Here is a 57,671-nt window from a genome sequence, read left to right as displayed (position 1 = left end):
TGAATGCGGATTCCCGCGGATCGACCCCGAAAACGGGGGCGCGGTCGGGAGCAAAGCTGCGCAATCCCGCCCATTTCCGCTCGACCGCTTCGATGGGCCAGTCGACCACCGATTGCAGCCGGTCGATCGCGATCGCCACGTCGATCTCCTCGGGCACCGCGTCGTGCGGCGCGGTGGGCGTTTCGTCATGAGGGCTAAGCCATATCCGTCCCTCGCTTTCGCCCTTGAAGTAGAATTTTCCTCCGACGTGGACGACGAGCGGAAGCTCCGCCGGAACCGGTACGCCAAGTCGTAACTGCATGACCGTTCGGCGATAGGGTTGAATGCCCAGGGGAGCGACGCCGCACGCCCCGGCCACCTGATCGGCCCAAGCCCCGGCGGCATTGACGATCAGCGCCGCATGAACATTCTGGCCGTCGATCCGGACATCCCATCCATCGTCGACCCGGCGCGCGGACTGAAGCCTTGCGCGGGTTACGAGCAAAGCGCCACCGCGTTGGGCGGCGCGCAGATAGGCAGCGTGGAGGCGACCGACGTCGATGTCGCTGCACGCAGCCTCAAAGGCGGCTTCGCTCCATTCGGGGCTGATACCGGGTACTTTTTCGGCAATCTCCGCAGCGCCCACCCGCGACACCTTTACCCCTTTGGCGGAAAATTCCGTGATGAAAGCATCAATCGCCGCCGTGTCGGATCGCCGCCCCAGCGTCAGTGCGGTACGCGGCGACAAAAAACTGCGATCGGAAAATTCAGGCGCCGGACTGCCAAGGGCGGCGAATGAGGCGATGGATAGCGGCTGCACATGCGCGCCACCATAGGTTTCGTGCCAGAACGCGGCCGATCGGCCGGTCGCATGATAGCCCGGCATTTCTTCCGCTTCGACCAGCATTACGCGGCGCCAAGGGGCAAGCGCGGCCGCCAGGCTTGCGCCGGCGATTCCGGCACCGACAATCAGCACATCGGTGGCAGAAGGCGGCGCGTCGGTCATGCCGAGCCGCATATCCATTGGACCGGGGAATGCAAGCCGCGCGTTCTCCCCGGCATGGTTACCCTTTGGTAAGTCATGATGCGTAGGAGAAACCCGATGGAAAGCGGCATGATCTCCCTGGGCCTGATGGCACTGCTCGCCTTGTTGATGATTGGCGCTGCGATCAGCGACCTCCGGTCGCGGACCATTTCCAACGAACTCAACGCCGCAATGGCTCTGCTCGCGATCCCCTTCTGGATCGCGACCGGACTGGCGCTCTGGCCCGACATCCCAATCCAGTTTAGCACCGCCTTCGCGGTCTTTCTCGTCTTTGTCGGGCTGTTCGCTATCGGCGCGATGGGCGGTGGCGATGTCAAAATGATCGGCGCGGTGATGCTCTGGATTCCCGTCCCTCTGTTCATGCCCATGCTCACGATCATGGCGATCGGAGGTGGTGTCCTGTCGGCCGTGATGCTCATCCATATGAAATTGCGCCCTTCGGACGAGCCCGTGGAGGTACCCTATGGAGTCGCCATCGCTGCGGCGGGCCTGTGGGCGCTTCACCAACAATATCTTAACCAGTTTCAGGCTATCGGTTTGACCTGAGGGCAAGCACCGCCGTGTCTGGCTGGTGCAGGAGGCGAAAAATCGTCATGGATACGCGAAAGATTATGCTGATCGTCGGCGCGCTGGTGATCGCCATTTGCGCGGCATTGGGGGTAAATCAGATGATGCGCGGGACTGCGGCTCCGCCGGCACGTGCCGCTGCGGCACCGGAAATTACCGGCCCGACGATCCTTGTTGCGACGCGGCAATTGCCCGTCGGCACGATCATCGGCCCCGACAGCTTTCGGTTTCAGCCCTGGCCCAAGGAACTGGTCGAAAAGGCCTATTTCCTGAAGGACAAAACCGACGTGAACACGTTGGTCGGCACCGTCGTGCGGTATCCGATCACTGCAGGCCAGCCGTTGACGCAGGGCGCGCTCGTCCATCCCGACGATCGCGGCTTCCTCGCCGCGGCGCTCGGCCCGGGCATGCGTGCCGTGACGGTCAAGGTCTCGCAGGAACAGGGCGTCGCCGGCTTCGTATTCCCGGGCGACCGCGTCGATGTGGTGCTGGCGCAGACGATCGCGGTCGCGGAAGGCAGCTCCTATCCCGATAAACAGATCTTCACGGCCGAAACGATCGTTCGCAATGTTCGCGTTCTGGCAACCGACCAACGCTATGATGCCGAAGACGAAACGGGCAAGACTCCGGTTCGCACCTTTGGCTCGGTGACTCTGGAAGCCACACCGGAAATTGCTGAAAAGATTGCCGTTGCCCAGGACATGGGCAAGTTGTCACTGGCGCTGCGTCCGCTAGCCGAGAACGCTGGCGACCTCGACGCCGCCATTGCATCGGGCGACATCAATGTCCCTACCAAGGGGGGCACCGCTGCCGAAAAGAAGATGCTGGCCGAAGTCGCCGCACGTCCCACCGCCAGCCGCTCGTCGGTTACCACCGGCGGCGACGTCTCGCGCTTCTGGATCCCTGTGCGAGGCCGCGTGTCGTCGCCGCGCCCGCAGCTACCGGAAAACAACGGCGGTTCTGCACCGTCTTATGGGGATCGCTCCGCGTCCGTACCGCGCGGGCCGGTCGTTCGCGTGACCCGTGGCGACAAGATGACCGAAGTTCCGGTTGGGGGTAAGTAAGATGAACAGAAAAGCCAATTTCCAGGCGGTCGCACTGGTCCGCACCCTCGCCATCGGCCTCCTCGCGGCCACGCTGGCGGCGGCACCTTCGCAGCCCGCAATCGCACAAGCCGTCCAGAGCGCCAACGGCAGCATCGACCTGTCGGTGGGCCGCGGCCGTCTGGTCAGCCTTCCCGCTTCGATGTCCGACATCTTCGTCGCCGATGACGCTGTCGCCGACGTTCAGGTCCGGTCGAACCGTCAACTCTATATATTCGGGAAGAAGCCCGGCGAAACCAGCATCTATGCCACCGACGCCAGCGGTCGGGTCGTTTTTTCGACCGTCGCGCGCGTTGGCAACAATATTGAGACGATCGACCAGATGCTGTCGCTTGCGATGCCGGACGCCAGCATTTCGGCGAATACAATGAACGGCTTTGTGCTGCTTACCGGCACGGTCCAGTCGCCCGACGATGCCGCCGAAGCCGAACGGCTGGTGCAAGCGTTCGTCGGCGATACCACCAAGGTGCTGTCGCGCCTCCGTACGGCCACGCCGCTGCAGGTCAATCTGCAGGTCCGCATCGCCGAAGTGAACCGCTCGCTGGTAAAGGAAATCAGCGGCAACCTGTTGACCCGCGACAAGGATGGCGTGTTGGGCAACGGCTTTCTCGGTGGCGTGTTCGGCGGCCGCAGCCCGGGTACGATCACCGACATCCCCGCTCCGACCGCAGTGTTTCCGGGCAGCCCGGTTCCTCGACCCTATAATCCGGTCACCGGCCTGCCGATCAACGGAACGACGCTGGGGACCAACTATCAATTCAACGCGCCAGCCGACAAGCGGAGCCTCGCTGGTGCTGGCCGACTGTTCGGGCTCGACCTGATGGCCTCGCTTGATATCGGCGAACGGTCGGGGCTGGTTGCGACACTGGCGCAGCCCAACCTGACCGCCATATCGGGCGAAACCGCCGATTTCCTGGCGGGCGGCGAGTTCCCGGTTCCGATCCCCGGCAATTTCGCCAGCACAACGATCGAATATCGCAAATATGGTGTCAGCCTCTCCTACACGCCGACCGTGCTGTCGAACGGCCGGATCAGCCTGCGCGTCCGTCCCGAAGTATCCGAGCTGTCAACCGAAGGCGCGATCGAGATGCAAGGGTTTCAGGTCCCCGCACTGACCATCCGCCGTGCGGAAACGACCGTCGAGCTCGGTTCTGGCGAAAGCTTTATGATCGCGGGGCTGATCAACAACCGTTCGATCGGTGCGATCGACAAGCTACCCGGCCTCGGCGATGTTCCGTTACTTGGCATGTTGTTCAAATCGGACAGCTTCCGTCGCGGCGAAACCGAACTGGTCATCGTCGTGACCCCCTATCTCGTTCAGCCGGTGTCGGCGAACGACATCAAGCTGCCCACCGATGCCTTTCAGGACTCCAACGATCTACAGCGCATTCTGGGCAACCAGACGAGCGACGGCGTGACTGGCGGGGACCGACCGAAGCCGCGGCTCGACACCAACATTGGCGATGCCGATCGCCCGCGGCCCGGTGGCGACGCGTCGCCCGGCTTCAGCATCAAGTGACGCGTTCGGTTTCAGGAGCAAAGTGATGAAAAAAATCGCAACTTGGACGATCCTGGCTCTGGCCACGTCGCTCGCCGGCTGCACCGGTGCGGCCGTCAGCAACCGCAGCCTTGACTCGGTTCATCAACCCCTCGTTCGCAACAGCATCTATCAGTTCGATATTGCAGCTTCGAACGGCGAATTGCCCCCCAGCGAACAGGGTCGCCTGCAAGACTGGTTCGACGCGATGGGTGTCCGCTATGGTGATCGCATCGCGATCGAGGATCCGTCCGCGTATGGCGCCAACTCGGCACAGGCAACGGTCCGGTCCATGATCGGGCGCCGCGGGCTATTACTCAGCAACGATGTTCCGGTGACCACCGGCACGGTTCCCGAGGGACATCTGCGTATCGTTGTGACGCGTGCTTCGGCTTCGGTGCCGGGCTGCCCCAACTGGGAAAGCAAATCCTCCATCAATCCCACCAACTCAACGTCGTCGAACTACGGGTGCGCGGTCAACAGTAACCTCGCCGCAATGGTCGCCGATCCCAACGACCTGATCAAGGGAGCCCGCGACACCGGTCACGATCCCGCCGCGGCCACGCGGGCGATCAAGACTTATCGCACGAAACCCCAGACCGGCGCCGGCGAACTGCGCGGCGAATCAACCAGCGGAGGCAGCAAGTGAACGCTCCTTTCAAATCAGCAGGACTGCGCGATCCTTTCAGTGCTTTCGTCTGCGACGAAGATACGCTGGAACTGATCCGCACGGCGGCCAACGACATGGGCTGGCCGATCGAAAAATGTAACAAGGGCGGCCTGCGCAACGCCGTGCAATCGCTGTCCGTATCGGCCAGCCCGAACATTCTTTTCGTCGACATGTCCGAATCGGGTGATCCGATCAACGACATCAACGCACTGGCCGAAGTCTGCGAACCCGGCACGGTCGTGATCGCTGCCGGACAGGTGAACGACGTTCGCCTCTACCGCGACCTTCTGTCGAGCGGAATCCAGGATTATCTGCTGAAACCGCTGTCGCTTGACCAGGTGCGCGAATCGCTGACCATGGCGCAGGCGATGCTCTCGGCGCCGAAGCATTCCGACATGCACGACGACAAGCCGCATCATATGATGGCCGTCGTCGGCGTGCGCGGCGGCGTAGGTGCGTCGCTCGTGGCAACGTCGCTCGCTTGGGCGGTCAGCGAACAGGCAGGCCGCCAGACAGCTTTGCTCGATCTGGATGTCCATTTCGGCACGGGAGCGCTGACGCTCGACCTCGAACCCGGTCGCGGCCTGATCGACGCGATCGACAACCCCAGCCGCATCGACGGGCTATTCATCGAACGGGCGATGGTGCGTGCGTCGGACAAGCTCAGCCTGCTGTCAGCCGAAGCGCCCATCCATCAGCCGGTGATGACCGACGGTTCGGCCTTCTTCCAACTGGAAGAGGAGCTTCGCAACGCGTTCGAAATGACGATCGTCGACATTCCGCGACAGGTTCTGATCCCCTTCCCGCATCTTGTGTCGGAAGCGGGGACGATCTTGCTCGTCAGCGATGTGACTCTCGCCGCGGCCCGCGATACCATTCGCCTTCTGTCCTGGTTCAAACAGAATATTCCGGGTGCACGCGTGGTGCTGGTCGCCAACAAGTTCCAGAACGCAATAGGCGAACTGTCGCGCAAGGAATTCGAATCCTCGATCGAGCGCCAGATCGACGTCGTCATTCCGTTCGACCCGAAACTGGTCAGCCAGGCGGCAAAGCTCGGCAAATCTTATGCCGAAACCTGCAAGGGCACGAAGTCGGCGCAAATATGGAACAACCTGATGCGCCTCATCCTCGATGGCGCCGACGTCGAAGTCGAGGAGGCAAAGGTTGCCGTCGGAAAGAGCAAATCGGGTGGATCGCTGCTCGGCAAGCTCGGCCTGATGAAAAAGGGCGCGAAACAGGCGGCATGACGGCGCGCCTGACGCACCGTCACCACCTCCAGCGATAGAAGCGGACATCAGCTGACCATGAATCTGCCAGTCATCCTTATCATCGCCGGGGCCTTCCTGGCCTTCACGATGCTCGTAGTCCTGCTCGGCGGGCCGTCGGTCGGCAAGGCAAAGACGCGGCGACTGGCAATGCTCAAAGACCGCCATGCAGCCTCGACCGAAGCAGTGGTCGCCGCCCAGATGCGCAAGACCATCGCATCGGGCGCCAACGGTAATTCAACGCTGGCCAACTTGCTGCCGCGGCGCGAAGAACTGGAAAAACGGATACGCCGAACGGGCAAGAGCTGGACCCTCAACCAGTATTTGTTCGTGTCGATGGCGGTGTTCGTGGTTGCAACTGGCGGGATGCTGGTCATGCGGGCGCCATTTTTGATGGCCGTGCTCCTCGGCCTGATGATCAGCCTCGGCTTGCCGTATCTTGTCGTCGGCAGGGCCATTAAAAAGCGCGTCGCCAAATTCAATGCCCGCTTTCCGGACGCAATCGACCTCCTCGTGCGCGGCCTGAAGTCGGGCCTTCCGGTCACTGAGACGTTTCAAGTGGTTAGCCAGGAACTGCCGGGGCCCGTCGGCGAAGAATTCAAAAGTGTCGTCGAGCGCATCCGCATCGGCAACACGATGGAAGCGGCGCTGCAAGAATCGGCGGAAATGCTCGGCACGCCCGAATTCCAGTTCTTTTGCATCACGATCCAGATCCAGCGCGAAACCGGCGGCAATCTGGCAGAGACACTGGCCAATCTGTCCGAAGTATTGCGCAAGCGCGCGCAGATGAAACTGAAAATTCGCGCGATGTCATCGGAAGCGAAGGCATCGGCCTATATCGTCGGCGCGCTTCCTTTTTTCGTGTTCGGCATCGTCTGGATGATGAATCCTGATTATCTCGCAGGTTTTTTCTATGAACAGCGACTGATCATTACCGGTTTGGGTGGCCTTGTCTGGATGAGCATCGGGGTCGGTATCATGGCCAAAATGATCAGTTTCGAAATCTGAGGGGGCAAAAACAAGTGAACAGCAGCCTCCTTCTCTCCTCGGCCTTCACCGGTGCCCAACGCGGCCCGACGCTGCTCGGCGTCGACGTCATATGGGTAGGCACACTGCTGGCGGCGGTTGGCGTCTTCGCCGTATTGTTCGCCATCTACGGTGCGCTCACTGTTCGGAACCCGATGACCAAACGCGTCAAGGCGCTGAACGACCGCCGCGAGCAATTGAAAGCCGGCATCACCGCCTCGACCACGAAGCGCCGCGCCAAACTGGTTCGCAAGAACCAGCACGCCGATAAGATGCGCACCTTTCTGGGCAAGCTTCAGGTGCTTCAGGAAGAGCAGATCAAGGATGTTCAGCAGAAGCTGGCACAGGCTGGCATCCGGTCGAAAGACTTGGCCGTAGCAGTCATTTTCGGCCGCATGGTCCTGCCGATCATATTCGGCGGCCTCGCTATTTTCCTGATCTATGGGATGGATACCTGGCCCGACATGACGCCTTTCAAACGGTCAGGCTTTACTATGGCTGCTTTGATACTCGGCTACAAAGCACCCGATCTGTTCGTGCAGAACAAGCGCGCGAAGCGCACCGACGCGATCCGCAAAGGTCTTCCCGACGCGCTCGATCTGCTCGTCATCTGCGCCGAGGCCGGTCTGACGGTTGACACCGCCTTTGCAAGGGTGTCGAAAGAGCTGGGACGTGCCTATCCCGAACTCGGAGAAGAGTTCGCGCTGACGTCGATCGAGCTGAGCTTCCTAACCGAGCGTCGCCAAGCGTTCGAAAACCTCGCTTATCGCGTCGATCTGGAATCGGTGAAGGGTGTAGTCACGACTATGATCCAGACCGAGAAATACGGCACGCCGCTCGCCAGCGCGCTGCGTGTGCTGTCGGCCGAATTCCGCAACGAGCGCATGATGCGCGCCGAGGAAAAGGCCGCGCGTCTGCCCGCGATCATGACGGTGCCCCTTATCCTGTTTATCCTGCCGTGCCTTTTCATCGTCATTCTCGGCCCAGCGGCCTGCTCGCTGAGCGACGCCATGACCGGCGGCAGCTTCGGTGGCGGCGGCTGATCGCCGTACCGACAGCAAACACATCAATCAGGGGCGGAAGCGATTCCGCCCCTGATTCTATCATCCACCGACGGTCTGTTCGATCGCGCCGAAGATGCTGTGGTGCCGATCGTCGTCCATCCAGATGCGGACGATATCGCCCTTTTGCATGAATGACGTCTTCGCCTCACCGTACTGAATCGTCTCAACCGTCCGGACCTCGGCCAGACAGCTATACCCCAGCCCGCCGGCGGCGATCGGCTTGCCCGGCCCGCCGTTGCTGTCGCGATTCGATACAGTCCCCGACCCGATGATCGTTCCGGCGCCCAGATCGCGGGTTTTTGCCGCATGGGCAATGAGCTGCCCAAAGTCGAACGTCATGTCGACCCCGGCATCCGCACGGCCAAGCGGCTGACCGTTGAAGTCGACACAAAGCGCGCCGTGCAGCTTGCCATCCTTCCATCGTTCGCCAAGTGCATCGGGTGTCACAAAAACGGGCGACATCGCGCTCGACGGCTTGGACTGGAAAAAGCCGAAGCCCTTGGCAAGCTCGGCCGGGATCAGACCGCGCAGCGACACGTCGTTGGTAAGGCCGACAAGCAGGATCTTGTCACGCGCCGCGACCGCGTCGATCCCCGCGGGCACGTCACCTGTCACAACCACCACTTCGGCCTCCATGTCGCACCCCCATGCGGGATCACCGAGCGGGATCGGGTCGCGCGGGGGCAGAAAGGCATCGCTACCACCCTGATACATCAACGGATCGTGCCAGAAGCTGTCGGGCATTTCGGCACCGCGCGCCTGTCGCACCAGCGCGACATGGTTCACATAGGCGCTTCCGTCAGCCCATTGGTAGGCGCGTGACAGCGGCGAAGCCGCCTCGCGCTCGTGAAAGCGCTCTTTCGGGATAGCATCGTGATTAAGATCTTCTGCCAATGCGGCGAGGCGCGGTGCGGCATAGGCCCAATTGTCGAGCGCAGCTTGCATCGTCGGGACGATCTGCCCAGCGTCGGCATACCAGGCAAGATCGTCCGATACGACGACCAGGCGCCCGTCGCGGCCTTGTTTGAGCGAAGCTAGTTTCACGAAAACTCCTCTGGCTGACGATGCGGCTGAACCGACATCGCCGCAAGGGAGCGAAAATCAGCGCGACGTCGTGATCGATGCGAAACAGGTAAAGCCGCTCTGCCCTGCCTGCAAGCGCCGGATATATTGCAGATAGGCTTGTGACTGATTGTACGTTGTGCCGGGCAGCGTCTGGCCGCGGAAGGCGCGCTTGACTTCCTCACCCGTGAACGGGCGCGGAAATCCGGCAAAGGCGCCCTTCGTCCCCGGCGGGACCAGCTTGCCCGAAGTATCGATATATTTGCCCGCCCCCGTCGGCCCCGGGACTGGGATCTGGCAATTCATCACCGACACCGCGGTTTGTGCGAAGGCGGGACGGATCGTCAAAGCGGCCGACACACCGACAGCACCAAGCGCCAGCATCTTGCGTCGCGAGGGCGTGGCTTCGGCGGTTTCATCGGCGTTGCCGTCGGGAATGTCGCTATTTTCCATGGTCGGCGCATAACCCAACAGGCGCACAAGGAAAAGCAAAAGACCGCGCGCTGCTTCGACCTTCCCTCTTTGGGACATCCAGGCATCGAGCGTTAACGGCTGCAAACATCCTTGCACTCGCCACCTTGTCATGCGAGGCGCAGCGGCGATGTTCGATCGTCTGTCCAGCCTGGTCATCGCCCTGACGCTGGTCGCCATTGCGGCGATTTTTGCCACGCTGTCGGGGGGCGATCCGCTGTCGATCGCTATCATGGTGCTCGCCGGTTTCGTCGCGGCCGCCACCGTTTACAGCGCCCTACCTGCAGCGCTGCCCGACACCCAGGGCACAGGGTTGCCGCCTGCCGACGCTCCGGTCGTTTCCTTGCTCCGCCATCCCGATTTCGCGCATTGGGTCGATCAGGAAAAGGAGCCGCTGATCGGCACGGCCGACAATATCGTGACCATCGCCAACGACGCTGCGATCCGGCTGCTCGGCCGCCACATCGTCGGGGCGGACGTCCGCACCGCCGTCCGTCATCCCGCGGCAACCGACCGGCTATCGCGCATCGATGAAAACGCCCCGCTCGACACAGTCGACCTCATCGACTTTCCGCGTCCGGGCCAGCGCTGGACGATGCGGATCGCCGCTTTGTCGGGAAGCGAATATATCATCTTCCTGTCCGACCGCTCTGCGATCGACGCGGCCGACCGGATGCGGTCCGATTTCGTCGCCAATGCAAGCCACGAACTGCGCACTCCGCTTGCTGCGATCCTCGGCTATGTCGAAACGCTGCAGGAAATGAACGGCGAGGCCGACGCGCCGACCCGCGACCGTTTTCTTGCGATCATCGAGCGCGAAGCACGACGGATGCAGCAGCTGGTCATCGATCTTCTGTCGATCTCGCGGGTCGAGGCCGACCGCTTTCGCCGCCCGACGACTCCCGTCGACCTGACCGACATCGTCCGGACCACGATCGCGCAACTGCGCGATAGCGAGCATGCACGTGCCAAAGACATCGTCGCGGAACTGGGCGGCGATCCGTTGGTGATACTCGGCGACGAAGCGCAGTTGAAACAAGCCGCGCACAACATCATCTCGAACGCCATGAAATACGGACACGCCGACACGCCCGTGACGGTCGAACTGGCGCATGAGGGCAAACGCGTGCGGTTGTCCGTCCGCGATGAAGGCGACGGCATCGCCCCCGACCATTTGCCCCGCCTGACCGAGCGCTTCTATCGCGTCGACGAAGCGCGAAGCCGGTCTGTGGGCGGCACAGGCCTTGGCCTCGCCATCGTCAAGCACATCAGCGAACGCCATCAGGGCCAACTCGATATCGACAGCGAAGTCGGCAAGGGAACGCGGGTTTCGGTAACTTTTCCGCTCAGCGTCGCGGGCTGATAGCGACGGCCTCCAAGCGCGAATCCTAGCCTAACCTTGACTTTTCGCATGTGAACGCCCATCTTCGACAGGCTATCGTCGCTTTCGACGGATTTCTTTGCCTGAATGGCGGACACGTCCCTCCTCACGCTACCTGGCGCCACCAGCATAAGCCGGTGGCAATTCCCATTCCGTGAAAGGAACAATCCCATGCCCATCGGCACTGTAAAATTCTTCAACACCGACAAAGGCTATGGCTTCATCGCCAACGAAGACGGCTCGGGCGATAATTTCGTCCATATCACCGCCCTCGAACGCGCCGGGATGTCGACGCTGAACAAGGATCAGCGCGTTTCCTACGATGTTGAAACCGACCAGCGCGGCAAAGTTTCCGCCGTCAACATCCAATCGGCCTGATCTTTGGCCAAAGAGGAACTTCTAACCCTCGACGGCCAGATCGATGAAATTCTCCCGGACGGGCGCTTCGGCGTCGTTCTGGAAAATGATCATCGGATCATCGCTTATACCGCAGGCCGGATGCGACGCTTTCGCATCCGGTCGGTCGTAGGCGATGCCGTTCGCGTCGAGATGACGCCGTATGACCTGACCAAGGGTCGCATCATCTATCGTGATCGCGGCGCCGGTCCAGCCGGCGGCGGTCCCCGCAAGGGCAATCGACGCTGATTTCAAACAACCAAAAACAGAATAAACTACAGGATATTATGAACTTTACATTGAATGCATTTCCCTCCCTCCTTCGGCCCTATTCCGCAATTGATGCGCGGGCCGACAAACCAGCACGGCGATCGCCGACGCTGTCGCGACGTGAACTGCGCCGCTTGATCGCTCAAATGGTCGACTGACTTTAACTTTACAGTCCGGCCCTTCTACCACCTGCAACTCCAAGGATTTCCGCCATGTCGAACACCAGCGATTTCTACCTGATTCAGGCGGATAAGTGCGCGTCGGACGCGGCGGAAAGCAGCTTGTCGCAGGTCCGTGACCGCAATCTGCGCGCCGAACAGGCGTGGCGCACGATGGCCGAACGTCTGATCCAGACCGAAGCCACGCGCGCGCGGCAGGTTGCCGTCGCGGCCGCCAAGGCAGAAGCAAACGCCGAAGCGAACGCCATCGCCGACTGACGGGACTCCTGTCAGTCGATGCGATCGAGCAGATCGCCGATTTTACCGAACATCTCGTCGACCTGCTCCTTCTCGACGATCAGCGGCGGCGACAGCGCAATGATGTCGCCAGTCGCACGAACGAGCAATCCATTGTCAAAACAGGCGTGGAACAATTCCATCGCACGCGCGGTCGGGGCACCGGAGCGCGGTTCCAGTTCGATGCCCGCCACCAGCCCGATCGTGCGGATGTCGATGATATGGCGTCGTCCTTTCAGGCTATGCGCCGCATCTTCCCAGTATAAAGCCAGGTCATTCGCACGGGCAAACAGGCCGTCCCGCGCATAAAGATCCAGCGTCGCGAGGCCCGCGGCGCTCGCCAGCGGATGCCCCGAATAGGTGTAACCGTGGAACAGCTCGATCCCGCCCGGCACGCTGTCGATCACGGCATCGTGCAGTTCGCGCTTTACCGCGACAGCACCCATCGGCACCGCGGCGTTGGTCAGCCCCTTTGCCATCGTGATGATGTCGGGCGTCACGCCCCACTGTCCCGCCGCGGTTGCGCCGCCGACGCGGCCGAAGGCGGTGATCACTTCGTCAAAGATCAAGATGATGCCATGCTTGTCGCAAATCTCGCGCAGGCGCTGGAGATAACCAACGGGTGGCACGAGTACGCCCGTCGAACCCGCCATCGGTTCGACGATCACCGCCGCGATCGTATCGGCCCCATGCAGGTCGACGAGCCGCTGAAGGTCTTCGGCCAGTTCGGCGCCATGCTGCGGAAAACCCCGCGTGAAGGCGTTGCGTTCGATGTCGTGCGTGTGACGGAGATGATCGACGCCGGGCAGCCCGACGCCAAAAGCACGCCGATTGTTGACGAGCCCGCCGACGCTGATCCCGCCGAAGCCGGTACCATGATAACCGCGCTCGCGCCCGATTAGCCGAGTACGCGTCCCCTGCCCCCTCGCCCGTTGGATATTGAGTGCAATTTTCAGCGCCGTATCGACCGATTCGGAGCCGCTGTTGGTGAAGAATATCCGGTCGAGCCCTTCGGGCATCAACTCGGCAAGACGCTGCGCGAGCTCGAACGGAAGCGGATGCCCAAGCTGGAAGGTCGGCGCGAAATCCAGCGTCGCCGCGGCCTTTGCAATCGCTTCGGTAATCTCGGGGCGGCAATGCCCCGCGTTGCTGCACCACAGCCCCGCCGTGCCGTCGAGGATCGTGCGCCCGTCACCGCTTTGGTAATGCATGCCGCTTGCCGAGACGAGCTGGCGCGGGTTCGCTTTGTACGACCGGTTGGCGGTAAAGGGCATCCAGAAGGACGCCAGCTGGTCATTGTCACCCTTCATCGCGATCTCCTTTAAACCTGTCATTGCGAGGAGCGCAGCGACGAAGCAATCTCCAGCTCTCGACCTGAAGAATGGCCGATAGCTGGAGATTGCTTCGCTTCGCTCGCAATGACAACCGGCTTTCGCGCAAGCAAAGAATTCAGCATCGTTTCATGCCAAAACCGGCAGAATAGCGACCCCCTCTGGCGCTCTGCCCAACTTCACGATACGCTGCCCCCGCACAACAGGGCCGGTTCCTCGGCCCAATCGGGGGCTCATGTCAGTCAATCTGGAACAATGGATCAGCGACCATAATATCGACGAAGTCGAATGCATCGTCCCCGACATCAACGGGGTCCAGCGCGGCAAGGTGCTGCCGGCCAAGAAGTTTCTGTCATCGGTGAAGGACAAGTCGCTACGCATTCCGGGCAGCGTCTTCATCTGCACGATCGACGGCCATTATCCCGAAGACATCGACGACATCTGGGACAAGGATCCCGACAAGATCTTGATCGCCGACCCGAGCACGATCTGCGTCGCGCCGGGCTTCAAATCACCCACCGCGTTCGTCATCGCCGACGCCTTCAACGGCGACGGCAGCGAAGTCGACATCGCACCGCGCACCATTTTGAAGAAGGTGCTCGCGCTTTATGCCGAAAAGGGCTGGAAACCGATCATTGCGCCCGAGGTCGAATTCTATCTCGTATCGCAGAACACCGACCCCGATTTTCCATTGACCCCGCCCACAGGTCAGTCGGGGCGGAGCGAGACGGCGAGCCAGCCTTACGGGCTCGAGGCGATGAACGAATATGAAGACATCATCGATCATATCTATGACGATTGCGAGTTGATGGGACTCGATATCGACACGATGATCCACGAAATGGGCGCCGCGCAGCTCGAGGTCAATTTCGAGCATGGCGACCCGCTGCGCCTTGCCGACGAAGTGTTCCTGTTCAAGCGCGTCGTACGCAACGTCGCCAAGCAGCATGACGTTTACGCGACCTTCATGGCCAATCCGATGGCGGGTCAACCGGGCAGCGCGATGCATATTCACCAGTCGGTCGTCGATGCTACCACCGGCAAGAATCTGTTCTCGACCGCCAATGGCCGCGATAGCGCGATGTTCCGCAGTTATATCGCGGGACTGGTGCGCTACATGCCGCAAATCTCGCCGCTGTGGGCCCCCAATGTGAACAGCTTCCGTCGGATGCGCCCCGACAGCGCGGCGCCGATCAACGTCCAGTGGGGCGAGGATAATCGCTCGTGCGGATTCCGCGTGCCGATTTCGGACAAGGCTAACCGCCGCGTCGAAAACCGCCTGCCGGGCGCCGACAGCAATCCCTATCTCGCGATCGCGGCGTCGCTGATCTGCGGCTATATCGGCGTCGTCGACCGTATGGTGCCAGCGAAAGCGATCACCGGCAGCGCCTACAACCGCGCGCGCACCCTGCCCCGCACCCTTGAAGCTGCGCTCGACCGTTTCAGTTCGTGCAAGAAGGTCCGCAACCTGCTCGGCGACGATTTCTTCGAAATCTTCTTTGCGGTGAAAGATTATGAGCTGTTCAATTATCAGTCGGTCGTGTCGAGCTGGGAACGCGAACATCTGTTGATGCGGGTCTGAGCCGCCGCACGGCCATGACCGATCCGCTGACCTACAGCTATTATGGCGGGAGCGCGCATCGCTGGCCTCCGCAGCCGCGGCTGGATGGCGATCGCCACTGCGATGTCGTGGTCATTGGCGGTGGGTTCACCGGCCTGTCTGCCGCGCTCGCTTGCGCCGAACGCGGCTTTTCGGTGATCCTGCTCGAAAAGGAAGAGATCGCTTTCGGCGCATCGGGCCGCAACGGCGGCCAGCTCATCCCTGGCCTTCGTTGGACCGCGTCGGAATTGGAAGAGGATTTTGGTGCGGAGCGCGCCGACGCGCTCTTCGAGCTATGCTGGCGCCAGAACCGCGTGAAAGCCCGCATCGAGAAACATGATATTAGCTGCGACCTGAAGACCGGCCATCTCGAAGCGGCATGGACGCCTGCCAATTTCGACGCGATGCGACGCGAGGCCGAATATCTGTCGGCACGCTTCGGTTATCAAAGCGATGTCGTCGCCAAGGCGGACATGGGCGCACATATCGGCAGCAAGCTATATCACGGCGGGATTTACGACCAGCAAGGCGGTCATTTTCACCCGATCAACTATGCAATCGGCCTCGGCAAAGCAGCGCTCGCTGCCGGCGTGACGATATTGGAGGACTGCCGGGCATTCGGCGTCACGGACGGGGCCCGACCGGTCGTGTCCGCTTCGGGCGGGGATATTCGGGCAAGTCATGTCATTCTGGCGGCCGATAGCTGGATGAGCGATATCTGGACGCGCGATGGCGAGCCGCGTCTTGGCCGCTACACCGTGCCGATCATGAACTATAATATCGCGACCGCGCCGCTGGCAAACGCCGATGCGCTGCTGCCCAGCGATGCCGCGGTCGCCGACAGCCGTTTCGTGCTCAACTATTTCCGCCTCTCGGCCGACAAGCGCCTGATCTTCGGCGGCGGCGAACGCTATTCGCAGACCCCGCCGCGCGACATTGCGGCGTTCGTGCGCCCCTTCGTGGCGCAGGTCTTTCCGCAGATCGCCAACGCGAAAATCGACTATGGATGGGGCGGCGCGGTCGCGGTGACGATGAATCGGTTGCCGCATATCGGGCGGCGCGGGAATGTCTTTTATGCCCACGGCTTTTCGGGCCATGGCGCGCTGGTCACGACGATCGCCGGCGAGTTGATCGCAGAAGCCATGGCCGGGACCGCCGAAAGCTTCGACGTGCTCGCCAACCTGCCTTCGCGCCCCTTCCCCGGCGGTAAATGGCTGCGTCGGCCGCTCGCCACGCTGGGGTTGCTCTATTATGCCTTGAAGGACAAAATAGGGTGATCGCCGACAGCGCGATTGCGCGGATGGCAAACCGCGAGACCGAGCGTTTCCGAACCACCAACCCGCGCGCGTTTGCGCATCATTTCGCGGCAAAAGGCTGGTTCCAGTCGGTTCCTTTCCACTGGATGCGCGACTGGCCAAGTCCCGTTCCGATCGTCGCAGCCTCGGCGAAGGACGCCACGCTGACCAGCATTGACGGCCAGACCTATGACGACTTCTGCCTTGGCGACACGGCGAGCCTGTTCGGCCATTCACCCCCGGCCCTCGCCGCCGCGATCGTAAAACAGGCGCGCGAAGGGCTAAGCTATATGCTCCCCACCGAACGCGGCGCGGCGCTCTCCGGGCGGCTTGCAGCGATGTTCGGCCTGCCCTCGTGGCAGGTGACGACGACCGCGAGCGAGGCCAACCGCGCTGTGATCCGCTGGTGCCGCGGGATCAGCGGACGGACCAAAATCCTGACCTTCAACGGCGCCTATCATGGCGCGGTCGACGACGCCTTCGTCGACCTGAAGCGCAGCGCGCCGGTCATGCGCGCAAGTCTGGTCGGCCAGGTCCACGACCTCACCGACACGACGACCGTGATCGAATTCAACGACGAGGAAGCGCTGGCGGCCGCGCTCCGTCGCGGCGATATCGCCTGCGTGCTCGCCGAGCCGGTGATGACCAATGTCGGCATGGTCCGTGACGCGCCTGGCTTTCTGGCAACGCTGCGGCGGCTCTGCGACGAGACCGGCACATTGCTGGTTTTCGACGAAACCCATACCATCTCGTCGGGCTACGGCGGGCATGGCGTCACGCACGGCCCCGTGCCCGACCTGATGGTCGTCGGCAAATCGATCGGCGGCGGCGTTCCCTGCGCGGTCTACGGATTCAGCGAGGCGATCGCCGCACAAATGGCGACACTCAACCAAACGCGCCCACCCGGCCATAGCGGCATCGGCACAACGCTGTCCGCCAACGCGCTCGCGATTACCGCGATGGACGCCATGTTGTCCGACGTCATCACCCCCGCCGCTTACGCGCATATGCTGCGTGGCGCCGCAAGGTTGGTGTCAGGGCTGGAACAGGAAATCGCCGCCGCCGGCCTCGACTGGCATGTGACGCTGGTCGGCGCGCGGGTCGAGTTTCTGACCTGCGCTATCCCGCCACGCAATGGCAGCGAGGCAAAAGCGGCGATGCATCCTGAACTGGAAGCGGCGTTTCACCTCTTCCTTGCCAACCGCGGGATTTTGCTGGCGCCGTTTCACAATATGATGTTGGTGAGCCCGGTCACCGGCGATGATCAGATCGACCGGCTGGTCGGCGCCTTTGCCGACGGCGTACGTGCATTGAAGGAGTAGAGGGGCGATGTCGAAGTCATCGGGCGTGATCGCGCCGCGTGCGGAAGCCGAGGCCTTTTTCAAGGCGAACCCCGACGTCGATTCGATCGAAATGATCTACACCGACTTCGCCGGCGTCCCGCGCGGCAAGCGTCTGCGTCAGCATGAGGTGATGGCCGTCTATGAAAGCGGCCGCATGTTCCCCGGCTCGATCACCGTCGTCGACATCACCGGGCAGGATACCGTCGAAACCGGGCTCGTCTGGGAAGATGGCGACGCCGACCGCTCGATGAAACCGATCCCGGGGACGCTCGTCCGCACCCCGTGGGGCGGCAACCATGCCGCGCAGTTCCTCGTCGATTTCTACGAACTCGACGGGACGCCCCACGACCTCGACCCGCGCCACGTGCTCGGCGGTGTGATCGATCGTTTCACCGCCGACGGGTTGACCCCCGTGCTCGCGGTCGAACTCGAATTCTACCTCGTCGACCCGCGCCGCGCCCGCGATGGATCGATCCGCCCCGCGCGTCCCGGCTACAACCGCGACACGCCGCGCAATGTCGAGGTTTATGGTCTTCGCGAACTCGACGATTTCCGGCCCTTCTTCGATGCACTTTACGCGGCAACCGACGTGCAGGATCTGCCGCTCGAAAGCGCGATTTCCGAGTTCGCGCCCGGTCAGTTCGAACTCACGCTCCGCCACAAGCCTGACGCGCTGCGAGCCTGCGACGACGCGATCATGTATAAGCGCCTCGTCAAGGCGATCGCCCAGCAACAGGGCCTCGAGGCGACTTTCATGGCCAAGCCCTTCGCCGAACAGGCGGGCAGCGGCATGCACATCCATGTCTCGGTCGACGATGCCACGGGCCACAACATCTTCGCAAGCGATGACCCCGAAGGCACACCGGCTTTGCGCCACGCGATCGGCGGCATGATCGGCAGCGTCGGCGACGGCTTCGCGCTCTTCGCCCCGCACGCCAACAGCTATCGCCGCTTCAAGGCGAACAGCTACGCCCCCGTGGCACCGACCTGGGGCGTCAACAACCGCACCGTGTCGTTCCGCATCCCCGCCGGTCCGCCGCCGAGCCGCCATGTCGAGCATCGCGCGTGCGGCGCCGATGCCAATCCCTATCTGGCGGTCGCCGCGGTGCTGGCTGGCATGCATCACGGCATGGTAAACCAGACCGATCCCGGCGCAGCGGTGGTCGGCAACGGATACGACCGCGACAATTCGGCCGACGACAAGCCGCCGTCGAACTGGTTCGCGGCGGTCGATCGCTTCCACGCGTCCGGACTGATGCGCGACTATCTGGGCGAGCGCTTCGTCGACATGTTCACCATCGTGAAGCGTGTCGAGCAGGATCGATATTTTGGCGTCGTACCGACGCTCGATTATGATTGGTATCTGCGCAACGCCTGACCCCCTTTGGAACAAAATTTCAAAGATTCGTGTTGCAGCGCAAAATAGCCTCTTTCCAAGCCGCCTTTATTGAGTCAGCTTGGCGTCACAAACAGGGAGGCTGCACATGGACCTGAACGAACTGATCAAACAGACCCGCGGGCGTCGCTCGCTGCTTCAGGCCCTCGGGGTCGCGGCAGTCGGGATCAGTTTTGGCGGCCTCGCGGCGTGCAGCAAGGGCGAAGGCAAGAAGCTCGCAAACGGCGAAGAGGCCAAGCTCAACTTCTATAACTGGGACACCTACATCGGCGAGACGACGCTCGACGATTTCAAGGGCGCGACCGGCGTCGAGGTCACGATGGACCTGTTCGACAGCAACGATGTGCTGTTCGCGAAATTCAAGGCGGGCAATCCCGGCTATGATGTGATCGTGCCGTCGAACGACTTTGTCGAGCGCATGGTGCAGGCAGGCATGGTACAGGCGCTGGACCACGCGCAAATCCCGAATATCAAGAATATCGAGCCGACCTTTATCGACGTCCCCTATGACAAGGGCCGCAAATATTCGATGCCCTACACATGGCTGTCGCTCGGCATCGGTTATCGCAAGTCGAAGGTAAAAGCGAAGCCCGACAGCTGGAAAGTGCTCTTCGACAGCCCCGAATATGCCGGCCGCATCTCGTGGCTGTCCGAAGCGGGCGACATGTTCCGCCTGTACGGCAAATATCTGGGCAAGTCGGTCAATGACCTGACCGCGGCGGATATCGCGACGATCGAAGCGATGATGATCAAGCAAAAGCCCAATGTGAAGAATTTCCACGTCGACGACGGGCAAGACCTGTTGCTCAAGGGCGATGTCGACCTCGTGCTCGAGTATAATGGCGATATCGCGCAGATCATGACCGAGGATAAGGATATCGATTTTGTGGTGCCGAAGGAGGGCAGCCAGCTAAATTCGGACAATCTGTGCATCCCGAAGGGCGCCCCGCATCCCAAAAATGCCCACGCCTTCATCAATTATCTGCTCGATGCAGAAGTCGACAAGAAGATCACCGAGACGATCCTTTTCCCGACACCGAATGCGGCCGCAAAGGCGTTGATGCCGGACAGCTACAAAAAGAACCCGGTGATCTTCCCGCCCGCCGACGTGCTGGCGAAGTGCGAATATGCCAAGTTCAACCCGGAACTACAGCCGTTGTTCGAGGAAGCCTTCACCCGGGTGCGGGCGGCTTAGAGCGGCCTGAAGGAGGCATCGGGGGGTGGCCGAACAGGACTGGAAAACGAATAAAAAGACCTTTGCGGCGGTGTCGATACCGACGCTGTTCTGGGTCATCGTCTTTTTCCTCATCCCGATGGCGATCGTCTGGCTCTACAGCTTTGGCGAGAACAAGGGCCTGACCGAGATCGAGTTTTCGGGCACGCTCGAGAATTACAAGCGTGCCACCGAGTGGCTGTATCTCACGATCTTCGGAAAGAGTTTTGCTGTCGCGGCGCTCGTGACCTTGATCTGTCTGATCATCGGCTTCCCGGTCGCCATGGCGATCACCTTTGCCAGCGACAAATGGCGGCCCTGGCTGCTGCTCGGCATCATGCTGCCGTTCTGGACCAATCTGCTCATCCGCACCTATGCGTTGATGATGCTCCTCGGCACGCAAGGCTATGCCAACAAGGGGCTTGGCGCGTTGTGGGAGGGGACGAGCTGGATTAAGACCATCGTCGGGCTGCAACCGCTCCCGACATGGGAGCCGGTGCAACTGCTCTTCAACAATTTCGCCGTCGTGTTCGGGCTCGTCTATGTCCATCTGCCCTTCATGGTGCTGCCGCTTTACGCCGCACTCGACCGGCTCGACCGCAGCCTGATCGAGGCGAGCCTCGACCTGGGCGCCGGGCATTTCCGGACGATCATGCGCATCGTGGTGCCGCTTGCGGCGCCGGGGATCATCGCCGGGGTGATGATCACCTTGATCCCGGCGCTCGGCGCGTATCTCACGCCCGACCTGATGGGCGGGACCGACAGCCAGATGATCGCCAATGTCATCGAACGGCAGTTCAAGAAAGCGAATGACTGGCCGTTCGGCGCCGCCCTCTCCTTCCTCCTCATCTATGCGATGTTCGCGCTGATCGCGTTGCAATCGATGCGGAAAAAAGTGCCGGAGATCCGCTGATGGCGCTCTTCTCCCGCACCCCGATCGCGCCACTCGAATATAGCCGCACCCTGTGGATGCGTCTCTGGGTCGGAACGGTGATGCTGTTCCTCTACGCACCGCTGTTCGTCCTGATGATCTTCAGCTTCAATGACAGCAAGCGCAACGTCGTCTGGCGCGGCTTCACCACCAAATATTATGAAAAGGCGATGGGTAATGACCAGCTGGTCGAAGCACTGATCAATTCACTGACGATTGCGGCGCTCGCGACGATCGCAAGCCTCATCCTCGGTGCGGTCGCGGCGGTCATGCTATGGCGCTTCCGATTCCCGCTGAAGGGAGCCATCGACGGCACCATCTCGTTGCCGATCATCGTGCCCGAAATCTGTCTCGGCGTCGCCTTCCTGATGTTCTTCACAAAAGGGCTTCAATGGCCGACCGACCTGATCTGGCCGTTCAACCTCGGCGCGATCACCATCGCGCACATCACCTTCTGCTTCCCCTTCGTGACGATGGTCGTCCGTTCGCGCCTCGCGACCTTCAACCGCGAGCAGGAAGAGGCGGCAAAAGACCTCGGCGCGAGCGAATGGCAGGTGTTCCGCGATGTGCTGATCCCGCACATCAAACCCGCGCTCGTTGCCGGCGCGTTGCTGTCCTTCACCCTCAGCCTCGACGATTTCGTCATCACCTATTTCACCAGCGGCCCCGACACGATCACCTTCCCCGTGAAGGTCTATTCGATGGTCCGCTTCTCGGTGACGCCCGAGGTCAACGCCGCCTCGACCCTGCTCATCATCCTCACCGTCATCCTGACCGCCGTCGCGCTGAAGCTTCAGGGCGTGAAGGCCATTGCGGAAACCCATTGACCATGACCGACACCGCACGTCCGATCATCCAGATCCAGAATGTATCCAAACGCTTTGGCAAGGTGACCGCGGTCGACAATGTCAGCCTCGATATCAACTCTGGCGAATTCTTTGTCCTGCTCGGCCCGTCGGGCTGCGGCAAAACGACGCTGCTCCGGATGATCGCCGGGTTCGAGCTGCCGACCGAGGGCAAGATACTGATCGACGGTCAGGATATGGCAGGCATACCGCCAAACAAGCGCCCGGTGAACATGGTGTTCCAGAGCTATGCCGTCTTTCCGCACATGAGCGTCGCCGACAATGTCGCATACGGGCTGAAGATCGCCGGGGTTAAGGGCGGCGAGATCAGGGATCGCGTCGCCGAGTCCCTCGAACTCGTCAAACTCGGCGGATTCGAAACGCGCATGCCCGACCAGATGTCGGGCGGTCAGCGCCAGCGCGTCGCGCTCGCGCGCAGCCTCGTCATGCGCCCCAAGGTTCTGCTGCTCGACGAACCGCTGTCGGCGCTCGATGCAAAGCTGCGCGGACAAATGCAGTTCGAACTGTCGGAACTGCAGGAAAAGGTCGGCATCACCTTCGTCACCGTCACGCACGATCAGGACGAGGCGCTGTCGATGGCGTGCCGTATCGGCGTCATCAACAAGGGCGAGGTCGCGCAGCTCGCGACACCCTCGGACCTCTATGAATATCCCGCCAACCGCTTCGTCGCCGATTTCGTCGGCTCGGTGAATATTTTCGAAGGCAAGCTGACGCTCGACGATCCCGACAAGGCGGCGGTCGATTGCCCCGGCCTTGGCAAAGTCTATCTCAACCACGGCGTCACCGGCCCGCACGGCGCCGATGTGTGGATCGCGCTACGCCCCGAGAAAATCTATCTCCACGTCCCCGGCGAAGGCAAAGCGGTCAAGGCGGCGGCGCAGGATGCCCCCGAAGGCTATAATTTCGCGCGCGGCAAAATAAAGGGCATGAGCTACCTCGGCGATATCACCCTGTTCGAGATCGAACTGGAATCGGGTTCGATGCTCCGCGTATCGCGGCCGAACCTGTCGCGTCACGATCAGGAAGATTTCACCTGGGGCGACAAGGTGAGCATGCACTGGCGCGCGGACAGCCCGGTGGTTTTGCTGGGCTGAATCCGCCCTCAAATATCGTCACCCTGAACTTGTTTCGGGGTCCATGGCCGGACCTGTCTATAAACGCAGCGCTATACGAGAGCGCAGGCCATGGATGCTGAAACAAGTTCAGCATGACGAGATAGTGAATTCCGACCCTCGCCCCCGAGAAAGCGCTTTCCTACATTCTTTCGCTGTGAGAGCCTCCGGTCTCGGCTCTTTCTTCGCGTTGATACAGCGCGCTCGACCAACCCAAGTCAGCAAGGCTTAAAGCGACAAAGGAGACATTTTCGAAGCTCGCATCCGTATCCTTTGTCTCCTTAAGGCCACAAAAGACACAAATTGCATGCTCGCATGCGGGGCTTTTATGGCTTTAAGCCGCCTTTCGTCATCCCGGACTTGATCCGGGATCCATGACTTCAACGCCGCGGTGGATCCCGGATCGAGCCCGGGATGACGAATTCAGTGAGCCTTCTTACCCGGAATGAAGTGCAACACGCCGACGATCACACCGCCAAGTATCAGCCCGAAGATGCCGTCCCCGGTGGCCTTGATCAGCCAGGCCCACAGCCCTTCGAGCGGAAGCCCGCCCGCGATCGATTGCGCCAGCGATTCCAGCGCCTCGGCGATGCCCCCGATATGATATTCATGCAGGCCATGGAGGACGATCTGGCCGCCGACCCACAGCATCGCCGCCGTGCCGATAACGGCGAGCGCGGCAAGCAATTTTGGCATGAAGGAAACAAGCCCGCGCCCGATCGCCTTGCGCGCGCTATTGCCTTCTTTCGCCATATGCAGCCCGATATCGTCCATCTTAACGATCAGCCCGACAACGCCATAGACCGCGACGGTGATAAAGATCGCCACCACCGCGAGCGTCGCGGCGCGCATCGCGAAATGCTCGTCGAGCACTTCGTTGAGCGCAATGACCATGATCTCGGCCGAAAGGATGAAGTCGGTGCGCACGGCACCCTTCACCATCAATTCTTCATGATCCTTGTCCGCAACGATTTCGGCATCTTCAGCGAGGCTCGTTTTATCCTTCTGCAGCGAGTGCAGCACCTTTTCGGCGCCCTCGAAGCAAAGATAGGCGCCGCCGATCATCAACAGCGGCGTGATCGCCCACGGCACGAAGGTCGACAGCAGCAACAGCGCCGGCAGGATCAGCACCAGCTTGTTGAAGATCGATCCTTTGGTGATCCGCCAGATGATCGGCAGCTCGCGGTCGGGCGTGAAGCCGGTAACGTAGCGCGGGGTCACCGCGGTGTCGTCGACCACCACCCCCGCGGCCTTCACCCCCGCTTTCGACGCAGCGGCACCGATATCATCGATGCTTGCCGCCGCGACCTTGGCGATGGTCGCGATGTCGTCGAGCAGGGCAAAAAGGCCGGAGGGCATAGGGTCTGGGTCTTTCCTTAGAGCGCGCGAAGGCGCGGCAGCGCCTCATCGAGTGATTTGCGAATGATGGCAACCATATCGTCGATCTGCCCGGTCGAAATGACAAGCGGCGGACACATGACCAGACTGTCGCGAATACCGCGAACCATCAGGCCATTGGCGATGCAGGCATCGCGCGCCATGGGCCCGGCCGTGCCCTCCGCCCCGCCAAACCGCGCCCGCGTCGCCTTGTCGGCAACGATCTCGACCGCACCGAGCAGCCCGATCGAGCGCGTCTCGCCGACGAGCGGATGGTCGTCGAGCGTCGCGAGCGCCTTCGCAAGATGCGGCCCCGTCACGCTGCCGGTCCGCTCGACCAGCCCTTCGCGTTCGATAATCTCGATATTCTTGAGCGCGACCGCCGCACAGACCGGGTGACCCGAGTAAGTGAAACCATGGACGAAATCGCCGCCGGTCTTGAGCACCTCGACGACATGCGCCGCGACCGCGGTGGCCGAGATCGGCAGATAGCCCGACGACAAGCCCTTCGCCATCGGCATCAGATCGGGCGTAAAGCCCATCGCCTCGTGCCCCCACATCTTACCGGTGCGCCCGAAGCCGCAAATCACTTCGTCGGCGACGAGCAGCAGGCCATATTTGCGCACGACCGCCTCGACCTTCGGCCAATAGTCCTTGGGCGGGATGATCACCCCGCCCGCGCCCTGCACCGGCTCGCCGATGAAGGCCGCGCAATTCTCGGGGCCGACCTCGATGATCTTGTCCTCGATCGCCTGTACGCAGGCGTCGCAAAACTCCTCTTCGGTCATTCCCTGTGCCTCATTGAAGGCATAGGGCTGGCGGACATGTTCGACCCCGGCGATCGGCAGGTCCCCCTGCGCGTGCATCGCCTTCATACCGCCGAGAGAGACGCCCGCGACGGTCGAACCATGATAAGCGTTCCAGCGGCTGATGAAGACGGTGCGCTTGGGTTCGCCTTTCAACTTCCAGTAGTGACGCACCATACGGAACACGGTGTCGTTGGCTTCGCTGCCCGAAGCGTTGAAGAAGATATGCGGCAGGCGATTGCCGGTAAGCGAAGCGATTTTCGCCGCGAGCGTCACCGTCGGCGGCGTCGCGGTCTTGAAGAAGGTGTTATAGAAGGGCAGTTCGCGCATCTGCGTCGCCGCCGCTTCGACCAGTTCCTCGCGGCCATAGCCGACGTTGACGCACCACAGGCCCGCCATGCCGTCGAGGATACGGTGCCCGTCGCCGTCGTGGATATAGCAGCCCTCGGCGTGGGTGATGATACGGCTGCCGCCGAGCTTCTCGATTTCGGCCCAGTCGGCCTGCGCGGGCAGATGATGTGCTACGTCGAGACGGCGCAGTTCGGCGATGTCATGATTGCGGGGCATAATATATTCCTGATCGTGAAAAGCGGCCGAAGCCGCGGGATGATGGACGGGCAACGACGCCCGATCCATCGATCAGGGCGAGAAGCAAAGCCGCGCGAGATAGCGGTCGTATCGGGTGACGCGGCGGTTCATAGCGCCCCCCGCAGCGCCTGTCCGAGCAGGCGAAAATAGGTCTGGCTTTCCTGATTGCCGTCGGTCGCCCATTCGGGGTGCCATTGCACCGCAAGCAAAGGCGCGCCATTCGGCCGCGCGCTGAACGCTTCGACCAGCCCATCGGGCGCGCGTGCCTCGATCGCCAATCCGTCAGCGAGCCGGCCCACGCCCTGATAATGGACCGAGTTCACGTCGAGCGACGAGGTCTGATAGGCGGTAGCGAGCATCCCGCCCTCGGCCAGATCGACATGGTGGCGATGGTCGAACATCGCATCGAACAAGGTCCCATCGGGTGTATGATGCCGCAGCAGTTCGCCATTCGTCGCGGTGTCGCGGCGCAACGTTCCGCCGAGCGCGACATTGATATCCTGGAACCCGCGGCAGATTCCGAACAGCGGGCGCTGTGCAGCGATCACCGCCTCGACCAGATCGCGCATCATGCGGTCGCGGTCAGGATCGAACGGCCCTTCGCCTTCCCCTGCGTCGCCATAACGCGCCGGCTCGACATTCGACGGCGATCCGGTGAGCAGGACACCGTCCAGCCGCCCGACGATTTCGTCGGCGCGCATATAGTCGGGAAGCGAGGGAATGAGCAGCGCGGCACAGTCGGCATGGCGCATCGCCGCCTTCGCATAGCGGTTCATCACCGCCTGCGCATATTCGGCGCCGACCTGCCGGTTACAGGCGATGATGCCAAGGACGGGGCGGGCGGACACAGGCGGCGGAATCCTTGCAATGAGCGAGGATTCCTTGCTGCCGATTTTCTCGGGTGGATGCCAGCGGAATTTGCGTCAGGCGTATTGGCGCGCGAACGCCGCGGCCGCGCCGAACAGGCCGGGTTGCGGATGCGTGATCAGCTTGACCGGCAGCGCGGTCATAAAACCCTCGAACCGCCCCTTTTCGACGAAGCGTTCGGGGAAACCCGATACGACGAGGCTGTTACGGATGCGCAGGCCAAGGCCGCCGGCGATGACGACGCCGCTTGCACCCTGCGCCAGCGCCAGATCGCCCGCGACACTGCCCAGCGACAGGCAGAAACGGTCGACGGCGGCGGCTGCGAGGCTGTCTTCGCCGCTCAGCGCGTTGGTCCAGATCGCCTTGTCGTCGAGCCGCGGGATCGCGCGCCCTTCGAGACTGGCGAGCGTTTCATAGATGTCGACGATGCCCGGTCCCGAGACAATCCGTTCGATCGAAACGCGCCGATGCCGCTTGCGTAACCGCGCGAGGATGGCATCCTCGATGCTGTCGAGCGGCGCGAAGTCGATATGGCCGCCCTCGGTCGCCTGGACGCGATAATCGGCTCCGTCGCGCCAGATGTGCGCGACACCAAGACCGGTGCCCGGCCCGATGATCGTGATGGTTCCCGCCGCTGGCAGCGGCTCGTCGGGCCCGGTCAGCCGCTCGAAATAGCTTTCGCCGGCCTGTGCGACCGCATGGCCCACCGCCTCGAAATCATTGACGAGGACGTGGCGGTCGACCTTCAGCTTCTCGCTGATGAGCGCCGGGCGGATGATCCACGGATTGTTGGTAAAACGGATGATCTCGCCGCGCGTCGGTCCCGCGATGGCGATCGCGACCGCGCGGGGAAGCACTCCACCCTGCTGGCGCTCGAAATCCTGCCAGGCGGTCTGGAAGCTCGCATGATCCTTGGTATGCAGCGTCGTCGCTTCGCCGAGCGAAAGCACGCGGCCGCCTTCGACCTCGGCAATCGCGAAGCGCGCATGCGTGCCGCCAATATCGACCGTGACGATCCGTTCGCTCATATCTCTCCCTTGCCGGTCCCGACGCGGCCGGTCCAGCCCGACGAATGTCGCATGGCTCGGCACGATGCAACAAGGCATAGCTATGCGCCGTCGCTTGCGTTTTGGCGCAGGCAGGCCTAGTTGCGATTCATTCTCAACAAAGGAATTACCGCCATGTCCGATGCCCCGACCGTCCCCGCCCACGACTGGAACGGCGACAGCGGCGATCGCTGGGCTGCCAATCTGGTGCGGCTGGACCTGATGCTCGAGGATTTCGGCAACGCCGCAATCCGCGCCGCCAATGCACAGTCCGGCGAGCAGATACTCGACATCGGTTGCGGTTCGGGCACGTCGACCTTCGTCCTTGCCGAACAGGCCGGTGCCGCGGGCTTTGTCCTCGGTGTCGACATATCCGAACAATTGGTCGCCGCAGCCGCCGCTGCTTCTCCCGACGCGTCGCCGGTTGAGTTTCGCTGCGCCGACGCCGCCACGGCTCCGCTTCCGGCGCAGGAGTTCGACCTGCTCTTTTCGCGTTTCGGCGTGATGTTCTTCGACGATCCGGTGGCGGCCTTCACGCATATGCGCCGCGCGCTCAAGCCCGGCGGGCGGCTGGCGTTCGTGTGCTGGCGCGGCGCGCAGGAAAATGACTGGGTGCGCCTGCCGATGGCTGCGATCCGCGATATCGTCCAACCCGCACCTGCCGATCCGAACGCCCCAGGCCCCTTCGCTTTCGGCGACCGGCAGAGGCTGGCCGATATTCTCGCCGCAGCGGGCTTTACCGCAATCGACATCGCACCGTTCGACACGCGCATTTCTTACGGTCGCGGCGATACGCGCGATGCGGCGATCGACGATGCGCTCGATATGGCTTTTCAGGTCGGTCCGCTTTCGCGTGCGTTGGCCGATCAGCCCGACGATGTCCGCGAAAAGGCCGCTGTCGCGGTTCGCGCGGCGTTCGCAAAGCAACCCGGCGAAACATCGGTGCAGATCGATGGTGCCGCGTGGATCGTGACCGCGCGAAACTAGCTCCGCGCCGCCAGCTTCTGCGCGCGGATATCCTTCTTGAGCACTTTGCCGACCTTCGAACGCGGCAGATCGTCCCAGATTTCAAGCTCCTTCGGCGCCTTGACGCTGCCGATCGCAGCCTTGACCGCCGCGATCAACGCGTCGGGATCGGCGCTATGGCCAGCACGAAGCTGGACCACCGCGCACACGCGTTCACCCCATTTGTCGTCGGGCAGGCCAAACACCGCGCCGTCCAGCACCGCAGGCTGCGCGAGCAATGCCTGTTCGACCTCGGCCGAATAGACGTTAAAACCGCCGGTGATGATCATGTCCTTGGCGCGGTCGACGATGAACAGGAAATTGTCGGCGTCGAGATAGCCGATATCGCCGGTGCGGTGCCAGCCGTTCACTGTGGCTTCGGCGGTGGCTTCTGGATTCTTGTAATAACCGTCCATCACCAGCGAACCTTTGACGACAATCTCGCCGCGTTCGCCCTGCGGCACGACATTGTTCCCGGCATCGAGGATCGCGACCTGTACCAGCGGCCCCGGCCTGCCCGCCGACGACAAGCGCGCGCGCGCGATCGATCCATCGGCGTTGAAATGGTCGCTCGGCGCCATCATCGAAATCATCATCGGAGCCTCGGTCTGCCCGAAGAGCTGCGCCATCACCGGCCCGAGCTTGCCGATCGCCTCCTCCAGCCGCGCGGCCGAAATCGGCGCCGCGCCATACCAGAAGCATTGCAGCGCCGAGAGATCGCTCGCCGGCAGCGCGGGGTGGTCGAGCAGCATATAGATCAGCGTCGGCGGCAGGAAAGTGTGCGTCGCCTTGTGCCGCGACGCGAGTGTCAAAAACTCGCCGATGTCCGGATAGGGCATGATCACGATCTCGCCGCCATGCGCCATGATCGGGAAAGCCAGCACGCCAGCAGCGTGGGTGAGCGGCGCCATCGCGAGATAGACCGGCCGCCCCTCGAACGGATAGCCCATCAGCGTCAGCGCGGTCATCGCTTCCAGATTGCGGTTGGTCAGCATCACCCCTTTGGGATGCCCCGTCGTGCCCCCCGTCCCCGGAAGCATCGCAAGGTCGCTGACGGGCGTCGCCGTGAACGGGACGTCGGCGACGCCCGCCAGCCACTGATCGAGCGAGGGCGCAAATGGCTGCTCGGCATCGAGGCATACGAGTACCTCCAGCTTCGGCAGATCCTTTCGCAGCGCATCGACCAGTTCGGTGAACTTGCTATGGAAAAAGAGCGCAGCGCAGTCGAAATTATCGAGGACGAACGCGTTCTCGGCGGCTTCATTGCGCGGATTGATCGGGCACCACACCGCGGCGGCGCGCGAGATGGCAAAGACGCAAGCGAAGGCGACCGGATCATTGCCCGACAGGATCGCGACATGCTTGCCCGGCGTAATGCCCGCACCGTTCAATCCGCGCGCTACGCGGTGGGTCAGCGCCTGCACCTCGGCATAGGACAGGCTGTCGCCATCCATCGTCAGGCAAGGCGCGTCGGCGCCGAGCGACGCCCCTTTGTCGATCCAGTCAACCAGCCGCATCGCCGCTCTCCCCTCAGTCGTCGACCGTGACGATCGGCTTTAGCGCCAGCCCGAACTGGCGCAGGATCCCGAGGATTTCATGATGCCCGAACGCCTGGCACGCCGAGGCAAAACCGACCCGACGTGGCGGTTGCTGAAGCAGGTTCATCGCACCCCAAGCCTGCATCAACCCGGTCTGCTTGTAGTTACAATTGCCGTGGATCAGCACATGCGCGCGGCCGAGCGGCCCCGACGCATAGACCGAGTCGATGCTGGTGTTGAGCCGCGGATTTTCACGCGGCGGCATATCGCCCTGCACCGTTTCCGCCATTTTCGCGAGCGCGGCCTCCTGCTCTTTGAACGGTAACGGCTTGATATCGGTGTCGATCATCTTGGTCATGGCCACCACATTGTCCATCACCTCACGCGCAAACACGCCGCCATAGACCTTGACCGTCGAGACGCGCGGATCCTGCTTGAACCAGATCGGATGCGATGTTCCACCCCACGGCAATGTGAGCGCGGTAGCGTGCTGGCCGGGGACCTGACATTCGGTCGCGGTCAGCGTCGGCCACTGCACATACTGGTTGTTTTCAAGATAATACCAGTCGGCCTTCAGGATCGTGAAGATCGTCTGGACCGAGGCATAGGTCGGGAAACCCTTCCACAGCACAAGCATATCGAGCGTATCGAGCCCCGGCATCGTCTCCAGCGCGATATTCGCAGCGATTTCGCCGGTCGTGTACATCTGCGCCACGCAAGGCGAGAGCAACAGGCCCTTCTTGGCAAAGGCATCGCCCCATTTTTCCTGCGCGAGCAACATCCAGTCCTGCTCGCCCGTCGTATCGAGATAGTGGCAGTCGGCGGCAAGGCACGCCTCGACCGTCTCGGGGCCATATTTGATGAAGGGGCCGACCATGTTGCACACAACTTTCGCGCCCTTGAACAGCTTCGTCAGCGCTTTGACATTGTGCTCGACCTCGGCGACCTCATAATCGGCGGTTTCGATGCCCGGAACCTTGTCCATCACCTCCTGCACGCGCTTCTTGTCGCGCCCCGCAGCAATAAAGGGCACCCCCAACTCGCGCAGATATTCGCAGACCAGGCGGCCGGTGTAGCCCGAGGCGCCATAGACGATGACAGGTTTCTTCTCGCTCATATCCCAAATCCCCTCTGAATGATCGGGCCGTCAAACGGCCGTGTAGCCGCCGTCGACGATCAGCTCGCTCCCACACATGTAAGCAGCATCCTCGCTGGCGAGGAAAAGCAGCGGACGCGCAATTTCACGCGTCGTCGCCATGCGGCCGAGCGGAATCGCACCGACCGTAGCGGTCGCAAAATCGGCCGCGGCGTCGCCAAGACTGCCGACAGCATCGGCAACCAGCTTGGTCTCGCAATAACCGGGATGCAGCGAGTTGATCCGCACCGGCCAACCTTTGCGCGCGCAGTCGACCGCGACCGCCTTGGTCAGCATCGCGACCCCGGCCTTGCTGGCGTTGTAGGCAGGGAAGAGCGGTTCGGCGACGTTCGCGGCGATCGAGGCGACGTTGACGATCACGCCGCCCTTATCCTTCATCGCCCCGATGCCGGCGCGAACGCCGAGGAAGACACTCTCCAGATTGACCGCCATCAGCCGCTGCCATTCGGCGAGGTCGGTATCGACGACCGATTTCAGGAAACCCATGCCGGCATTGTTGACGAGGATATCGAGCTTGTCCTCGCGCGACACGAGGTCGGCGACAATCGCCGCCCATTCACCCTCGTCGGAGACATCCTGCCGGCGGGCTTCGGCTTTCAGCCCCTCGCCGCGGATCTCTGCGGCAGCCGCCTCGGCCTCATCGGCATCGATGTCGGTGATCGTCACCGACGCGCCCTCGCGGGCGAACTCCTGCGCGGCGGCGAGCCCGATGCCGCGCGCGGCGCCAGTAATCAGCACGCTCTTGCCGGTAAAACGCATCATGGGATGTTCCTCGATAGTGGGTCAGCAAAGGGGTCGGGGACGGCGGGCTAAGGGAGGGGCGCCCGCCGGTCCCCGCGGCCGAAGCGATCAGAATTTGAACGTCGCTTCGACACCGTAGGTGCGCGGCGAACCACGGTTCAGATAGTCGAGACCGAAGACATCGATGTTGAGACCGTAGGTGTAATAATATTTGTTGGTCAGGTTCTTGACCCACGCGCTGACCGACAGATTGTCGTTCGCCTGATAGGTCAGGCGGCTGTTGATGAGCCAGTATCCCGGATTGCCGCAGGTGAACGCAACACCCGCAGGGCGAACAGCGCCGGGCGCTCCGGGCTTGTCGCAAGGATCGAGCCCGTAATCGCCAAAGGCGTCGAAATAATATTTGCCCATATAGCTCGCGTCACCGCGCAAGGTCAGCTTGCTCTCGCCCTTTTCGAAAAGGTCCCAGTCGAACCCGGCATTGAAGGTGATTTCGGGCGCGTTGGGGAACGGATTGCCATTCACGTTGCGCGTGAACTGGGTCGCCGGATCGTTGGGATCGACCACATTGCCCTTATATTTGCTGTTGAGATAGCCGAGCGCCGCGTTGAGCTGCAATCCGTCGATCGGCGCGACCGTCAGTTCGGCCTCGCCGCCATAAACCCGGCCGTCGGCGCTGCGGGTAAAGGTGGTGGCGCCCACGACCTGCGTGGTCTGCTGATTGGCATAATCATAATAGAAGCCGGCCAGGTTAAGCTGGACCCGTCGATCGAGGAACTGCATTTTCAGGCCGCCCTCATAGGCGTTCACCTTTTCGGGCTGGATATAATAGACCTGATTGGTGCCCTGATAAGCGAGGCCGTTGTAGCTGCCGCTACGATAGCCACGGCTATACTGGAGATAGCCCATGATATCGTCGGCGAACTCATAGCTGATATTGGCGCGTCCGGTCAGGCGGTTCGCCTTTTCCTTCAGGTTCATCTTCGGCAGGTTGGGGTTGTAGGGGAAGGCATAGGGGATCAGGTTGACCGCCGGCGTCGTTCCATCGAGGGCTGTGATGATCGTGCTGCCGTTCAGGAATTTTACCTTGTCCATCGTGTAGCGCAGGCCGATGGCAACGGTCAGCCGTTCGGTCGCCTTCCACGTCAGATCGCCATAAATCGCCTTCGAAGGCCGCTGGATGTCGAATTGCTGCTTGCCGAGAATGGGTCCGAAAGGCCCTGCCCCCGCGCCCAGACACCCCTGATAATAGGCGCCGCCGGCGGGAAAGTTGCCGGTGTTGTTGATTGCGATATCGGTCTGATAGGCGACCAGCGTCCGCGCATCGAAGAAGCCGTTCGGATTGACGACAACGGGCGCGCAGAAACCGGGGGTGTTGGGCGTAAGCGCCGGATTCAGAGCGAAGGCAGGAAGAACGCGGATCGAGTCAGGCGTTCCGATCGCGGCATTATTATAGCTTCCGGGAACGCCGAGACCCAGCAGCATTGGCCGCAGTGCCCCGAAAAAGTCAGGTTCGTTCCGGGTCTCGATCGTGTCCTTGCCATAATAGAGACCGCCGACGAAATCGATGCTGTCGTCCGAATAGTTCAGCCGCAAATCCTGATTGAAATTCTTGCTGCTGCTGTTGAACCGGATCGAGCAGAGATCGATCGGCGAGCCATCGCAATCGTTCGGCGACGTGCTGTATTTGCCAGTGTCGTAGCCCGTGATCGAAGTGAGCGTGAAATTGTCGTTCGGCTCCCAAGCGATGTTCAGCGCGACCCCCTTGGACGAAGAGAGACGCTTGCCGCCCTGATCGGCGGACACTTCATTCTTACCAAGCGCGCGACCGCCGTTCAGCGCCGGATTAAAGCGCGAATAGCCGACGACATCTTGCCCGCCGCCCAGCTGGCCGATGCTATAGGCATTGGCGCCCCACGGATTGTCTTTGACCGCATAGACCTTGAGGTTGATGTCCAGCGCATCGGTGGGCTTCCAGCGCAACGAAACGCGGCCTGCGATGGAATCCGTCGTGCCGACCTTGCGGTCCTGCGCCGGATTATATTGCCAGCCGCCGCCCTTGGCGACGGTTCCGGCGACGCGAATGCCCAGGACATCGGGGATGATCGTCTTGTCGAACCCACCCTCGACCGTCTTGGTGCTGTAGTTGCCATAGCCCAGCGTGAAATAGCCTTCGTCACCCGACAGGCTTGGCTTTTTGGTGAAGAAGCTGATCGCGCCGCCCGTGGTGTTACGGCCGTAAAGCGTGCCCTGCGGCCCGCGCAGCACTTCGACCCGGTCGATATCGTAAAGCTGCCCGCCGTGGCTGGCACGAAAGCTCTGATAGACTTCGTCGACATAGACACCCACCGGCGATGCGGTGGAGGCCGAAAACTCATTGGCGACCGAAATCCCGCGCAGCGAGAAGTTCGGCTGCGTTTTGCCATAAGGTGTCGAGATCTGGAGGCTGGGCACCGCGCCCATCAGGTCGGACGTTTCGTTAATACCCCGCGCCTGCAGCGCATCCCCCCCGATGGCGGATACCGCTGCCGGAACATCCTGTAATCGCTGTTCGCGCTTTTGCGCGGTGACGACGATTTCTGCGATGCCGCCGCTCTCCTCGGCGGCCACAGGCGCCGTTGCTCCCGCCTCCTGCGCATTGGCGGCGCCATGCCAGCCGAACAACATGGTGGTGGACAAGCAGCTTGCCAGAATCGCTCTCTTCGTCACGCCTTTTCTCCCACGGTTCGGGCTCATTCTGTGTGAACCCTTCGACATATGGGAAGCTATGGCGCGCGCCGCCCGAAGGACAGTCCGGGTGGCGGGGGGAGCGATGGGGGGGACGCTTGCAGTCGAGCCGCCATGGCTATAGCCATGACCGACAAATGGAGGGCGACAAGATGACCATCCAGCCGGGACAGAGGATCGAAGCCAAAGCGCAGTATCGCGCAACAGCGGGCCATCGCCCGCCTTCATTGGCGCGCGGCAAATATGCGCCGCCGCGTTTTCCCATCGACCTTGTCGGTGTCGAGCGCTGGCAGACTTGGCTCGATGCCGTCGCGATGCATGAGATCTGCATCGTGTGCGCGCCCGCAGGATATGGCAAAACCGCCTTTTCCGCGACCTTGTTCGCGCACGCCCGGTCGATCGGCTGGTCGGCCGGATGGGTTTCCTTCGATCCCGAGGACAATGAACCTGCGGCGGTGTCCCATTTGTTCGAAGCCGTGCGGCTAGCGCGGGGCGCCCCGGCCGAAGACAGCCTTGCCGCGCTCGCATCGGCTCCGGGTTCCGCGGCGATCCTCGCCAGCGCGCTCGCCGATCGCATCGAGGCTTGCGCACAGCCGCTGCTCCTCGTACTCGACGACATCGATCGCCTGACCGATCCACGCACGATCGATGTGCTGAACCGCCTGCTGCGTCATCCCCCTGCCCCTTTGCGGTTGATCCTGTCGAGCCGCACCATATCAGCTGTGGCAATTGGCGATGTCGAACGCCGGGGCATGGCGCTTCCGATCACTTGCTCCGAGCTTGGCCTTACCGACCAAGAGGTTCAGCAATTTCTGCAGGGCGCAAACGCCGGCCTTCACCCGCGAAACGGGGCCGAGTGCAACCGGATGATGGCGGGATGGCCCGCCGGGATCCGGCTCGCGCGGCCGTCGAACGGGCGGGCCACGCTGATCGAGCGGATCACCAATCAGCTGGCGCCTTTGCTCGGCACATTGTCCGAACGCGAATGCCTCTTTCTTCAACGCTGCGCCGTTGCGTCGCAGTTCAACGTCGAGCTTTGCCAACTGCTGAGCGGAGAAAAGGACAGCGATACGTTGCTGAGCGGCCTCGCCGCTCGCGGCCTGTTCCTCGAAACGATTGTCGATCGCGATGGATGGTATCGCCCGCACCCGGCGTTTCAGGCCGTCCTTCAGCGCCAACTCGAGACCGTCGCGGGTGCCCCGCTCCAGTTGCACCGGGTCGCTGCGCGCTATTTTGCCGGGCGCGGGATGATCGCCGAAGCCGCAGAACAGGCAGCGCTGGCAGGCGATTTCGAGCAAGCCGCCGAGCTGTCGGCAACCATCGTCCCGTCAATGATCGATTGCGGTGAAATTTCCCGCGCTCGGGCGTGGATGGCGCGATTGCCCGCAGCGCAAATTGCCACGATTACCGCGCTTGTGCAGGCGCAGGCGTGGTTGCGGACGCTCACCGCAGAGCCCGACGCGGCGGCAGCAATCGCGGCGTTGAAGATGGCCGGCGCGGTCAATGAGGCGCGTGCGATTGATTTGGTGCACCGTGCCCACCGAGATGACAAATTCGCCGATGTCGTCGAGCAATGCGATCAACTGCTCGCATCACCCGACGGGCTTTCGGATTTCGCCGTCGCGATGGTCCGCACGGTATTGGCGTACGGCGCATTGAAACGCGGTCTGTTCGGACTGGTACATGATGCGGTTCGTCCGCTGATGCTGCGCAGCGTCGGATCCTCACTCGGTTTACCGCACGCCCTCGCTATATGCGCCAGATCCGCCCTCTCGCGGGCGCAGGGCCAGTTGGCCGACGCCGAGCGTGTGTTGCGCGACGGCCTCCCTGCCGGTGCCGGAGACAATCTTGCGACCGCGCTTGTCGAGGCAGGCCTCGCCCGGTGCTGTTATGAGCGCGACGAAATGCTGACCGCAGCCGATCTTGCAGCGCGCGCGCTCCCGCTCCTCGAACAAAGTCCGTTTCAGGACGCGCTGATCCCAGCCTTCCTCGTCGCCATCCGCGCGACTGCAAATATAGGCCATGTCGACAAGGCCGCCTCGTTGATCGATCAGGCCGAACGTGTCGCGTTCGAACGCGATTGGACACCGCTAAAGGCGATGTGCATCGTCGAGCGCGCCAGACTGCGGCTACCCCAGACGATCGATCCTGAAGCCGTTGTTGCCATGGCCGACGAAGAAACTGCCGTGCTCGATCCGCTTTCGGCCTCCGCGCGCGCCTTTGCCCTGCTCTCCGAAATGCGGGCCTATGAAGCCATCGCGAACGGCGACCGCGCGCGGCTTACGACGGTGGCCGAGCGGCTGCTCCGGCTCGCCTCCAACGCCGACGACGCAGAACTGCGCGCGACCGCAACTTTGCTCAACATCCTTCCGCAGCTCAGCGGCCGCTGCGACAAGATGGTCGAGCTTGAGACGGTGCGTTTCCTCAACCATGCGGCAAGCGCCGGTTTCCGTCGCACCGTCGTCGACGTGCTCGATGTCACCGGCGTCCGCGCGGTGCAGAATTTCTGCAGCGAAGCCTATTCTTCCGGATCCTTTCTCGCTTTGCTCAAGCTAGCCGAACCGTCGCGCCGCAATCCCGCGCTCGAAAGCACGCATGCAGCAGCCCCGGGCGAAGCCTTTTCCTTTTTGACCGAGCGCGAGATCGAAATTTTGAGCGCGCTCAACGCCGGTGAATCGAACAAGGAAATCGCGCGGACGCTGCAACTGGCACCCGAAACGGTCAAATGGCATCTGAAGAATGTGATGCGTAAATTGCGCGCAAACAGCCGCGAAGAAGCGGTACAAAATGCCTCGACGCTCGGCCTCAAACTGATCGATATCGCCCCGCGCGATTGAGGCGCAATTATTTCCAAGGCTGCGCGGTCCCTGCTCCGTCTTGTGATTATCGTCGGGAAGACATCCCGGCCCCGATCACAAGAGGAACCCGATGCGCAAAACCTTGCTGGCCTCCACCTGCCTGGCCACCCTCCTTTCGACCGCGGCTTATGCCGAGACGACGATCAGCACTGCGACCACGACGCCGGTGCGGACGTCGACCATCAAATCGGGCGCAGCCGACGATATCAAGATCGTCGCGGCGGGCTCGATCAAGCCGACGGTCACTGGTCCTGCAATCACCATCGACAGCAACCACAAGGTCGTCAACGAGGGCACGATCGAGTTCAGTAACGTCGATGGCGCAACGGGCATACTTGCCGGCGCCGGCACGTCGGGCGGGATCACTAACAGCGCGAGCGGCAAGATCACCGTCGGCGAAACCTATGCACCTACCGACATCGATAATGACGGCGACCTCGACGGCGCCTTTGCAATCGGCAGCAACCGCGTTGGCATCGCCACGGCCGGCGCTTTCACCGGCAACATCATCAACAGCGGAACCATCGCCATCAAGGGCAATAATTCGGCTGGCATCCGCCTCGGCGGACCGCTGACCGGCAATTTCACCAACGACGGCACCGTCACGGTCCTCGGCGACCGCGCGGTGGGCGTCGGGCTGCAGGATGTGACGGGCAACGTCCGCCTCGCCGGCACGATCGGCGCCACGGGCGTCGATGCAACCGGCGCTCGTCTGTCCGGCAACATCACCGGCGCACTCGTCGTCCAGGGCAATCTCACCGCCACCGGCTATCGCTTCACGACGCCACCGGCTGATCCGTCGAAGCTCGACGCCGACGATTTGCTGATCGGCGGCAATGCGCTTTCGATCGAAGGCAATGTGACGGGCGGCATCATCCTCGCGGTACCGCCGAAGGATACGAGCACGACCGACAAGGATGAGGACAAGGACGGCATCGACGACGACAAGGAAGGAAGCGCCGTGGTGCGTTCCTTCGGTTCAGCGGCGGCGATCCGGATCGGGTCGGCTGACCGTGCCGTCACGATCGGCCCCGTTGCGGGCACCGGAACCGGGCTTGGCTTCATTATCGACGGCGCAGTACTCGGCAATGGCCTCTATGCCGGCAAGGACGGCAACGCGATTCAGGTCGGTGGCCTCGGCGGCGCGGTGACCATCGCGGGCGGCATCGGTATCGGCGCAACCGGCAGCGTAACGGCGTTGTCGAAGGACACGGCGGCAACCGCAATCCGCATCGGCAGCGGTGCAACGACCCCTGAAATCCGTAACGCAGGCAAGATCGAAGCGACGACCGGCGGCAATGCCGCAGGCGCCATCGCTACGGCGGTTCTGGTTGAAGCCGGCGGCAATGTCCCGCTGATCCGCAACAGCGGTTCCATCACCGCAAAGACCGGCGGGGACAATGGCACGGCACGTGCGATTGTCGATCTCTCGGGCAAAGTCGGCACGGTCGAAAATAGCGGCACGATCAGCGCTACCGGCGCCCTGGCCACGTCGGATCGCAACATCGCGATCGACCTGTCGGCGAACAACAATGGCGCGACGGTCAAGCAGACCGCAGTCGCCACCGGCATCGCCGCCCCCAGCATCGTCGGCGACATCCGATTCGGCGGCGGCAATGATGTGTTCGATATCGCCGACGGTTCGGTGAAGGGAAATAGCTTCTTCGGTGCCGGCAACAACAAGCTCGCGCTGTCGGGTGATGCAACTTATGCTGGCAATGCCCGCTTTGGTACCGGCAACGACACGATGACGCTTGCCGGAACCTCGAAGTTCACCGGTCTGGCCGACTTCGGTAGCGGCACCGATACGCTGTCCATCGGCGGCACATCGATCTTCTCCGGTACGCTCGCCAATTCGCAGGGGCTGGCGGTTTCGGTCGCCGGCGGCACCTTCGATATCGGCGGCGCTGCAACGATTTCCTCCCTCGCCCTTACCGACAAGGGCACGCTCGGCGTGATGCTCGATACCGGCAACACGGGAACCAACCTTCAGGTTACCGGCAACGCCAGCTTCGGCGCGGAATCGAAGCTCGCGCTCCAGCTGTCGAGCATCGAAAAGGCCGAAGGCAAGCATATCGTGCTCACCGCCGGAACGCTGACCGGCGCGAACAATCTGACCGCCTCGCAGACACTGCTACCCTTCCTCTACAAGGGCACGCTGACCTCGAACGCCACTCAGCTGATCGTCGATGTGTCACGCAAGAGCACAACCGAACTCGGGCTCAACCGCTCGGAATCGGGCGCCTTCGACGCGGTTCTCGATGCGGTGGTCGCCGACCGGAAGATCGAAAAAGTGTTCCTCGGTATCACCGATGGCGCCAATTTCCGTAACCAGCTTGGTCAGATGCTCCCCGAACATGAAGGCGGTGTCTTCGAAACCGTCACCTCGGGTTCGCGCGCCCTGTCACGTTACCTCCAGGATCCCAACGCGCCGTTCCAGGACGAGGGCAAATGGGGTTATTGGGTCAATCAGGCCATCTGGGGCACCTCGAAGAGCGTCGGCAACACCGCCAGCTATGACGTTAGCGGCTGGGGCATTTCGGCCGGCGCCGAAATCAAGAGCGACCTTGGCAACTTCGGCGGCTCGATCGCCTTCCTCAACGGCAAGGATGGCAATGGCAGCAACGCCAATGAAGTCAGCACGAGTCAGTTCGAAGGTGCACTGCACTGGCGCCTGCGTTCGGACGGTTTCATGGCGAATGCCCGCATTTCGGGCGCCCCGATCAGCATGAAGGGCACCCGCATCTTCCGCGCCGAAGCCGGTGCCGAAGACATCGACAAGACGATGAAGGGCAAATGGGACGCCACCTTATGGTCGGCCTCCGGCTCGCTCGCCTATGATGCCCGCGCGGGTGGCCTGACGATCCGTCCGATGGTCGCGGTCGACTATTTCAAGCTGAAAGAAGACGGCTATCAGGAAACCGGCGGCGGTGCTGCGCTCGACCTCAAGGTGCTGAGCCGCGACAGTGACGAGCTTGCGGTGTCGGGCACGGTAGCCATCGGCCTCGATTTCGGCGGCGCCGATCAATATGACGGCTGGACGCGCTTCGAACTCGAAGGTGGTCGCCGTCAGATCGTCAGCGGCACGCTGGGCGCGACCACAGCCTCGTTCAAGGACGGCAAGCCGTTCACCCTTACTCCTGATGATCGCACGAGCGGCTGGGTCGGCCGTTTCCGTGGCATCGCCGGCAATTCGGCCTTCCAGGTCGCCGGCGAAGTGTCCGCGGAAGAACAGCAAAGCCACATCGGCTGGGCGTTCCGTGCGAGTCTGCGGGTCGGCCTATAGCCCCCCGGCCGGCCCCGCCCGCAAGGGGGAAGCGTATCCCCTCACCCAACGCTTCCCCCTTGCCTTGGCACAAAGAGACAAAGAAACAGATGCTTGCACAGTCCACTCTTTCTTTCCAGGCGCCGCAGTTGCGCGGTGGAGCGTGGGCGCTATATGACGGCGTCATCAGGGGGACGTATGGCGCAGGGCAAAATAGCGCTAACCGACAGAAGATGGCGTTCCAAAGCAAACAATCCATGACCGAGCCGCGTGAACGAACTGACGCCGCCCAAGGCATCGAAGGCGTATTGCTCGCCCACCGGGATCGCATCATCCGTTTCCTGATGGTGCGCGGAGCGGGAGACGCGGCCGAAGATCTGTTCCAGGATCTGTGGATGCGTCTGACCGACCGGCCGACCGGACCGATTGCCGAGCCCCTGTCCTATATCATGCGCGCCGCGAACAATCTGATGCTCGACCGCTATCGTTCCGCGCGGCAGAGGGAGTTACGTGACAAGGCGTGGGGCGAAGCGTCCGCGACGGAGATCCCGTCGACCGAGGTTTCGCTGATTGCGCGCGAACAGCTCGCGCTCGTCGAAACCGCGATCACCGCAACGGGTCAGCGCCCTTCGCGTATTTTCCGCCGGTTCCGCGTCGACGGCCTGAACCAACGCGATATAGCCATTGAAATGGGGGTCAGCCTGAGCACCGTCGAAGCCGACCTGCGTAAGGTTTATGCGGCGCTCGCCGTGATACGGAGGCAGTTCGATGCAAGCTGATACGGCACACGCCGAAGCGCGCGCGATCGACTGGCTGATCCGTCAGCGCGATCCTGCCTTTGCCGATTGGGACGGGTTCGCCGACTGGCTCGCAGAAGATCCCGGCCACGCGGAAGTCTATGACGCAGTCGCCAGCCTCGACCGCGATCTCGACGCCCTGCCCCCGATGCCCGCACCTTCCGTCGTGGTGATGCCCGACGCCCCGCGCCGACCATCGCGCCGCGCCTGGTTCGGCGGCGCCATGGCGGCCGCACTGGTCGGCGCGATCAGCCTGTCGAGCCTTGGCGTGTTCGGCAATCCGGACCGGATCGAGACCGCGGCAGGCGAGCATCGTACCGTCGAGCTGGCCGACGGATCGAAGATCGAGATCAACGGCGCATCAGTGATCGAGATCGACAAGGATCGCCCACGCTTTGCCCGGCTGGAATCGGGCGAGGCGATGTTCCATGTCGTGCATCGCGACGACGATCCGTTCGTGGTCGAGACGGGCGACGCGAGGATCGTCGACCTCGGCACCGCTTTCAACGTCGTGCGCCGCGATCGCCAGACGTCGGTCGCGGTGTCCGAAGGCATTGTTCTCTATAACCCCGCCCGTGACAAGGTTCGCCTCGTCGCCGGCAAGGGTATCGAAGCGCGCGATGGCGACCGCCAGCCGCCGGTCGTTCAGGATGTCGATGTCGCCAGCATCGGCGGCTGGCGCACCGGACTCCTCGTCTATAACGGCACCCCGCTCGCCGTCGTCGCCGAGGATCTGAAGCGCACCGCCGGGATGCAAGTGAGTATCGCGCCCGGTGCGGCCGACCTGTCCTTCCGCGGGGCATTGATCGTCGACAAGAACCGGAACCGCACGATTGCCGACCTCGCGGCCTTGTCGGGAACAAGGGCCGAGCGGCAAGGCGATGGCTGGATACTGACCCGCTGAGCAGACACCCACGCCTTTCCCTTGCCGTGGCAGCGATTGCGCTGTGCCTGCCTGCGCAGGCGCTGGCGGCGGAGGAACGCGCATTCGACGTGCCCAAGGGCAGCCTGTCTACGGTATTGCCGACCATCAGCCGGCAGGCCGGGGTCAGTATCAGCGTCGTCGATGCGAAACTCTGGCAGGCGCGCGTCAAACCCGTGCGCGGGCGGATGAGTGTCGAAAAGGCAATTCAGCGCCTGCTCGACGGCTCCGATGCGCGCGCGATACGCGTCAGCGCGACCAGTTGGCGTATCGAACGCCGTCCCCCTTCAGCGCAGGTTGCGCACCGCACCCCTCCGCCGCGCCCCGTTCTGCAACCCAAGGCGCGCGAGCCATCGCGCGATACGGTCGCCGCAGCGCACGACGAAATCATCGTCACCGCGTCGAAGACCGACCTGCCCCTTTCGCACTTCGCCGGCGTCGTCACCAAACTGGATGGCGGCGATCTCGCGTTCGGCGGCGAGCGCGGAATGGATTCGATCCTGTCGCGAACGGCAACCGTCTCCTCGACCCATCTCGGTTCGGGGCGCAACAAGCTGTTCATTCGCGGCATCGCCGATTCCAGTTTCACCGGCCCGACGCAGTCAACGGTGGGGCAATATCTCGGCGACATCCGCCTCAGCTACAACGCACCCGACCCGGATCTGCGCCTCTACGACGTCGACAATGTCGAGATTCTCGAAGGGCCGCAGGGCACACTCTATGGCGCGGGGTCGCTCGGCGGCATCATCCGCGTCGTGCCAAAGGCACCCGATCCGCGCGAGATGACGATGCAGGCAATCGCCGGTCTGTCGATCACCCAGCATGGCGACCCCGGTGGCGACATTGCTGCGATCGCCAACCTCCCGGTCGGGGACAACGGCCATGCGCTGCGCCTCGTAGGCTATATGCTGACCGACGGCGGATATATCGACAATCCGTTGCGCGGTCAGAACGACGTCAATCGCGTTCATGTCCGCGGCGGGCGCGGCACTTCTCGTTTCGACGCCGGCAACGACTGGACGATCGATCTGGGCGGTGTCTACCAGGCTATCACCTCCGACGATGCGCAGTATGCGGACAAGGACGGCGCGCCACTGACCCGTAGTTCGATGGTCGAACAGAATGCGACCGCACGATACGGCATGGGCACAATCGTGGTGATGAAGGATTGGGACGACCTGCATTTCCAGTCGTCCAACGCCTATATCGACCATCGCCTGTTCGAACGCTTCGATGCCAGCCTGCCCGAAACCCGGCCAAGCACCGGCAACAGCTCGGGCGTCATCCTTGGCGCCGTCGATGTCGAACGTCTGTTTGCACCGATCCAGGTCACCCCCCTCAACAACGTTCCGCGCGTGCTCGATCAACATAATGCGACGCGTATGTTCGTTAGCGAAAACCGCCTGTCGCGACCGTATCGCGACCGATTGGGCTGGGTAATCGGGGCGAGCTTTATCGACAACCGGGCGCGGCAGGACCGCGAATATGGCTATGGCTCGCTTCGCGCAGTTCTGCCCGGCGTGACCAACCGGATCACCGAATTCACCGGTTATGCCGAAGCGACAGTCGAACTGATACCCGACTTGATCGCATCAGGCGGCGTTCGTCTGTCGCACGCAAAGCTGGGCGGGGCGGCCGAAGGTGTATCTTTCGCCCTTTCGCAGGCTGGGCGCGCGACGACCGCGTCGCGCAACGAAACCGACCTGCTGCCCTCCTTCTCGCTGCTCGCGACGCCCCTCCATAATGTCCGGCTGTATGCGCGTTATCAGGAGGGCTTCCGTCCGGGCGGACTTGCTGTCGACGGCAATTTCGTGCGGCGTTTCCTCAATGATCAGGTGCGCACCTGGGAAGCAGGCATGCGCTTCGGCGACAAGGGGCAGAGCCTGTTCGACGCCAGCATCTCGATTTCGCACAGCCGCTGGCGCAACATCCAGGCCGACTTTATCGACAGCACGGGTTTTCCGACCACCGCCAACATCGGTGACGGGCGCATTACCAGCCTCTCAGGTGCGCTCGCGGTTCGACCGACCGAGGCGCTGACGTTCGAACTGGGCGCGGTCTATAATCATAGCCGCGTCGATGACCTCGCTCTGCAAATCCTGCCCGTGTTCGACGCGGCGCCGGGGCGGCTCGGCCGCATTCCCAATGTCGCGAGCCATGCGGTGCGCGGGTCGGTCAACTATGCGACCATGATCGGCGACGAGGATTTCCGCATGAACGGCTGGGCAAGCTATATCGGCCCGTCGCGCCTCGGCATCGGGCCGGTGCTCGGCGAGAGCCAGGGCGACTATGTCGACACCGGCGTTGCGATGCGGGTCGGAAACGCGCGCCGCGGCCTGTCGTTGACGCTGACCAACCTGTTCGATTCGCGCGGCAATCGCTTTTCGCTCGGGACGCCCTTTGTCGAGGGCAATGAAGGCTTCCTCACCCCGCTGCGCCCGCGCACGCTCCGGATCGCCGTCGACGTCGCCTATTAAGGCGACGCCGCGGCTCTCCCAAGGCGGTCGACCAGCCGTCAGTCGGCCAGTGTAATCCGTTCGTAGCGATCCATGTGATGATCGACGGTGCCGAACTGGCTTTCGATCATCGTTGCGCGCTTGAAATAATGACCGATCGCCAGTTCCTGCGTGATGCCGATGCCGCCGTGTGTCTGGATCGCATTCTGCCCCACGAAATTGGCGCCGCGTGCGACCTTGGCCTTCGCCGCAGAAACGGCCGCCATGCGCTCGTTCGCGGGCAGACCCAGCTTCAACGTCCCCATGATCGTCATCGAGCGCGCCTGTTCGACTTCCATGAACATGTCGACCATGCGGTGCTGAAGCACCTGAAACTTGGCGATCGGCACGCCGAACTGCTTGCGTTGTTGCGTATATTCGAGCGTCCCTTCGTGCAGCTTCTGCATCACGCCGGTCGCCTCGGCGCACACCGCAACGGTCGCTTCGTCGACGATCTGCTCGATCAGGGGCAAAGCGGCCCCCTCGCCGCCTAGCAGGGCATCGCCGGGGACCGAAACATTTTCGAAATAGATCTCCGACGCACGGCTGCCATCGACCGTCGGATAGTCACGGCGAACGATGCCGGGCAGGTTCGCGTCGATGAGGAACAGCGAGATGCCGTCGCGGTCACGCACGTTGCCGCCGGTACGCGCGGTGACGAGCAGATGCGTCGCCCACGGGGCGGCATAGACGACGCCCTTGTGGCCGTTCAGCACATAGCCCGCGCCGTCCTTCTTCGCGGTCGTGCGCAGGTTCGCAAGGTCATAGCGGCCCTGCGGCTCGGCATAGGCGAACGCGATGATCGCGTTGCCCGCGATGATCTCAGGGATCACTGCATCGGCCTGTACGCCGCCAACAGCCTTCAACGCGCCCCCGGCAATGACGACGGTCGGCAGATAAGGCTCGATCCCGATGACCTTGCCCAATTCTTCCATCACGATCGCATTTTCGAGCGCGCCACCGCCAAGACCGCCATGCTCTTCGGCAAAGGATGCGCCGAGCATACCGAGTTCCTGCGCCAGCGTAGTCCAGATCGCGGGATCGCGTCCGCTGTCGCTGTTGATGAACTTCTGGCGCGTTTCGAAATCATAGGTGTCGCCAAGGAACCGGGCGAGTGTGTCGCGGATCATATCCTGCGTTTCGGTGTAGGTGAAATCCATTATCGTCTCTTTCTTTGTTCCCCGGCGAACGCCGGGGCCCATTGCCGCCAACGGCCTTCACAGCCGCCTGAGACCCCGGATCGCATCCGGGGTGGTTTTGGGTCAGAGCCCCAAAACCATCTTTGCGATGATGTTGCGCTGAATCTCGTTCGATCCGCCATAGATCGTTGTCTTGCGCATGTTGAAATAGGTCGGCGCGGCACGATGGGCATAATCGGGCCCGATGGGATGCTCGTTGTCGCCTTCGCCGAAGCCGCGGAAATACGGCGCGCCATAATGGCCGACGGCTTCCAGTGTCAGCTCGGTCAACCGCTGCTGGATTTCCGAACCCTTGATCTTGAGCAAGCTCGATTCCGGCCCCGGCCCGCGGTTTGCGTTGGGGCCGGCGAGGCTGCGCAATTCGGTGAATTCCAGCGCCGCCAGATCGACTTCCAGATCGGCCACCTTGCGCTTGAAGAAGGCGTTGGCGAGGAGCGGTTTGTCGCCGTCGAGCTCGGTACGGGCAATCGCCTTTACCTTTTCGATCCCGCGCTTCGACGCCGCCACGCCGGCGATGCCGGTACGTTCGTGCGCGAGCAGGAACTTGGCGCAGGTCCAGCCCTTATTCTCTTCATAGACGCGCTGCGATTGCGGCACGCGAACGTCTTCGAGCCACACTTCGTTGACTTCATGCTCGCCGCCCAGCGTGATGATCGGGCGCACGGTGATGCCGGGGGACTTCATGTCGATGAGCAGGAAGCTGATACCTTCCTGCTGTTTGGCGTCCTTGTCGGTGCGGACGAGGAAAAAGCCCCAGTCGGCGTGCTGCGCCAGCGTCGTCCAGGTCTTCTGGCCGTTGACGAGATAGTCGTCGCCGTCGCGGACCGCGGTGGTGCGGAGGCTGGCAAGGTCGGACCCCGAACCCGGTTCCGAATAACCCTGACACCACCAATCCTCACCCGACAGGATGCGTGGCAGAAACTGGGCTTTCTGCTCCGGGGTGCCAAAGGTGTATATCACCGGGCCGACCATCGCGAGACCGAAAGGCATCAGGCGGATGCAATCGGCGCGCGCGGTCTCTTCGGACCAGATAAAGCGCTGCGTCGGCGTCCAGCCGGTGCCGCCGTACTCGACCGGCCATGCGGGGGCGATCCAGCCCTTTTTATGCAAAATCTTGTGCCAGACGAGGAAGTCTTCCTTGGACAGCTCCTCGCCCTCGTCCTGTTTTCCGCGCAGTTCCGCGGGGTAATTTTCGGCGATGAAGTCGCGCACTTCCTGCTGGAAGGCCAGATCTTCGGGGCTGAATTCCATGTCCATCACGAATCTCCCATTGGGCAATGGCGCCCTTATACTGAGCGCTCACCTTTACGTAAACGGCAAGTTGCGACTTGCAACTTTCCTTGTGCCGATGATTGCGCGTAACATCGCCACTTGTCCAGCGCATGCGGCAGTCACGCGCGGACGAAAAGCAGGGGGGGAACGGGGATGACAAATGGCAAGCGCGCCGCGCTGCTGGCCGCGGCAATCATCGGCATATTGGCGTTGTCAGCGTGGCTGTTCCAGCGGCCTATCGGTATGTGGGTGTTCGAGCGCGCGGTTGAACGCACTGCCGCGCGCGATACGCTGAAAGGCCTGCCCGACGGATTGCATGTCGGCCTCTGCGGCACTGGCTCTCCGCTCCCCAACCGCGAACGCGCCGCCGCCTGCACCGTTGTCATTGCGGGCAAGGCGATGTTCGTCGTCGATGCCGGCGAAGGCGCGGCGCGCAATATCGCGCAGATGGGTTTACCGAATGGGCGCATCAAGGCGCTGTTCCTGACGCATTATCATTCGGACCATATCGACGGCATGGGTCCGATGATGCTGCTGCGCTGGACCGCCAGCGGCAACACGGCGCCCCTGCCCGTCTATGGCCCGACCGGCATCGAAAGCGTGATCGCCGGATTCAACGCCGCCTACACGCTCGATAATGGCTATCGCACCGCGCATCATGGCGCCGCCATCACACCACCCGCCGCTGCGGGAGCGACCGCCATGCCTTTCGTGATCCCCGCCACGCCGACCGTCATTTATGAAGCCGACGGTCTGCGCGTCACCGCCTTCGCGGTCGATCATCGCCCGGTTCACCCCTCGGTCGGCTATCGATTCGACTACAAGCGGCGCAGCGTCGTGATCAGTGGCGATACCGCGCCGTCAAAGACGCTTGAGGCGGCATCGAAAGGGGCCGACTTGCTAATCCACGAAGCGCTCCAACCCGCGATGGTGAAGATCCTCGCCGCGAAGCTCGACAAGGCGGGCCGCCAACAGACTGCGCAGATCATGCGCGACATCCTCGACTATCACGCCAGTCCGGCGCAGGCGGCCGACAGCGCAAGGGTTGCTGGGGTGAAAATGCTGGTGCTCAGCCATGTGGTGCCGTCGATGCCCTCCCCCTATCTGAACGCAGCCTTCCTTGACGGGGCAGAGAATCATTTCGACGGGCCGATTATTGTCGGAGAGGACGGGCAATATTTCTCCCTGCCCGCCGGAACAAAGGCGATCGAACGCGGAAGCTGGTTCTAGATGTCGGCGCACGGCGTCACGAGAATGGCCGCACCCTCGCTTTCATAGGTGGCGACGCTGCCGATCGTTGATGAACCGCCAATCTGAACGCGGCTGCTTCAATCGGAAACTTCGGATTATTCCGCCGCCTCCAGCTTGTCCTGCGTCCGCAATTCAAAGTCCGACGCGTCGTGCCGTTCGTGAAGCTGGCTGGCGGGATCGCCCATCACGCGGTTGACCATCCGCCCGCGCTTCACCCCCGGACGCGCCGCGATCTGGTCGGTCCATCGCTGGACATTCTTGTAATCCTCGACCTGCAGGAATTCACCCGCATCATAGACCAACCCCTTGGCGAGCGCGCCGTACCAGGGCCACACTGCCATGTCGGCGATCGTATAATCGGCGCCGCCCAGATATTCGCTCTCGGCAAGACGGCGGTCGAGCACATCCAACTGGCGCTTCACTTCCATCGCATAACGGTTGATCGGATATTCCTGCTTCGTCGGCGCATAGGCATAGAAATGGCCAAAGCCGCCGCCGAGGAACGGCGTGCTGCCCATCTGCCACATCAGCCACGACAGCACTTCGGCGCGCTTCGCGGTCTCGGTCGGCAGGAATTCGCCGAACTTCTCGGCAAGATGGATCAGGATCGCGCCCGATTCAAAGACGCGGATCGGCTCGCCGCCGCTGCGATCGACCAGCGCGGGGATCTTGCTGTTCGGATTGGCGCCGACGAACCCGCTCGAAAACTGGTCGCCATCGCCGATCTTGATCAGCCACGCGTCATATTCGGCGCCGCTGTACCCGGCCTCGAGAAGTTCCTCGAGCATCACCGTCACCTTCACGCCATTGGGTGTGCCGAGCGAATAGAGCTGGAGCGGATGCTTGCCGATGGGCAGGTCCTTGTCGTGCGTCGGTCCCGCGATCGGGCGGTTGATATTGGCGAAACGCCCGCCGCTTTCCTTGTCCCACGTCCAAATTTTCGGCGGCACATATTCGCTGTTATCGGTCATCGGGAGCTCCTGGATGGATTTTTATACTGACCGGTAACTTAAGTGGCGATTACCGTTTGTCCACCCTTCCCCGCTCAAATAATCTTTGCAACACGCAAAGCCGAAATGGCTTGGGCGTCATAGCCAAGCTCCGAGAGGATCGCGTCGCTGTGTTCGCCCACCTGCGGCGCGCGCGCGGACTCGACCTTGTCGCTACCCGAAAGATGAATGGGTGCACGGATGACCGGCACCGCGCTTGCTGCGCCGGGATAGTCGACCGGCTCTACCAGCCCCATCGCCGCGACCTGCGGTTGCGCCAGCACCTCTCCGGCGCGTAAGACGGGAGCAGCGGGGACCCGCCCGGCAGCCAGTTCGGCAATCGCGTCGGCGTTCGTCCGCTCGACGCACCAGCGCTGCATGATCGCACTCAGTTCCTCGCCATTGTCGCCGCGCAAGATGTCGCTCGCGTAAAGCGGATCGTCGAGCAGCTCGGGCCGCCCGACCAATTCGGCCCAGCGCGCAAAAATTCCGTTGCCGACAATCTGCGTGATGATCCACCCATCGCGCGTTCGAAACACATCGGTCGGCCCCGAACTGAACGCCCGGTTACCGATCGGCTGGCGATCGATGCCGTTCAGCGCATGGTCGATGGTCAGCGCGTTCGACATGGTCAGCGCGGTGCCAAGCAGCGACCCCGACACGCATTGCCCCTTACCCGTCACTTCGCGTTCGCGCAGCGCCAGCATCACGCCGAATGCACAGTGGAGTGCGGTACCGAAATCGACGTAATTGACCTGTGCCCGATAAGGTTGGTCGGCCGTTCCGGTCAGATGCACCGTCCCCGACATCGCCTGCCCGACCGCGTCGAAGCCGACACGGCTCGCCAGCGGCCCCTCGCTGCCGAACGCCGACGCGGTCGCGAGGATGATGCGCGGGTTGATCGCCGAAAGGCCCTCGTGATCGAGCCCGAGCTTGACGAGGGCGTCGTGCGGCAAGTTGGCGATCACAACATCGGCAGTTTCGACTAGGCGGCGGACGATCTCGCGTCCCTCCGGGCTTCCGGGTTTCAGGGTCAGGCACCGCTTGGCGCGGTTCATCTGCATAAACATCGCACCCGACCCGTCTTCGGCAACCGGGACGGTGTAGCGGTCGTCGTTGCCGCCCGGCGCCTCGATCCGGATGACATCGGCGCCATAGTCGGCGAGCAGCGCCGCACAATAAGGCCCCGCTATATAACGGCCGAAATCGAGTACCCTAATTCCCTTCAACGGCACGCCTGGCTCTCCCCGATATTCTTCTTTCGACCGGGCTAGCAGTCGCCCGTCGACCCTGCCAGTTCTTCGTCGAAACCTGTCACTTGCAACTTCGTCCCCGGACCATATGGTCAGCACATAATTTCAAACGGGGATAATTTCATGGCGCGCTTTGCTTTCGCCCTCGCGGCGACTTTGGCTTGTTCAACCTCGGCCTGGGCGCAAAGCGCGCCCGCGGCATCTCCGGCTGCCGATGCGAAGCCCGACAAATGGGACGTCAACGCACCGCCGGGCATGGCGACGCGCAAAGTCCAGCTCGCGGTCGACGAAGGAAGCTGGATGAACGTTGACGTCTCTCCCGATGGCCGCATCATCGCATTCGACCTGCTCGGCGACATTTACACGATGCCGATCGAGGGCGGCACGCCAACCCGCATCGCCGAGGGGCTCGCCTATGAGCATCAGCCGCGCTTCTCACCCGACGGCAAGCGCATCGCCTTTGTTTCCGACCGCGCGGGCGGCGACAATATCTGGCTGATGAACCGCGACGGCAGCGACAAGCGCCAGATCTCGAAAGAGGATTTCCGCCTGCTCAACCAGCCGAGCTGGAGCCCCGACGGCCAGTTCATCGTCGCCAAGAAGCATTTCACCACGGGCCGTTCGCTCGGCACCGGCGAGGTCTGGATGTATCATGTGTCGGGCGGCGCGGGCGTGCCGCTGGTCAAAAAGCCGAACGAACGCCATCAGAAGGAACTCGGCGAGCCGATCTTCGCTGCCGACGGCAAGAGCGTCTTCTACACCCGCAACGTCACCCCGGGCCCGATTTTCGAATATGCGCAGGACAGCAACGCCGATCTGTTCCACATCGAACGCTACAGCCTCGAGGATGGCGAGATCAGCACGGCGGCATCGGGTGTCGGCGGCGCAGTGCGTCCGACCCCTTCGCCCGACGGCAAGCGGCTGGCCTTCGTCCGCCGCGAAGGAATGCAGTCGAAACTATATGTGAAGGACCTCGCTTCGGGTGCCGAGAAGAAGGTCTATGACGCGCTGGACCAGGATGTGCAGGAAACCTGGGCGGTCACCGGCGTCTATCCGAACATGGCATGGACCCCCGACAGCCGCGAGATCGTCTTCTGGGCTGGCGGCAAGCTGCGCCGCGTAAACAGCGCCGGTGGCGAAGCACGCACCATCCCGTTCAGCATCGCCGACGACCGCACGATCGTCGACGCGACCCACCCGGTCGTCGAGGTAGCGCCCGACAGCTTTGCGACGCAGATGCCGCGTTGGGCCGAAGTATCGCCCGACGGCCGCAGCGTCGTTTTCGAAACGCTCGGCAAGCTGTGGATCAAACCCGCAACCGGCGGTGCGGCACGCCGGCTGACCGCGGCAAAGGACGATGCGATGGAGCTCTGGCCGAGCTGGTCGCGCGACGGCAAATCACTCGTCTTCGTGCGCTGGACCGATGGCGGCATGGGCGAAATCCATGTTGTCGGCTCAGCGGGCGGCGCATCGCGCAAGATCACTGCCACGCCCGGCCATTATGCCGAACCGCGCTTCTCGCCCGACGGCAAGACGATCGCGTTCGAACGGCGCGGTAGCGGCGGGCTGACGTCGGCGCGCTGGAGCGAGGATCCCGGTGTCTATCGTATCGCGTCGACCGGCGGCGCCGCCGAACGGATCAGCGCCGATGGCGCCAAGCCGCAGTTCGCCACCACAAGCGACCGCGTCTTCATGGTCACCGCCGCCGACGGCAAGAGCCAGCTCGTCAGCACCGACCTGCACGGTCAGGACAAGCGCGTTCACGCCAATGGCGAACTCGTCAGCGACTATGAGATCTCGCCCGACGGCCGCACGCTGGCCTTCCGGCAGAATTACGACGCCTATGTCACCCCGCTGATGCCCGGTGGACAGGATGTCTCGCTCGGCACCAAGAGCGGCGCGCTGCCCGTAACCCGCGTTTCCGGCAGCGGTGCCGAATATATGAACTGGTCCGGCGGCGGCGGCCGCCTCCACTGGAGCCGCGGCGCGACTTTGTTCAGCGCCGACCTCGCCAGCCTCTTCACCAACGCGCCCGCCGAAGAGAAGGCGCCGAAGTTCACCCCGCCGACCGAGGGCGTGTCGCTGTCGATGACGCAGGCGGCGTCGAAGCATAAGGGCATCGTCGTCCTCACCGGCGCGAAGATCGTGACGATGGCCGATAAGGACGGCGGCGTGATCGAAAATGGCACGATCGTCATCGGCGGCGACCGTATCATCGCCGTCGGCGCCGCGGGCGCGATCACCGTTCCTGCGGGCGCGGTCACGGTCGATGCGACCGGCAAGACGATCGTCCCCGGCTTCGTCGATGCCCATGCGCACGGCTCGCACGGCGACGACGAGTTGGTGCCGCAGCAGAACTGGTCGGAGATCGTCAATCTCGCCATGGGCACGACCACCAGCCACAATCCCTCGTCACGCGCGTCGGAGATTTTCGTCTCGTCCGAAATGCAGCGCGCCGGATTGATCCTTGCGCCGCGCATCTTCTCGACGGGCGAGATCATCTATGGCGCCAAGTCGGCGGGGGTCTATGCCGAGATCAACGGCTATGACGACGCACTCGCGCACGTCCGCCGCCTCAAGGCGCAGGGCGCACACAGCGTCAAAAACTACAACCAGCCGCGCCGCGACCAGCGGCAGATGGTCGTCAAGGCGGCACAGGCCGAAGGCCTGACCGTCGTGCCCGAGGGCGGCTCGCTGTTCACGCAGGACGTCACGCTGATCCAGGACGGCAACTCGACCGTCGAGCACAACGTCCCGCTCCACACCTTCTACAAGGACCTCGTCCAGCTGTGGGGGCAGACGCAGGTCGATTATACCCCGACGCTCGTCGTGACGTACGGCGGGCCGGCGGGCGATCCCTACTGGCGGGCGCATACCAATGTCTGGGAGCATCCGATCCTGTCGCGTCACGCGCCGCCGACCGAGCTCGCCGCAAACAACAAACGCCGTGTGATTGCGCCCGAGGGCGATTATGTCGACGATGATTCGGCGCGCGAGGCGGCGAAGATCGCCGCGGCGGGCCGCATGGTCTCGATCGGCGCGCATGGCCAGCAGGCAGGCCTTGGCGCACACTGGGAAATCTGGTCGTTCGTGCGCGGCGGATGGAGCAACATCGACGCGCTGCGCGCCGCGACGATCATGCCGGCGACCTCGCTGGGCTACGCGAAAGACGTGGGATCGCTCGAGGCAGGCAAGCTCGCCGATCTCCTCATTCTCGACGCGGATCCGACGGCGAATATCCGCAACACCGAGCAAATCCACCGCGTGATGCTCGGCGGACGGCTCTATGACCCGCTGACGATGAACGAGGCGGAGACGGGAACGCGCAAACGCCAGCCCTATTGGTGGGAAGCCGACAAGCCCTGAGCCATGACTCTAATCCTGCGGCGGACCGTAATTTTGTGACGAGAGGGTTGCAAGACGTTCGGACCGCCGCTAGGGGCGTCTCCTCTCAGCGAGGAGAGTTGGCTGAGTGGTCGAAAGCGTCGCACTCGAAATGCGAAGTGCCGGCAACGGTACCGAGGGTTCGAATCCCTCACTCTCCTCCATTTTCTTCCCTTAGTGGATTGAAAACGCTAGCCTTTCGACCGGCTAGCCCAAATCGTTCCCTCACCAGTTCCCACATAAGGCTTTCTTTATGCGCGGATCGCCGGGAACCACCCTCCACCTTCGTGCCCATGTCCGTGGTTCGTCCGTAGTTCGGCCGTAGTTGATTCGGCGGCGGCGGATTTGCGTCGTTCCTAATTCCGGCCGTCCGTAGTTACGCTGATTAACTAGGGCCGTTCGCCGTCCTGCTCTTTCTTTTGCTGGCTACCGTTGGCCTTCTGCTGACGGGGCAAATGCGAAAGGACTGGAAGTGGAACCAATCGCCGTTTCCCCTAAGGGCGCATGCACGGCGCTCAGCTACGGACTGACCAAAATCTACGATCTCATCAACGCTGGCGAGCTTGAGGTCTTCAAAGACGGTCGGGCAACCCGCATCACGACTGCCAGCATCAAGGGCTATGTGGAGCGCCGCAAGGCCGAAACCAAGCTTCTGGCTGCATGATCCGATGGGTGGCACCACAGGCACGCGGGGAGGCAAAAGGGAGACGGAGCACGCCATGGCGAGGAGGCTAAAGCACGCCGGTTTTGTAGGACAGCGGTTTTTCGGATGGGCGCGGGTTTAGGGGTTATTGCACCTGTCACCGTAATTGGGGCTTGAAACGTTCGTCAGCTTCAATCTTTTCGATGAGCTCATTCCACTCGGGAAACGGTTCTGAGTTGGCCTTCTTCCAGTCTGAAAATGCCGCCTTGGTGGCGACGTAAAATCGCTCAAGATCTGCGTTTCCAAGAGTATCGAGACTGATGAACGGCATATATTCAACGTCCATGGATTCGTAGATCGGCTCAATCAAATCGGGAGCCCCAACTGTAAGCGCGTTCCTAGTCAGCTCTGCCACCAAATCAAATCCACGCGAGCTAAACCCGACCCCCGTCTTATTGGCAATAATTACCGATCCGGCCATGATTTCACCTAAGTATTATTATACGAGATTGGTTGGTCGCAGACTGCCGCCCGACAATGTCCATAAGAACCTTCTGATTCTGAGGTGTCAGAAAACGGGAATCAATTGGGACGATATCAGCTTTGCTCAAATGCAAACCAAGCTGATCCGAAAACCGGTCAGCATTCTTAACAAAGAACTGATTGATTCCAGCAGCCTCCTTTGCGGTACCAGGAGTTAGCAGAAAATCTACACTCTTGCCAGCCTGAGCCCCACTCGCAAATTTAAAGTCTGCTCCGCTCGCTCCTGTTAACCTCTCGAGCCTGCCTCCCAAAAGTTGCTGAAGCTCGACGGCAGCCGAGGCTTCTCCGGGTCTCAGCTTACCAATGGCCGGGTCGAGGACGTTAAGTCTTCTAAATTCATCAAGCTCCACAAAACCACGTGGTGAAATGACGCGCGGTCCTGTTGCTTCTGCGGCGCTCGCCACTTTACGTAATTCGAGCAAGCCCTCGACATATTTGCCAGCTCGCAGAGCGGGCAAGACAGACGTTGCTTCAAGGCCACCCAATGCGGCACCCTTTGCGTTGATCTGCGCCACACCGATCCGGGGCTTCTCCAGCGGAATGTCGAAAAACGACATCGGCGGGTTTTCGACATAATAGAATCGAGGCGAGAGTTTCGTATCGGTCGCAGCTTTGTCCAATCTGTTGAAGGCGTGGATGAGTCTGTCGGTCGAAGCCTTGGCCCCTTGGGCGCTGGCCTCATAACGCGCATTTTTCGTGCCGTCCCAGTTGCGGCCTGCGATTATATTACCGAGGTGCCAGAATACACCGCCATGCTTATCGTCATATGCGCGCTTCTCTTCTTCGTTCATTCGCCTGCCAGTAACGACAATCTCGGACGGCGCACGTTGAAGCATGCCGTTTTCGTCCATGTAATACTCATTGTCGGCCAGTTGGACGCCTTTGCTCTTCAATCCGGTGCCTCCATCCCCCGCCACGGCATCAGCGACGCGCCCACCAATGGTATTGCCGATGATATCGGGGATAGCGGCGAACAGATTACCACCGAAGCTGTTTCCGTTGATCGCCGAGCGCGTTGCGGCATTGGCGATGCCAGCAGCGGTGTTCGATAGGAGGTCGCGGCCGAACTCGCCACTGAGCTTGCCGCCTACGAGGTTGCCGATCCCCGCTCCGACCCCCGCAGCAGCAACACCCGCGAAATCGAACTTGCTCTGGAGGCCCGTCGCGACGCCGACCCCTTGCGTGATGACGCTGCCGAGCGCCCCTCTGGCTGCCGCCTGCAACGTGCCCGTCAGGCCCGTCCCGCCACTCAGGCCTGCTACTCCGGACAAGCCGGCGGCAACGCCGCCACCCAACGCCGCCAGCGCTACACCCTTAAAGCTGAACTTGTCTTGGATGCCTGTCGCCAAACCGACGCCCTGACTGGCAAGGCTGCCGAGTGTGGCGGCCAGCGCGCCTTGGCCGATCGACGCGGCGGCGGGGGCAGCAGGTAGCGCAATCAGCGTCACCGCGACGGCGATCGCCACCATCAAGATCTGCCCGAAGACGCCGCATTTACCGCCCTTCTTTGTCGGCTTGGGGGTGGTCGGCGACAGGTCGCCGAGCGCGCGATTGGGGTCGTAGACGCGGAA

At 62.4% G+C, this 57,671-nt stretch carries 45 protein-coding genes, 1 tRNA gene and 1 pseudogene (1 of these 47 running past the window's edge); 29 read left to right on the top strand and 18 right to left on the bottom strand.

Going from position 1 to position 57,671, the window contains the following annotated elements; translation table 11 throughout:
• A protein-coding gene (locus tag AC07NV_RS20960; RefSeq protein ID WP_495168325.1) for an NAD(P)/FAD-dependent oxidoreductase crosses the window boundary here: on the bottom strand, positions 1 to 985 show its 5' portion. The gene continues 146 nt to the left of window position 1, outside the view; the window shows 985 of its 1,131 coding nt (coding positions 1–985); it begins with the start codon at positions 983 to 985; the stop codon falls past the left edge of the window.
• 108 nt (positions 986 to 1,093) lie between these two features.
• Here AC07NV_RS20960 and AC07NV_RS20955 point away from each other — a divergent pair, with 108 nt between their 5' ends.
• Genes AC07NV_RS20955 through AC07NV_RS20925 form a run of 7 tightly spaced genes read left to right on the top strand, consistent with a single transcriptional unit; the run spans position 1,094 to position 8,235 of the window.
• Positions 1,094 to 1,570 carry an A24 family peptidase gene (locus tag AC07NV_RS20955; RefSeq protein WP_495168324.1) on the top strand — a complete coding sequence of 159 codons (477 nt, stop codon included), beginning with the start codon at positions 1,094 to 1,096 and terminating at the stop codon, positions 1,568 to 1,570.
• Positions 1,571 to 1,617: 47 nt separating this feature from the next.
• Positions 1,618 to 2,655: a Flp pilus assembly protein CpaB gene (cpaB, locus tag AC07NV_RS20950; protein WP_495168323.1), complete on the top strand. Its 1,038-nt coding sequence runs from the start codon at positions 1,618 to 1,620 to the stop codon at positions 2,653 to 2,655.
• Between the two features lies 1 nt (position 2,656).
• A complete protein-coding gene (locus tag AC07NV_RS20945; RefSeq protein WP_495168322.1) occupies positions 2,657 to 4,213 on the top strand; it encodes a type II and III secretion system protein family protein in 1,557 nt (518 codons plus the stop codon).
• 25 nt (positions 4,214 to 4,238) lie between these two features.
• Positions 4,239 to 4,880 carry a CpaD family pilus assembly protein gene (locus tag AC07NV_RS20940; protein WP_495168321.1) on the top strand — a complete coding sequence of 214 codons (642 nt, stop codon included), beginning with the start codon at positions 4,239 to 4,241 and terminating at the stop codon, positions 4,878 to 4,880.
• The gene (locus AC07NV_RS20935) at positions 4,877 to 6,148 is read left to right on the top strand and encodes a CpaE/TadZ family protein (protein WP_495168320.1); all 1,272 of its coding nucleotides are present in this window, start codon (positions 4,877 to 4,879) and stop codon (positions 6,146 to 6,148) included. The genes AC07NV_RS20940 and AC07NV_RS20935 overlap by 4 nt, the downstream gene beginning before the upstream one ends.
• A 57-nt stretch (positions 6,149 to 6,205) precedes the next feature.
• Complete coding sequence (locus AC07NV_RS20930) at positions 6,206 to 7,174, top strand: type II secretion system F family protein (RefSeq protein ID WP_495168319.1); 969 nt, start codon at positions 6,206 to 6,208, stop codon at positions 7,172 to 7,174.
• A 14-nt stretch (positions 7,175 to 7,188) separates the two neighbouring features.
• Complete coding sequence (locus tag AC07NV_RS20925; RefSeq protein ID WP_495168318.1) at positions 7,189 to 8,235, top strand: type II secretion system F family protein; 1,047 nt, start codon at positions 7,189 to 7,191, stop codon at positions 8,233 to 8,235.
• Positions 8,236 to 8,295: 60 nt separating this feature from the next.
• Here the strand turns inward: AC07NV_RS20925 and AC07NV_RS20920 are convergent, their stop codons facing one another.
• Both AC07NV_RS20920 and AC07NV_RS20915 read right to left on the bottom strand, forming a co-directional pair.
• Positions 8,296 to 9,300 carry a fumarylacetoacetate hydrolase family protein gene (locus tag AC07NV_RS20920; RefSeq protein ID WP_495168317.1) on the bottom strand — a complete coding sequence of 335 codons (1,005 nt, stop codon included), beginning with the start codon at positions 9,298 to 9,300 and terminating at the stop codon, positions 8,296 to 8,298.
• Between the two features lie 57 nt (positions 9,301 to 9,357).
• Positions 9,358 to 9,771 carry a hypothetical protein gene (locus AC07NV_RS20915; RefSeq protein WP_495168508.1) on the bottom strand — a complete coding sequence of 138 codons (414 nt, stop codon included), beginning with the start codon at positions 9,769 to 9,771 and terminating at the stop codon, positions 9,358 to 9,360.
• Positions 9,772 to 9,919: 148 nt separating this feature from the next.
• Between AC07NV_RS20915 and AC07NV_RS20910 the strand changes: the two genes are divergently transcribed.
• The 4 genes from AC07NV_RS20910 (at position 9,920) to AC07NV_RS20895 (ending at position 12,273) form a co-directional block, all read left to right on the top strand.
• On the top strand, positions 9,920 to 11,152 hold the full coding sequence (locus AC07NV_RS20910; RefSeq protein ID WP_495168316.1) for a sensor histidine kinase: 1,233 nt from the start codon (positions 9,920 to 9,922) through the stop codon (positions 11,150 to 11,152).
• A gap of 189 nt (positions 11,153 to 11,341) precedes the next feature.
• Positions 11,342 to 11,548 (top strand): cold-shock protein, encoded by a 207-nt coding sequence (locus AC07NV_RS20905; protein ID WP_487791416.1) that lies wholly within the window; start codon positions 11,342 to 11,344, stop codon positions 11,546 to 11,548.
• A 3-nt stretch (positions 11,549 to 11,551) separates the two neighbouring features.
• Positions 11,552 to 11,815, top strand: coding sequence for a translation initiation factor IF-1 (gene infA, locus AC07NV_RS20900; RefSeq protein WP_058538445.1), 264 nt, complete (start codon positions 11,552 to 11,554; stop codon positions 11,813 to 11,815).
• Positions 11,816 to 12,048: 233 nt separating this feature from the next.
• Entirely contained in the window at positions 12,049 to 12,273 is a 225-nt protein-coding gene (locus AC07NV_RS20895; RefSeq protein WP_495168315.1) for a hypothetical protein, read from the top strand.
• A gap of 11 nt (positions 12,274 to 12,284) precedes the next feature.
• Here AC07NV_RS20895 and aptA read toward each other — a convergent pair whose 3' ends face one another.
• Positions 12,285 to 13,601: an omega-aminotransferase AptA gene (gene aptA, locus AC07NV_RS20890; protein ID WP_495168314.1), complete on the bottom strand. Its 1,317-nt coding sequence runs from the start codon at positions 13,599 to 13,601 to the stop codon at positions 12,285 to 12,287.
• A 256-nt stretch (positions 13,602 to 13,857) separates the two neighbouring features.
• Between aptA and AC07NV_RS20885 the strand changes: the two genes are divergently transcribed.
• The 8 genes from AC07NV_RS20885 to AC07NV_RS20850 all read left to right on the top strand — a co-directional run bounded on the left by AC07NV_RS20885 (position 13,858) and on the right by AC07NV_RS20850 (position 23,360).
• Positions 13,858 to 15,204, top strand: a complete 1,347-nt coding sequence (locus tag AC07NV_RS20885) for a glutamine synthetase family protein (protein ID WP_495168313.1) — start codon at positions 13,858 to 13,860, stop codon at positions 15,202 to 15,204.
• Between the two features lie 14 nt (positions 15,205 to 15,218).
• Entirely contained in the window at positions 15,219 to 16,499 is a 1,281-nt protein-coding gene (locus tag AC07NV_RS20880; protein ID WP_495168312.1) for an NAD(P)/FAD-dependent oxidoreductase, read from the top strand.
• Positions 16,496 to 17,839, top strand: a complete 1,344-nt coding sequence (locus AC07NV_RS20875; protein WP_495168311.1) for an aspartate aminotransferase family protein — start codon at positions 16,496 to 16,498, stop codon at positions 17,837 to 17,839. The genes AC07NV_RS20880 and AC07NV_RS20875 overlap by 4 nt, the downstream gene beginning before the upstream one ends.
• A gap of 7 nt (positions 17,840 to 17,846) precedes the next feature.
• Entirely contained in the window at positions 17,847 to 19,238 is a 1,392-nt protein-coding gene (locus AC07NV_RS20870) for a glutamine synthetase family protein (protein ID WP_495168310.1), read from the top strand.
• A gap of 106 nt (positions 19,239 to 19,344) precedes the next feature.
• On the top strand, positions 19,345 to 20,451 hold the full coding sequence (locus AC07NV_RS20865; protein WP_495168309.1) for an ABC transporter substrate-binding protein: 1,107 nt from the start codon (positions 19,345 to 19,347) through the stop codon (positions 20,449 to 20,451).
• 25 nt (positions 20,452 to 20,476) lie between these two features.
• Positions 20,477 to 21,382: an ABC transporter permease gene (locus tag AC07NV_RS20860; protein ID WP_495168308.1), complete on the top strand. Its 906-nt coding sequence runs from the start codon at positions 20,477 to 20,479 to the stop codon at positions 21,380 to 21,382.
• Complete coding sequence (locus AC07NV_RS20855; protein WP_495168307.1) at positions 21,382 to 22,227, top strand: ABC transporter permease; 846 nt, start codon at positions 21,382 to 21,384, stop codon at positions 22,225 to 22,227. Before AC07NV_RS20860 ends, AC07NV_RS20855 begins: the two co-directional genes overlap by 1 nt.
• Before the next feature lie 2 nt (positions 22,228 to 22,229).
• Positions 22,230 to 23,360, top strand: coding sequence for an ABC transporter ATP-binding protein (locus tag AC07NV_RS20850; protein ID WP_495168306.1), 1,131 nt, complete (start codon positions 22,230 to 22,232; stop codon positions 23,358 to 23,360).
• A gap of 441 nt (positions 23,361 to 23,801) precedes the next feature.
• Here the strand turns inward: AC07NV_RS20850 and AC07NV_RS20845 are convergent, their stop codons facing one another.
• The 4 genes from AC07NV_RS20845 to AC07NV_RS20830 all read right to left on the bottom strand — a co-directional run bounded on the left by AC07NV_RS20845 (position 23,802) and on the right by AC07NV_RS20830 (position 28,044).
• Positions 23,802 to 24,737, bottom strand: coding sequence for a DUF808 domain-containing protein (locus AC07NV_RS20845; RefSeq protein WP_495168305.1), 936 nt, complete (start codon positions 24,735 to 24,737; stop codon positions 23,802 to 23,804).
• Between the two features lie 17 nt (positions 24,738 to 24,754).
• Positions 24,755 to 26,128 (bottom strand): aspartate aminotransferase family protein, encoded by a 1,374-nt coding sequence (locus AC07NV_RS20840; protein WP_495168304.1) that lies wholly within the window; start codon positions 26,126 to 26,128, stop codon positions 24,755 to 24,757.
• A gap of 128 nt (positions 26,129 to 26,256) precedes the next feature.
• Entirely contained in the window at positions 26,257 to 26,997 is a 741-nt protein-coding gene (locus AC07NV_RS20835; RefSeq protein WP_495168303.1) for a gamma-glutamyl-gamma-aminobutyrate hydrolase family protein, read from the bottom strand.
• Positions 26,998 to 27,072: 75 nt separating this feature from the next.
• Positions 27,073 to 28,044 (bottom strand): glucokinase, encoded by a 972-nt coding sequence (locus AC07NV_RS20830; RefSeq protein ID WP_495168302.1) that lies wholly within the window; start codon positions 28,042 to 28,044, stop codon positions 27,073 to 27,075.
• A 153-nt stretch (positions 28,045 to 28,197) separates the two neighbouring features.
• Here AC07NV_RS20830 and AC07NV_RS20825 point away from each other — a divergent pair, with 153 nt between their 5' ends.
• The gene (locus AC07NV_RS20825; RefSeq protein ID WP_495168301.1) at positions 28,198 to 29,049 is read left to right on the top strand and encodes a class I SAM-dependent methyltransferase; all 852 of its coding nucleotides are present in this window, start codon (positions 28,198 to 28,200) and stop codon (positions 29,047 to 29,049) included.
• On the opposite strand, the gene AC07NV_RS20820 is transcribed toward AC07NV_RS20825, so the two are convergent.
• From AC07NV_RS20820 to AC07NV_RS20805, 4 genes are all read right to left on the bottom strand, one after another.
• On the bottom strand, positions 29,046 to 30,584 hold the full coding sequence (locus AC07NV_RS20820) for an AMP-binding protein (protein WP_495168300.1): 1,539 nt from the start codon (positions 30,582 to 30,584) through the stop codon (positions 29,046 to 29,048). The two genes, AC07NV_RS20825 and AC07NV_RS20820, sit on opposite strands and share 4 nt — an antisense overlap.
• Before the next feature lie 13 nt (positions 30,585 to 30,597).
• A complete protein-coding gene (locus tag AC07NV_RS20815; RefSeq protein WP_495168299.1) occupies positions 30,598 to 31,722 on the bottom strand; it encodes a DUF5938 domain-containing protein in 1,125 nt (374 codons plus the stop codon).
• Between the two features lie 30 nt (positions 31,723 to 31,752).
• On the bottom strand, positions 31,753 to 32,523 hold the full coding sequence (locus AC07NV_RS20810) for an SDR family NAD(P)-dependent oxidoreductase (protein WP_495168298.1): 771 nt from the start codon (positions 32,521 to 32,523) through the stop codon (positions 31,753 to 31,755).
• A gap of 87 nt (positions 32,524 to 32,610) precedes the next feature.
• Positions 32,611 to 35,211: a TonB-dependent receptor gene (locus tag AC07NV_RS20805; RefSeq protein WP_495168297.1), complete on the bottom strand. Its 2,601-nt coding sequence runs from the start codon at positions 35,209 to 35,211 to the stop codon at positions 32,611 to 32,613.
• A 170-nt stretch (positions 35,212 to 35,381) separates the two neighbouring features.
• Here AC07NV_RS20805 and AC07NV_RS20800 point away from each other — a divergent pair, with 170 nt between their 5' ends.
• The 5 genes from AC07NV_RS20800 to AC07NV_RS20780 all read left to right on the top strand — a co-directional run bounded on the left by AC07NV_RS20800 (position 35,382) and on the right by AC07NV_RS20780 (position 45,548).
• Positions 35,382 to 38,066, top strand: coding sequence for a LuxR C-terminal-related transcriptional regulator (locus AC07NV_RS20800; protein ID WP_495168296.1), 2,685 nt, complete (start codon positions 35,382 to 35,384; stop codon positions 38,064 to 38,066).
• A gap of 91 nt (positions 38,067 to 38,157) precedes the next feature.
• Positions 38,158 to 41,373, top strand: a complete 3,216-nt coding sequence (locus AC07NV_RS20795) for an autotransporter outer membrane beta-barrel domain-containing protein (RefSeq protein ID WP_495168295.1) — start codon at positions 38,158 to 38,160, stop codon at positions 41,371 to 41,373.
• Positions 41,374 to 41,462: 89 nt separating this feature from the next.
• Entirely contained in the window at positions 41,463 to 42,131 is a 669-nt protein-coding gene (locus tag AC07NV_RS20790) for an RNA polymerase sigma factor (RefSeq protein WP_495168294.1), read from the top strand.
• Positions 42,121 to 43,053, top strand: a complete 933-nt coding sequence (locus AC07NV_RS20785; RefSeq protein ID WP_495168293.1) for a FecR family protein — start codon at positions 42,121 to 42,123, stop codon at positions 43,051 to 43,053. The genes AC07NV_RS20790 and AC07NV_RS20785 overlap by 11 nt, the downstream gene beginning before the upstream one ends.
• A gap of 26 nt (positions 43,054 to 43,079) precedes the next feature.
• On the top strand, positions 43,080 to 45,548 hold the full coding sequence (locus AC07NV_RS20780) for a TonB-dependent receptor (protein WP_495168292.1): 2,469 nt from the start codon (positions 43,080 to 43,082) through the stop codon (positions 45,546 to 45,548).
• A 38-nt stretch (positions 45,549 to 45,586) separates the two neighbouring features.
• Here the strand turns inward: AC07NV_RS20780 and AC07NV_RS20775 are convergent, their stop codons facing one another.
• Positions 45,587 to 46,726, bottom strand: coding sequence for an acyl-CoA dehydrogenase family protein (locus tag AC07NV_RS20775; RefSeq protein WP_495168291.1), 1,140 nt, complete (start codon positions 46,724 to 46,726; stop codon positions 45,587 to 45,589).
• A 102-nt stretch (positions 46,727 to 46,828) separates the two neighbouring features.
• Complete coding sequence (locus tag AC07NV_RS20770) at positions 46,829 to 48,022, bottom strand: acyl-CoA dehydrogenase family protein (protein WP_495168290.1); 1,194 nt, start codon at positions 48,020 to 48,022, stop codon at positions 46,829 to 46,831.
• A 168-nt stretch (positions 48,023 to 48,190) separates the two neighbouring features.
• Between AC07NV_RS20770 and AC07NV_RS20765 the strand changes: the two genes are divergently transcribed.
• Positions 48,191 to 49,267 (top strand): MBL fold metallo-hydrolase, encoded by a 1,077-nt coding sequence (locus tag AC07NV_RS20765; protein ID WP_495168289.1) that lies wholly within the window; start codon positions 48,191 to 48,193, stop codon positions 49,265 to 49,267.
• A 116-nt stretch (positions 49,268 to 49,383) separates the two neighbouring features.
• Here the strand turns inward: AC07NV_RS20765 and yghU are convergent, their stop codons facing one another.
• On the bottom strand, positions 49,384 to 50,259 hold the full coding sequence (yghU, locus tag AC07NV_RS20760) for a glutathione-dependent disulfide-bond oxidoreductase (RefSeq protein ID WP_495168288.1): 876 nt from the start codon (positions 50,257 to 50,259) through the stop codon (positions 49,384 to 49,386).
• Positions 50,260 to 50,333: 74 nt separating this feature from the next.
• Positions 50,334 to 51,512, bottom strand: a complete 1,179-nt coding sequence (locus AC07NV_RS20755; RefSeq protein ID WP_495168287.1) for a CaiB/BaiF CoA transferase family protein — start codon at positions 51,510 to 51,512, stop codon at positions 50,334 to 50,336.
• Positions 51,513 to 51,653: 141 nt separating this feature from the next.
• On the opposite strand from AC07NV_RS20755, the gene AC07NV_RS20750 reads away from it, so the two are divergent.
• From AC07NV_RS20750 to AC07NV_RS20740, 3 genes are all read left to right on the top strand, one after another.
• Positions 51,654 to 54,896: an amidohydrolase family protein gene (locus tag AC07NV_RS20750; protein ID WP_495168286.1), complete on the top strand. Its 3,243-nt coding sequence runs from the start codon at positions 51,654 to 51,656 to the stop codon at positions 54,894 to 54,896.
• A 92-nt stretch (positions 54,897 to 54,988) separates the two neighbouring features.
• A tRNA-Ser gene (locus AC07NV_RS20745) sits at positions 54,989 to 55,078 on the top strand.
• Between the two features lie 308 nt (positions 55,079 to 55,386).
• Positions 55,387 to 55,578 carry a helix-turn-helix domain-containing protein gene (locus AC07NV_RS20740; RefSeq protein ID WP_495168285.1) on the top strand — a complete coding sequence of 64 codons (192 nt, stop codon included), beginning with the start codon at positions 55,387 to 55,389 and terminating at the stop codon, positions 55,576 to 55,578.
• A 136-nt stretch (positions 55,579 to 55,714) separates the two neighbouring features.
• Here AC07NV_RS20740 and AC07NV_RS20735 read toward each other — a convergent pair whose 3' ends face one another.
• The gene (locus AC07NV_RS20735) at positions 55,715 to 56,038 is read right to left on the bottom strand and encodes a hypothetical protein (protein WP_495168284.1); all 324 of its coding nucleotides are present in this window, start codon (positions 56,036 to 56,038) and stop codon (positions 55,715 to 55,717) included.
• Between the two features lie 4 nt (positions 56,039 to 56,042).
• A pseudogene (locus AC07NV_RS20730) lies at positions 56,043 to 57,671 on the bottom strand (hypothetical protein); the annotation flags it as partial.

Source organism: Sphingopyxis sp. GW821-FHT10B01 (assembly GCF_059415685.1).
The sequence above is the reverse complement of the archived record's forward strand: the minus strand, read 5'-3'. Positions and strand labels throughout refer to the sequence as shown.

Bases quoted from the DNA above. Each gene is read 5' to 3' on its own strand.
- AC07NV_RS20955 (WP_495168324.1), top strand. From the start codon at position 1,094: ATGATCTCCCTGGGCCTGATGGCACTGCTCGCCTTGTTGATGATTGGC.
- cpaB (WP_495168323.1), top strand. From the start codon at position 1,618: ATGGATACGCGAAAGATTATGCTGATCGTCGGCGCGCTGGTGATCGCC.
- AC07NV_RS20945 (WP_495168322.1), top strand. From the start codon at position 2,657: ATGAACAGAAAAGCCAATTTCCAGGCGGTCGCACTGGTCCGCACCCTC.
- AC07NV_RS20940 (WP_495168321.1), top strand. From the start codon at position 4,239: ATGAAAAAAATCGCAACTTGGACGATCCTGGCTCTGGCCACGTCGCTC.
- AC07NV_RS20930 (WP_495168319.1), top strand. From the start codon at position 6,206: ATGAATCTGCCAGTCATCCTTATCATCGCCGGGGCCTTCCTGGCCTTC.
- AC07NV_RS20915 (WP_495168508.1), bottom strand. From the start codon at position 9,771: ATGGAAAATAGCGACATTCCCGACGGCAACGCCGATGAAACCGCCGAA.
- AC07NV_RS20910 (WP_495168316.1), top strand. From the start codon at position 9,920: ATGTTCGATCGTCTGTCCAGCCTGGTCATCGCCCTGACGCTGGTCGCC.
- AC07NV_RS20905 (WP_487791416.1), top strand. From the start codon at position 11,342: ATGCCCATCGGCACTGTAAAATTCTTCAACACCGACAAAGGCTATGGC.
- AC07NV_RS20895 (WP_495168315.1), top strand. From the start codon at position 12,049: ATGTCGAACACCAGCGATTTCTACCTGATTCAGGCGGATAAGTGCGCG.
- aptA (WP_495168314.1), bottom strand. From the start codon at position 13,601: ATGAAGGGTGACAATGACCAGCTGGCGTCCTTCTGGATGCCCTTTACC.
- AC07NV_RS20885 (WP_495168313.1), top strand. From the start codon at position 13,858: ATGTCAGTCAATCTGGAACAATGGATCAGCGACCATAATATCGACGAA.
- AC07NV_RS20880 (WP_495168312.1), top strand. From the start codon at position 15,219: ATGACCGATCCGCTGACCTACAGCTATTATGGCGGGAGCGCGCATCGC.
- AC07NV_RS20870 (WP_495168310.1), top strand. From the start codon at position 17,847: ATGTCGAAGTCATCGGGCGTGATCGCGCCGCGTGCGGAAGCCGAGGCC.
- AC07NV_RS20865 (WP_495168309.1), top strand. From the start codon at position 19,345: ATGGACCTGAACGAACTGATCAAACAGACCCGCGGGCGTCGCTCGCTG.
- AC07NV_RS20855 (WP_495168307.1), top strand. From the start codon at position 21,382: ATGGCGCTCTTCTCCCGCACCCCGATCGCGCCACTCGAATATAGCCGC.
- AC07NV_RS20850 (WP_495168306.1), top strand. From the start codon at position 22,230: ATGACCGACACCGCACGTCCGATCATCCAGATCCAGAATGTATCCAAA.
- AC07NV_RS20845 (WP_495168305.1), bottom strand. From the start codon at position 24,737: ATGCCCTCCGGCCTTTTTGCCCTGCTCGACGACATCGCGACCATCGCC.
- AC07NV_RS20840 (WP_495168304.1), bottom strand. From the start codon at position 26,128: ATGCCCCGCAATCATGACATCGCCGAACTGCGCCGTCTCGACGTAGCA.
- AC07NV_RS20830 (WP_495168302.1), bottom strand. From the start codon at position 28,044: ATGAGCGAACGGATCGTCACGGTCGATATTGGCGGCACGCATGCGCGC.
- AC07NV_RS20825 (WP_495168301.1), top strand. From the start codon at position 28,198: ATGTCCGATGCCCCGACCGTCCCCGCCCACGACTGGAACGGCGACAGC.
- AC07NV_RS20820 (WP_495168300.1), bottom strand. From the start codon at position 30,584: ATGCGGCTGGTTGACTGGATCGACAAAGGGGCGTCGCTCGGCGCCGAC.
- AC07NV_RS20815 (WP_495168299.1), bottom strand. From the start codon at position 31,722: ATGAGCGAGAAGAAACCTGTCATCGTCTATGGCGCCTCGGGCTACACC.
- AC07NV_RS20810 (WP_495168298.1), bottom strand. From the start codon at position 32,523: ATGATGCGTTTTACCGGCAAGAGCGTGCTGATTACTGGCGCCGCGCGC.
- AC07NV_RS20800 (WP_495168296.1), top strand. From the start codon at position 35,382: ATGACCATCCAGCCGGGACAGAGGATCGAAGCCAAAGCGCAGTATCGC.
- AC07NV_RS20795 (WP_495168295.1), top strand. From the start codon at position 38,158: ATGCGCAAAACCTTGCTGGCCTCCACCTGCCTGGCCACCCTCCTTTCG.
- AC07NV_RS20790 (WP_495168294.1), top strand. From the start codon at position 41,463: ATGCTTGCACAGTCCACTCTTTCTTTCCAGGCGCCGCAGTTGCGCGGT.
- AC07NV_RS20785 (WP_495168293.1), top strand. From the start codon at position 42,121: ATGCAAGCTGATACGGCACACGCCGAAGCGCGCGCGATCGACTGGCTG.
- AC07NV_RS20775 (WP_495168291.1), bottom strand. From the start codon at position 46,726: ATGGATTTCACCTACACCGAAACGCAGGATATGATCCGCGACACACTC.
- AC07NV_RS20770 (WP_495168290.1), bottom strand. From the start codon at position 48,022: ATGGACATGGAATTCAGCCCCGAAGATCTGGCCTTCCAGCAGGAAGTG.
- AC07NV_RS20765 (WP_495168289.1), top strand. From the start codon at position 48,191: ATGACAAATGGCAAGCGCGCCGCGCTGCTGGCCGCGGCAATCATCGGC.
- yghU (WP_495168288.1), bottom strand. From the start codon at position 50,259: ATGACCGATAACAGCGAATATGTGCCGCCGAAAATTTGGACGTGGGAC.
- AC07NV_RS20750 (WP_495168286.1), top strand. From the start codon at position 51,654: ATGGCGCGCTTTGCTTTCGCCCTCGCGGCGACTTTGGCTTGTTCAACC.
- AC07NV_RS20735 (WP_495168284.1), bottom strand. From the start codon at position 56,038: ATGGCCGGATCGGTAATTATTGCCAATAAGACGGGGGTCGGGTTTAGC.